This is a genomic window from Caldanaerobacter subterraneus subsp. tengcongensis MB4 (assembly GCF_000007085.1).
Classification (GTDB): domain Bacteria; phylum Bacillota; class Thermoanaerobacteria; order Thermoanaerobacterales; family Thermoanaerobacteraceae; genus Thermoanaerobacter; species Thermoanaerobacter subterraneus.
This window is the reverse complement of record NC_003869.1, coordinates 260,515-318,185: the sequence shown is the minus strand read 5'-3', so window position 1 is coordinate 318,185 and position 57,671 is coordinate 260,515. Positions and strand designations below refer to the sequence as shown.

At 37.8% G+C, this 57,671-nt stretch carries 46 protein-coding genes, 1 riboswitch and 1 other annotated feature (1 of these 48 running past the window's edge); of the genes, 15 read left to right on the top strand and 31 right to left on the bottom strand.

Going from position 1 to position 57,671, the window contains the following annotated elements; all coding sequences use genetic code 11:
• Window positions 1-22 precede the first annotated feature (22 nt).
• The 5 genes from TTE_RS01460 to TTE_RS01440 all read right to left on the bottom strand — a co-directional run bounded on the left by TTE_RS01460 (window position 23) and on the right by TTE_RS01440 (window position 4,909).
• Window positions 23-1,189 carry a pyridoxal phosphate-dependent aminotransferase gene (locus TTE_RS01460; protein WP_011024763.1) on the bottom strand — a complete coding sequence of 389 codons (1,167 nt, stop codon included), beginning with the start codon at window positions 1,187-1,189 and terminating at the stop codon, window positions 23-25.
• A 103-nt stretch (window positions 1,190-1,292) separates the two neighbouring features.
• A complete protein-coding gene (locus tag TTE_RS01455; protein WP_011024762.1) occupies window positions 1,293-1,736 on the bottom strand; it encodes an OsmC family protein in 444 nt (147 codons plus the stop codon).
• A 63-nt stretch (window positions 1,737-1,799) separates the two neighbouring features.
• On the bottom strand, window positions 1,800-2,132 hold the full coding sequence (locus TTE_RS01450; RefSeq protein WP_011024761.1) for a carboxymuconolactone decarboxylase family protein: 333 nt from the start codon (window positions 2,130-2,132) through the stop codon (window positions 1,800-1,802).
• Window positions 2,133-2,397: 265 nt separating this feature from the next.
• Window positions 2,398-3,801 carry an ISLre2 family transposase gene (locus tag TTE_RS01445; RefSeq protein WP_011024760.1) on the bottom strand — a complete coding sequence of 468 codons (1,404 nt, stop codon included), beginning with the start codon at window positions 3,799-3,801 and terminating at the stop codon, window positions 2,398-2,400.
• A gap of 127 nt (window positions 3,802-3,928) precedes the next feature.
• Window positions 3,929-4,909: a lipoate--protein ligase gene (locus tag TTE_RS01440; protein WP_011024759.1), complete on the bottom strand. Its 981-nt coding sequence runs from the start codon at window positions 4,907-4,909 to the stop codon at window positions 3,929-3,931.
• Window positions 4,910-5,126: 217 nt separating this feature from the next.
• Window positions 5,127-5,225, top strand: a riboswitch (glycine riboswitch).
• Between the two features lie 50 nt (window positions 5,226-5,275).
• Here TTE_RS01440 and gcvT point away from each other — a divergent pair.
• The 4 genes from gcvT to gcvPB are packed head-to-tail and all read left to right on the top strand — an operon-like array spanning window position 5,276 to window position 9,598.
• Window positions 5,276-6,400: a glycine cleavage system aminomethyltransferase GcvT gene (gene gcvT, locus TTE_RS01435; RefSeq protein WP_009610505.1), complete on the top strand. Its 1,125-nt coding sequence runs from the start codon at window positions 5,276-5,278 to the stop codon at window positions 6,398-6,400.
• 12 nt (window positions 6,401-6,412) lie between these two features.
• Complete coding sequence (gene gcvH, locus TTE_RS01430; RefSeq protein ID WP_011024758.1) at window positions 6,413-6,793, top strand: glycine cleavage system protein GcvH; 381 nt, start codon at window positions 6,413-6,415, stop codon at window positions 6,791-6,793.
• 5 nt (window positions 6,794-6,798) lie between these two features.
• Window positions 6,799-8,139: an aminomethyl-transferring glycine dehydrogenase subunit GcvPA gene (gene gcvPA / locus TTE_RS01425; protein ID WP_009610515.1), complete on the top strand. Its 1,341-nt coding sequence runs from the start codon at window positions 6,799-6,801 to the stop codon at window positions 8,137-8,139.
• Window position 8,140: 1 nt separating this feature from the next.
• Entirely contained in the window at window positions 8,141-9,598 is a 1,458-nt protein-coding gene (gcvPB, locus tag TTE_RS01420; RefSeq protein ID WP_009610509.1) for an aminomethyl-transferring glycine dehydrogenase subunit GcvPB, read from the top strand.
• A gap of 59 nt (window positions 9,599-9,657) precedes the next feature.
• Here gcvPB and TTE_RS01415 read toward each other — a convergent pair whose 3' ends face one another.
• From TTE_RS01415 to fbp, 8 genes are all read right to left on the bottom strand, one after another.
• Window positions 9,658-10,848, bottom strand: a complete 1,191-nt coding sequence (locus TTE_RS01415) for a sugar ABC transporter permease (RefSeq protein WP_011024756.1) — start codon at window positions 10,846-10,848, stop codon at window positions 9,658-9,660.
• Between the two features lie 15 nt (window positions 10,849-10,863).
• Window positions 10,864-12,387 carry a sugar ABC transporter ATP-binding protein gene (locus TTE_RS01410; protein WP_011024755.1) on the bottom strand — a complete coding sequence of 508 codons (1,524 nt, stop codon included), beginning with the start codon at window positions 12,385-12,387 and terminating at the stop codon, window positions 10,864-10,866.
• Window positions 12,388-12,403: 16 nt separating this feature from the next.
• Window positions 12,404-13,540 (bottom strand): sugar ABC transporter substrate-binding protein, encoded by a 1,137-nt coding sequence (locus TTE_RS01405; RefSeq protein ID WP_011024754.1) that lies wholly within the window; start codon window positions 13,538-13,540, stop codon window positions 12,404-12,406.
• Window positions 13,541-13,713: 173 nt separating this feature from the next.
• The gene (locus TTE_RS01400; RefSeq protein WP_011024753.1) at window positions 13,714-14,796 is read right to left on the bottom strand and encodes a sugar ABC transporter substrate-binding protein; all 1,083 of its coding nucleotides are present in this window, start codon (window positions 14,794-14,796) and stop codon (window positions 13,714-13,716) included.
• A 3-nt stretch (window positions 14,797-14,799) separates the two neighbouring features.
• Window positions 14,800-16,389: a response regulator gene (locus tag TTE_RS01395; RefSeq protein ID WP_011024752.1), complete on the bottom strand. Its 1,590-nt coding sequence runs from the start codon at window positions 16,387-16,389 to the stop codon at window positions 14,800-14,802.
• Window positions 16,367-17,848, bottom strand: coding sequence for a sensor histidine kinase (locus TTE_RS01390; protein ID WP_011024751.1), 1,482 nt, complete (start codon window positions 17,846-17,848; stop codon window positions 16,367-16,369). Before TTE_RS01390 ends, TTE_RS01395 begins: the two co-directional genes overlap by 23 nt.
• A 13-nt stretch (window positions 17,849-17,861) precedes the next feature.
• Window positions 17,862-18,869: a substrate-binding domain-containing protein gene (locus TTE_RS01385; RefSeq protein WP_011024750.1), complete on the bottom strand. Its 1,008-nt coding sequence runs from the start codon at window positions 18,867-18,869 to the stop codon at window positions 17,862-17,864.
• A gap of 110 nt (window positions 18,870-18,979) precedes the next feature.
• Window positions 18,980-20,068, bottom strand: a complete 1,089-nt coding sequence (gene fbp / locus TTE_RS01380; protein ID WP_011024749.1) for a fructose-1,6-bisphosphate aldolase/phosphatase — start codon at window positions 20,066-20,068, stop codon at window positions 18,980-18,982.
• Between the two features lie 207 nt (window positions 20,069-20,275).
• Between fbp and TTE_RS01375 the strand changes: the two genes are divergently transcribed.
• Both TTE_RS01375 and TTE_RS01370 read left to right on the top strand, forming a co-directional pair.
• Window positions 20,276-22,411, top strand: coding sequence for a sodium-translocating pyrophosphatase (locus TTE_RS01375; RefSeq protein ID WP_011024748.1), 2,136 nt, complete (start codon window positions 20,276-20,278; stop codon window positions 22,409-22,411).
• Window positions 22,412-22,435: 24 nt separating this feature from the next.
• The gene (locus tag TTE_RS01370; protein WP_011024747.1) at window positions 22,436-22,864 is read left to right on the top strand and encodes a PPC domain-containing DNA-binding protein; all 429 of its coding nucleotides are present in this window, start codon (window positions 22,436-22,438) and stop codon (window positions 22,862-22,864) included.
• An 8-nt stretch (window positions 22,865-22,872) separates the two neighbouring features.
• Here TTE_RS01370 and TTE_RS01365 read toward each other — a convergent pair whose 3' ends face one another.
• From TTE_RS01365 to TTE_RS01355, 3 genes are read right to left on the bottom strand one after another with little or no spacing between them, the layout of a single operon-like run.
• On the bottom strand, window positions 22,873-23,937 hold the full coding sequence (locus TTE_RS01365; RefSeq protein WP_041587088.1) for an NAD(P)/FAD-dependent oxidoreductase: 1,065 nt from the start codon (window positions 23,935-23,937) through the stop codon (window positions 22,873-22,875).
• A 2-nt stretch (window positions 23,938-23,939) separates the two neighbouring features.
• A complete protein-coding gene (locus tag TTE_RS01360; RefSeq protein ID WP_011024746.1) occupies window positions 23,940-25,040 on the bottom strand; it encodes an NAD(P)/FAD-dependent oxidoreductase in 1,101 nt (366 codons plus the stop codon).
• 1 nt (window position 25,041) lies between these two features.
• On the bottom strand, window positions 25,042-25,500 hold the full coding sequence (locus tag TTE_RS01355; protein WP_011024745.1) for a hypothetical protein: 459 nt from the start codon (window positions 25,498-25,500) through the stop codon (window positions 25,042-25,044).
• Window positions 25,501-25,598: 98 nt separating this feature from the next.
• On the opposite strand from TTE_RS01355, the gene TTE_RS01350 reads away from it, so the two are divergent.
• Entirely contained in the window at window positions 25,599-26,120 is a 522-nt protein-coding gene (locus TTE_RS01350) for a hypothetical protein (protein WP_009609990.1), read from the top strand.
• Window positions 26,121-26,203: 83 nt separating this feature from the next.
• Window positions 26,204-26,956 (top strand): DUF881 domain-containing protein, encoded by a 753-nt coding sequence (locus tag TTE_RS01345; protein WP_011024744.1) that lies wholly within the window; start codon window positions 26,204-26,206, stop codon window positions 26,954-26,956.
• Between the two features lie 11 nt (window positions 26,957-26,967).
• Here the strand turns inward: TTE_RS01345 and TTE_RS01340 are convergent, their stop codons facing one another.
• The 5 genes from TTE_RS01340 to galT form a co-directional block, all read right to left on the bottom strand.
• Window positions 26,968-28,077: a GNAT family N-acetyltransferase gene (locus TTE_RS01340; protein WP_011024743.1), complete on the bottom strand. Its 1,110-nt coding sequence runs from the start codon at window positions 28,075-28,077 to the stop codon at window positions 26,968-26,970.
• On the bottom strand, window positions 28,050-28,670 hold the full coding sequence (locus TTE_RS01335; protein ID WP_009610009.1) for a DedA family protein: 621 nt from the start codon (window positions 28,668-28,670) through the stop codon (window positions 28,050-28,052). Before TTE_RS01335 ends, TTE_RS01340 begins: the two co-directional genes overlap by 28 nt.
• 344 nt (window positions 28,671-29,014) lie before the next feature.
• Window positions 29,015-30,190, bottom strand: coding sequence for a glycogen synthase (gene glgA / locus TTE_RS01330; protein WP_041587086.1), 1,176 nt, complete (start codon window positions 30,188-30,190; stop codon window positions 29,015-29,017).
• Window positions 30,183-31,664, bottom strand: coding sequence for a hypothetical protein (locus TTE_RS01325; protein ID WP_226990148.1), 1,482 nt, complete (start codon window positions 31,662-31,664; stop codon window positions 30,183-30,185). The genes glgA and TTE_RS01325 overlap by 8 nt, the downstream gene beginning before the upstream one ends.
• Window positions 31,665-31,681: 17 nt before the next feature.
• A complete protein-coding gene (gene galT, locus TTE_RS01320) occupies window positions 31,682-32,659 on the bottom strand; it encodes a galactose-1-phosphate uridylyltransferase (RefSeq protein ID WP_011024740.1) in 978 nt (325 codons plus the stop codon).
• Window positions 32,660-32,959: 300 nt separating this feature from the next.
• On the opposite strand from galT, the gene TTE_RS01315 reads away from it, so the two are divergent.
• The 3 genes from TTE_RS01315 to TTE_RS01305 are packed head-to-tail and all read left to right on the top strand — an operon-like array spanning window position 32,960 to window position 34,263.
• Window positions 32,960-33,136 carry a MarR family transcriptional regulator gene (locus tag TTE_RS01315; protein WP_011024739.1) on the top strand — a complete coding sequence of 59 codons (177 nt, stop codon included), beginning with the start codon at window positions 32,960-32,962 and terminating at the stop codon, window positions 33,134-33,136.
• Window positions 33,137-33,152: 16 nt separating this feature from the next.
• The gene (locus tag TTE_RS01310; RefSeq protein WP_041587264.1) at window positions 33,153-33,599 is read left to right on the top strand and encodes a Fur family transcriptional regulator; all 447 of its coding nucleotides are present in this window, start codon (window positions 33,153-33,155) and stop codon (window positions 33,597-33,599) included.
• Between the two features lies 1 nt (window position 33,600).
• Window positions 33,601-34,263 (top strand): peroxiredoxin, encoded by a 663-nt coding sequence (locus TTE_RS01305; RefSeq protein WP_009609986.1) that lies wholly within the window; start codon window positions 33,601-33,603, stop codon window positions 34,261-34,263.
• A 61-nt stretch (window positions 34,264-34,324) separates the two neighbouring features.
• On the opposite strand, the gene TTE_RS01300 is transcribed toward TTE_RS01305, so the two are convergent.
• Window positions 34,325-35,596 carry a serine dehydratase subunit alpha family protein gene (locus TTE_RS01300; RefSeq protein WP_011024737.1) on the bottom strand — a complete coding sequence of 424 codons (1,272 nt, stop codon included), beginning with the start codon at window positions 35,594-35,596 and terminating at the stop codon, window positions 34,325-34,327.
• 245 nt (window positions 35,597-35,841) lie between these two features.
• Between TTE_RS01300 and TTE_RS01295 the strand changes: the two genes are divergently transcribed.
• Window positions 35,842-37,575 (top strand): sigma-54-dependent Fis family transcriptional regulator, encoded by a 1,734-nt coding sequence (locus tag TTE_RS01295; RefSeq protein ID WP_041587085.1) that lies wholly within the window; start codon window positions 35,842-35,844, stop codon window positions 37,573-37,575.
• 41 nt (window positions 37,576-37,616) lie between these two features.
• On the top strand, window positions 37,617-38,657 hold the full coding sequence (ltaE, locus tag TTE_RS01290; protein WP_011024735.1) for a low-specificity L-threonine aldolase: 1,041 nt from the start codon (window positions 37,617-37,619) through the stop codon (window positions 38,655-38,657).
• A gap of 23 nt (window positions 38,658-38,680) precedes the next feature.
• On the opposite strand, the gene TTE_RS01285 is transcribed toward ltaE, so the two are convergent.
• Genes TTE_RS01285 through addB form a run of 4 tightly spaced genes read right to left on the bottom strand, consistent with a single transcriptional unit; the run spans window position 38,681 to window position 50,465 of the window.
• Window positions 38,681-42,214, bottom strand: a complete 3,534-nt coding sequence (locus TTE_RS01285) for an AAA family ATPase (protein WP_011024734.1) — start codon at window positions 42,212-42,214, stop codon at window positions 38,681-38,683.
• A complete protein-coding gene (locus TTE_RS01280) occupies window positions 42,211-43,413 on the bottom strand; it encodes a metallophosphoesterase family protein (RefSeq protein WP_009609999.1) in 1,203 nt (400 codons plus the stop codon). Before TTE_RS01280 ends, TTE_RS01285 begins: the two co-directional genes overlap by 4 nt.
• Before the next feature lie 10 nt (window positions 43,414-43,423).
• On the bottom strand, window positions 43,424-47,038 hold the full coding sequence (addA, locus tag TTE_RS01275; protein ID WP_011024733.1) for a helicase-exonuclease AddAB subunit AddA: 3,615 nt from the start codon (window positions 47,036-47,038) through the stop codon (window positions 43,424-43,426).
• A complete protein-coding gene (addB, locus tag TTE_RS01270) occupies window positions 46,986-50,465 on the bottom strand; it encodes a helicase-exonuclease AddAB subunit AddB (RefSeq protein WP_011024732.1) in 3,480 nt (1,159 codons plus the stop codon). The genes addA and addB overlap by 53 nt, the downstream gene beginning before the upstream one ends.
• 237 nt (window positions 50,466-50,702) lie before the next feature.
• Here addB and TTE_RS01265 point away from each other — a divergent pair, with 237 nt between their 5' ends.
• Together TTE_RS01265 and TTE_RS01260 are read left to right on the top strand one after the other, a co-directional pair.
• Entirely contained in the window at window positions 50,703-51,698 is a 996-nt protein-coding gene (locus TTE_RS01265) for a sodium:calcium antiporter (protein WP_011024731.1), read from the top strand.
• A gap of 414 nt (window positions 51,699-52,112) precedes the next feature.
• Window positions 52,113-52,167, top strand: a sequence feature (sodium ion sensor (DUF1646 type); this cis-regulatory element may regulate processes involved in with the transportation of sodium ions).
• A 73-nt stretch (window positions 52,168-52,240) separates the two neighbouring features.
• Window positions 52,241-53,290: a DUF1646 family protein gene (locus TTE_RS01260; RefSeq protein WP_081427401.1), complete on the top strand. Its 1,050-nt coding sequence runs from the start codon at window positions 52,241-52,243 to the stop codon at window positions 53,288-53,290.
• A gap of 2 nt (window positions 53,291-53,292) precedes the next feature.
• Here the strand turns inward: TTE_RS01260 and TTE_RS01255 are convergent, their stop codons facing one another.
• From TTE_RS01255 to TTE_RS01235, 5 genes are all read right to left on the bottom strand, one after another.
• The gene (locus TTE_RS01255; RefSeq protein WP_009610000.1) at window positions 53,293-54,021 is read right to left on the bottom strand and encodes a fumarylacetoacetate hydrolase family protein; all 729 of its coding nucleotides are present in this window, start codon (window positions 54,019-54,021) and stop codon (window positions 53,293-53,295) included.
• Window positions 54,022-54,098: 77 nt separating this feature from the next.
• Entirely contained in the window at window positions 54,099-54,497 is a 399-nt protein-coding gene (locus TTE_RS01250) for a hemerythrin family protein (protein WP_041587262.1), read from the bottom strand.
• 71 nt (window positions 54,498-54,568) lie between these two features.
• Window positions 54,569-55,744: an ABC transporter permease gene (locus tag TTE_RS01245; RefSeq protein WP_009610007.1), complete on the bottom strand. Its 1,176-nt coding sequence runs from the start codon at window positions 55,742-55,744 to the stop codon at window positions 54,569-54,571.
• A complete protein-coding gene (locus TTE_RS01240; protein ID WP_009609996.1) occupies window positions 55,741-56,439 on the bottom strand; it encodes an ABC transporter ATP-binding protein in 699 nt (232 codons plus the stop codon). The genes TTE_RS01245 and TTE_RS01240 overlap by 4 nt, the downstream gene beginning before the upstream one ends.
• Window positions 56,436-57,671: the 3' portion of an HlyD family efflux transporter periplasmic adaptor subunit gene (locus TTE_RS01235; RefSeq protein ID WP_011024728.1), read on the bottom strand. 324 nt of this gene lie beyond the right edge of the window; the window shows 1,236 of its 1,560 coding nt (coding positions 325-1,560); its start codon lies beyond the right edge, outside the window; its stop codon occupies window positions 56,436-56,438. The genes TTE_RS01240 and TTE_RS01235 overlap by 4 nt, the downstream gene beginning before the upstream one ends.

Sequence of the window (57,671 nt, the reverse complement as noted above, 5' to 3'; positions counted from 1 at the left end):
AAAATAAAGGAGTCACCCCCTTTTAAAGTTTTGCCATAAATTCTTTCATCCTCTTTACCGCTTCTTCTAAGTTTTCCATTGATGTGGCATAGGCCAGCCGCACATACCCTTCTCCATGTTCCCCAAAGGCATTGCCCGGCACAACTGCAACTTTCGCCTCATAAAGAAGCCTTTTTGCAAATTCCATTGATGTAAGCCCTGTAGTTTTTATCGATGGGAATATATAAAATGCCCCTTTAGGCTCAAAACAGGAAAGCCCCATCTCCCTTACGCTTTCAAGTAAGAACTTTCTCCTCTTGTCATATTCTTCTCTCATTTTTATTATATCCTCATCCCCATTTCTCATAGCCTCAATTCCCGCATACTGACACATTGTAGCCGCAGCTGTAACAGCGTATTGATGAAGTTTAGCTATATGTTTGGTAAAATGCTCAGGAGCAGCTATATACCCGAGACGCCATCCCGTCATAGCGTAGGATTTTGAAAATCCGTTAATGGTAATAGTTCTTTCCCACATGCCAGGCAGGGAGGCAAAACTTGTATGCTTAAATCCACCGTATACCAATTCGGAGTAAATCTCATCTGTTACTACAATAAGGTCATGTTTTTCTACTACTTTGGCTATCTCCTCTAAAGCCTCTTTTGGCATTACTGCTCCTGTAGGATTGTTTGGATAGGGTAATATCAAGACTTTTGACCTTTCGGTTATATATTTTTCCAGCACATCTGCTCTTAATATAAAGTCGTCTTCTTCATAAGTAGGAACAAAAACTGATTTTGCTCCAGCTATAACAGTGCAGGGATGATAAGCTACAAAAGAGGGTTCTGGTATTAGCACTTCGTCCCCTTCTTCTGCCAAGGTGCTTAAAGTTACATATATTGCTTCTGTAGCCCCTATTGTAACTAAAATTTCTTTTTCAGGGTCATAATATAGGCTATACCTTCTTTTTAGATAATCTGCAATTTCTCTTCTAAGCTCAATGAGTCCTGCGTTCACAGTGTACCCTGTCATGCCCTCATCTAAAGCCTTTTTTGCCGCATTTCTTATGTGCTCTGGTGTTATAAAATCTGGCTCTCCAATGGCAAGAGAAATCGCCCCTTCAACTTCTCTAGCCATGTTAAAAAAATACCTAATTGTGGATATTTCTATGGCCTTTGCTCTTTTGGCAATCCTGTCTTCAAAGTTCATTTCTAATCCCCCTGTCTTATAAAAATTTCTACTATTATACTTCTACAAAAATACTAAAAATCCTTTAAAAATAAAAAAATTACCCGCCAAGAAGGCAGGTTTTTTACTCAATTACTACATCAGATAATACAAGCCTCACGGGATTTGCGAGAGAATCACCTACTGGGCAGGTGTTTTCAATAAATTTAACAAACTCTTCTATTTTCTCTTTTGGCGAGTTAGATTTTATGTGCATCTTAAACCTTATCTCTTGAAAACCAGGTCTTACACCAGGTTTCCCCATAAATCCATCTGTGTCAAGGTCACCTTCTAATTCCACCCAGAAATCTTGCAGGTCTATTCCTTTTGCTTTTGCAAAAGCTGAAGCAACAATTGTTTGACAAGAACCCAAAGCGCAGAGCAATGCTTCCACAGGATTCATCCCTTTATTTGTACCGCCTAATTCTTTTGGCTCATCTAGCACTATTTTGAAACCTCTTACCTCACTTTCAACCGCTAAACCTTCTGGCAACTTTCGTGAAACTGCTTTAAATGTTTCAATTGCCATTTAAGACTCCTCCTTTTTACATTTATCGCATTTTTATCATTTTAGACGGCTTTTTAATGGATTTTACTTTACAGCCTGTTCTAAAACCTTTATAGCCTCAGTCGCATATGCCACACCAGGTCCTCCACTCATAAGTACAGCTACTCCCAGTGTCTCCATTATTTCTTCTTTTGTAGCTCCTGCCTGAAGTGCAGAATTCACATGAGCAAGTATGCAGTAAGAGCACCTAATTGCAACAGCAATTCCAAGCGCAATAAGTTCCTTTTCTTTGGCAGACAACGCTCCATTTTTTGTAGCGGCATGGTGTAGTTGATTAAAAGCTCTCATGACTTCAGGAATTTCTTTTCCCATCTCCCCCATTATTCTCTCTAAATCCTTCATGTCAAGGTTTGCCATAAAATCACCTCCATTTTTAGTTTTTCTCATCTAAACAAACATCATACAGTTTTTCCTTCCCTTCCCTTCCCTTACGGGAGGGGGTAAAATTTTGATAAAATAAAAACGATAATTGTTTGACAATTTTCTTTTGATTATATTTTATCACTCTTACGTTAAAAATTCAACAAGCTCAGGTAAAAAGATAGTGTCAAGATACTGTAGGATTTTTTTAAGACAACCCCTGAAACTTAGTTAATTTCAGCCTTCAACTTATCATGCTTTTTTATATAACTTGTGCATATTTTAATGCTCTTAAAACCCTATATATTGGCGTTACTTTCCCTATATTCAAAACTGTAATATTGTTTATCTTTTCATTTGTAGACGTTTTAACTCTCCTTACCGCTTCTTTTATTTGCTTCTTCGTTAATTTGTAACTTCCTGCATTTATATTCTTTTTCTTGCCCCATTCTACTTCTCTTAAGTCTCCTCCATTCTTGCTAAATACCCTTAATTTCGCCATTAGTTTTAATCCTTCTCTGCTCCACCCTAATGGATTCCTGCTTAGTCTTGCTGAAAATACATGGCTTATATGTCCTTCTGCACTGCACCCTATTACATCTTCGTCTTCACTGTATATCTTTATCCCTTCCCAATTGTTTAGTATGTATTTCTTTGCTTCTTTTATCTTCTCTTTCTCTCTCTCTTCCTCTGCTGCCTTTATTAACTCATCAAATACCTTCTTTACTCCTTCTTTATCCCCTTCATTTATTGCTCTCCATATCTTATCCCTATACTTTGGCTCTTTTGATGTAGCTTTTAATACGTATTTGTTTAAATGATATCTGTCTAGTACAAACCTTGATTTTAATATCCATTTTAATCCCTCTTTTATCCACGGTGCCCCATCTCCTGCTATGTATATCTTCTCTATCTTCTCTTCTTTGTAATTGTCTTCTATGTAATTTGCTACATCTATCCATATGTCTTCAGGTTTCTCTCCTACATATGCTTTGTAATAGACATTCTTCAGTACGTTCCTTCCGTTTTTCTCTTCTCTACCTTCATGTATGTATACTAATCGTGGAGTTTCATCTCTCCCGTCCTGTAAAGGTACATGGTCCTCGTCTGCCTCTATGTATAAACCCCTTACTTCTTTCTTTTCTTTTATTTCTCTCTTTACTTCTACTTCCCCTATTTCCCTTATTGCATTTAATACCGTCTGTTTACTTAACTCCTCTGGACATGCTTTTTTACTACTTCTCTCATATGATTCTTCTATTGCGTTTTCTACTAACTTTATCTTTACTCCCTTTTCTATCCTATCGTGCCGTCCTATCTCTAATGCATCATCCACCAAATATGTATATCTCCCATCCTCTTTAGATTTGTAATATGTCCTCTCATATTCAATATCCCCAAGGACTGTCGTTAATCTCTTTTTATCTTTCCTCTCTACTACCCATTTTTCTTTCCTTCTCTTGTCTTCTTTTATTATCCTATCTAACTCTTCAATAATTGCTTCTATTGCCCCTCTACCTAGTTTGTCCGTGAGTTCCTTTATCCTTGCTACAAGCTCTGTAATATTCATTCCTTTGTTTAACAAATCACCAAAAATTTCTACTACTTCCTCAGTGAAATTTAGAGCATTTTGTAGTATAATATCCTCAAAGATATGTTTTTTCACAAGAGACACCCCTTTCGTGTTTTTTGGTTTTCCACAATCTATTTTATCACAGGGGTTGTCTCTTGTTTTTTTCACTCAAAAAATCCTACGATAATTTTACACTATGAGGTAAAAAAAGAAAAAATTTTTAAAACATCACCTCAATCAAATTATCAATAGTTATATTTGCCATATAATCTTGAAGATTTATCTTTGAAAGAGCCTTCCTCACCTCTTCCTCAGAGTGCTTTACCCCTTTTAATAAATCCTCCACTTCAGAAATGTCGTACTTCCCAAAGAAATCTCCGTATATTTTTACATCTTTTATTATACCCTTTTCTACATTTAGATTGACTTCTACAGTACCGCCGGGGAATTTTTTCTCATGCTTCATTTTATAGTCGGGAGAAGACCCGAAATTCCACTCCCAAGTGCCGTATTTCTCTTCTACTAATTTGTTTATCTTTTTTAAATCCTCTTCTGTAAATTCGTACATCTCTCCTCCGCCAGTTTGCTCCTTTATGTGTTCCATTATTAAATTTATAAATTCCTCTATAGTGATAGGCTCTTTTAAATATTCGCTTATATTCGCCACTCTTTTGGATACAGACTTAACTCCCTTATCTTCAAACTTAACAGGCCTCACCTTTAAAGCAGCTGACAGGTCTGTAATATTTGATGAAAAGAGCAAAGTTCCGTGGTGCAGAATCCTATTCTTGTAATAATACTGGGCATTTCCAGATATCTTTTTCCCATCAATGGTTATATCATTTCTGCCGGAAAACTCTGCTTCCACTCCTAATTTTCTAAGAACGTCTATAATAGGCTGTGCAAACCTTTTAAAATCTGTAAATCCACCCTCATCTGCATTTACAATAAACGTAAAGTTTAAGTTGCCTAAGTCGTGAAAAACCGCCCCTCCCCCTGATAGCCTTCTGACAACGGGAATTTTGTGTTCTCTTACATAGTCCAAATTTATCTCTGCCAGAGTATTTTGATTTTTGCCAACTATTATGCTGGGTTCATTGCGCCAGAGCATAAAGCATTCGTCTTTGAATTCCTTTAAAACGTATTCTTCAGCTGCCAAGTTGAAATAGGGATTTGTGTTTTTGTTATAAATATACAGCATACACTCCACCCCTCGTCTCAATTTTAACGATTGTTGACTTAAAGTCTATGGATAATATATAATGATGGTAAAAGTATAGCATAATTTTAAAAAAAATTGAATACTGTCTAGATGAAGATAGCGAGAGATTATCTTCCATAAATGGAAGATAGCCGAAGGGGAAATACAAAGGCCCGCCAAGCCTTTGTAGAAGCTCTCAGGCGGCAGGATCGCTATCGGATAGGCCTCTGGAAAGTCTCGTAAAGAGCACCGAAGGAGCAATACATATGGAAGGCCATATGTAGAAGCTCTCAGGTAGAAAAACAGAGGAGTTGTGATGGCACTTAATCTTTTCGTGCTCACTCACAGCTCCTCTGTTTAAATTTTATGAAAGGGTGTGATAGTTTGGATAATCTCAAAAAAACCCCATTGTATGAAATTTATCCTAAGTACAATGCAAAAATAATAGACTTTGCCGGCTGGGCAATGCCAGTTCAATTCGAAAGCATAATATCAGAACACGAAGCTGTCAGAAATGCAGCAGGCCTTTTCGATGTATCCCATATGGGAGAAATAATTGTAAAAGGAAAAGATGCGTTTCCTTTCCTCCAGAACCTCCTCACAAATGACCTTTCCAAGTTAAATGACAATCAGGTGCTTTACACTTTCATGTGCAATCACAACGGAGGAGTAATTGACGACCTTCTAGTCTACAAGTATTCCAACAACTACTATCTTTTAGTAGTTAATGCAGCAAACATAGAAAAGGATTACAAATGGATGCTGAACAATGCAGGAATATACAAAGTGGAAATTGAAAATGTGTCAGATAAGATAGCAGAACTAGCAATTCAGGGTCCAAAAGCAGAAGAAATCCTTCAAAAATTGACTGATGAGGACCTATCACAGATCAAGTTCTTCTACTTCAAAGATAAAGTAAAAATTGCTGGTGTAGAATGCTTAGTTTCCCGCACAGGTTACACTGGTGAAGACGGATTTGAAATTTATATGCCAAATGAACATGCTGTCACCCTTTGGGAGAAAATTTTAGAGGCGGGCAAAGATTACGGCCTCAAGCCGGCAGGTCTTGGCGCAAGAGATACACTTCGCTTTGAAGCAGGTTTGCCTCTTTATGGAAATGAATTAGGAGAGGACATAACTCCTTTAGAAGCAGGTTTAGGATTTTTTGTGAAGTTTGACAAAGGAAATTTTATTGGAAAAGACGCTCTTTTAAAACAGAAGGAACAAGGATTAAAGAGAAAACTGGTAGGATTTGAAATGATAGGCAATGGAATTCCAAGACACGGGTATGAAGTACAGGCTGATAATCAAAAAATTGGCTATGTGACTACGGGTTATTTCTCTCCAACTCTTAAAAAGAACATAGGACTCGCTTTGATTGACTCAAAATACGCCCAAATAGGAAATCAAATTGAGGTAATAATAAGAAATAAGCCGCTTAAAGCGGTGATAGTAGATAAGAATTTCTACAAGAAAAATTACAAAAAATAGGAGGGTTTGAACATGGAAGTTTTAGAAGGCCTTTATTATTCAAAAGACCATGAGTGGGTAAAAGTAGAGGGAGACAAGGTATACATAGGAATCACAGACTATGCTCAGCATTCACTGGGAAACATCGTTTACGTTGAACTTCCGGAGGTAGGATCTGAACTTTCTGCTGGAGATGTACTTGGAGTAGTAGAATCTGTAAAAGCTGCTTCAGACGTGTACACTCCAGTAGACATAAAAGTGTTGGAAGTAAACAATTCTCTGGTGGAAGACCCATCCCTTATAAACAATGACCCATATGGAAGCTGGATGGTGATAGCAGAGCTTAAAGACAAATCTCAGTTAGATAAACTAATGAAGGCCGATGAGTACAGAAAATTCTTAGAGGAGGAGTGATAGTTATGTTTCCGTATCTCCCCATCTCCTCCGAAGATGAAAAGGAAATGCTAAAAACCATAGGAAAAAACTCTATTGAAGAATTATTTGAAGTCATCCCAAAAGAGGTTAGGCTAAATCGCCCCTTAAATTTGGGAAAACCCATGTCAGAGCTGGAGGTTAGAAAGCGCTTAGGAAGTTATGCAGATGAGAATAAAAATTTAAGCCAGCTTGTGAGCTTTTTAGGCGCAGGAGTGTATGACCACTACATCCCTTCTGTTGTAAAACACATAATCTCAAGGTCAGAATTCTACACGGCTTACACCCCATACCAGCCAGAAATAAGCCAGGGAACACTTCAAGCCATTTTTGAATACCAGACGATGATAACAAACCTCACGGGAATGGAAGTCACCAACGCTTCCATGTACGATGGAGCAAGCGCCTGTGCAGAGGCTGCAATGATGGCCTGTGACGCTACAAAAAGGAAATCTATAATAGTGTCAAAGACTGTAAATCCAGAGACAAGAAAGGTTTTAAAAACCTATATGCATTTTAAAGAAGTGGAAGTAGTAGAAATAGAAGATGCGGATGGAGTAACTGACATTGAAAAATTAAAAGAAGTGATTGGCCCAAACACCGCAGCAGTCATAGTACAGTACCCCAACTTCTTTGGGATAATTGAAAACTTGCAGGAGATTGAAAAAATAACCCACGAACAAAAGGCCATGCTCATCACCTATGTACATCCAATACCTCTGGGAATTTTAAAATCACCTGGAGAAATCGGTGCAGACATAGCAGTAGGAGACGGTCAATCCCTTGGAAATGGACTCCATTACGGAGGACCGTACTTGGGATTTCTGGCAACTACTCAGAAGCTTCTTCGCAGAATGCCTGGAAGAATAGTAGGTCAGACAAAAGATGTAGACGGGAAAAGAGGATTTGTCCTCACCCTACAAGCAAGAGAACAGCATATAAGAAGGGAGAAGGCAACTTCTAACATATGCTCTAACCATTCTCTAAATGCTTTAACTGCTGCAGTATATCTCGCTACAATAGGCAAAAAAGGGATTAAGGAAGTAGCTTACCAGTGCTTGCAAAAAGCTCATTATGCTTATACAGTGCTCACTGAGTCAGGCAAGTATAAACCAGCTTTTAACAAACCTTTCTTCATGGAATTTGCTCTTAAAACAGACAAAGATGTAGCCGAAATAAACAAAAAGCTTTTAGAAGAAGGGATACTGGGCGGTTACGACCTCCAGAGAGATTACGAAAAGTACAAAAATGTCATGTTGCTTGCATTTACTGAAAAGAGGACAAAAGAAGAAATTGATAGGTTAAAATCTCTCCTGGAGGTGATGTAGGATGTTAAAAGAGTACAACAGCCTCATATTTGAACTTTCAAAAGAGGGAAAAAAGGCTTATACTCTTCCACCCCTTGATGTGGAAGAAAAGCCTTTAGAAGATATGCTCCCTAAGGAAATGCTCAGAGAAAAAGAAGTGGATTTACCCGAAGTGAGCGAAGTTGACGTAATAAGGCATTACACTCTTCTATCCCAGAAAAACTATGGTGTAGATATCGGATTTTACCCATTAGGCTCCTGTACTATGAAATACAATCCCAAGATTAATGAAGACATGGCTTCTCTTCCCGGCTTTACAGAACTTCACCCGTATCAGCCGGAAGAAACCGTGCAAGGCGCATTAAAGCTCATGTACGAGCTAGAAAAGGCTCTTTGCGAAATCACAGGTATGGATAGATTTTCACTGCATCCTGCAGCAGGAGCCCACGGCGAACTCACAGGTTTGATGATAATAAAAGCATATCACGAGCACAGGAATGATAAAAAGCGCAAAAAAATAATAGTACCAGATTCTGCTCACGGTACAAATCCAGCCAGTGCAGCAGTTGCTGGCTTTGATGTGATTGAAATAAAGTCAAATAAAGAAGGGGCCATAGACCTAGAAGCATTAAAAGCGGTTTTAAATGATGAAGTAGCTGGCCTCATGCTCACAAACCCAAGCACGCTAGGCCTCTTTGAGGAAAACATTGTGGAAATAGCAAGACTCGTGCATGAAGCAGGCGGACTCCTTTATTACGATGGTGCTAACCTAAATGCAATAATGGGAATAAGCCGTCCTGGAGATATGGGATTTGACGTAGTGCATCTAAACCTCCATAAAACTTTCTCAACTCCTCATGGAGGTGGCGGTCCTGGTTCCGGCCCTGTAGGAGTCAAAAAAGAATTGGCAGATTTCTTACCTGTCCCAACTGTAGAAGAAAAAGATGGCAGATACTTCCTCGACTACGATAGACCACTTTCAATAGGAAAAGTGAGAAGCTTCTACGGCAACTTCAATGTGATGATAAAGGCATACTCTTACATCCTCACAATGGGAGCTGAGGGATTAAAGAGGGCAAGTGAACTGGCAGTATTAAATGCCAATTACTTAAAAGAAAAACTAAAAGGGTATTACAAAGTGGCAGTAGATAAGACTTGCATGCACGAATTTGTACTGGCAGGACTCGCCGAAAAATCAGGTGATGTGAGGACACTCGATGTGGCAAAAAGGCTCATAGACTACGGCTTCCATCCGCCAACCATATACTTCCCTCTGATCGTGGAAGAAGCTCTCATGATAGAGCCTACAGAGACAGAAACTAAAGAAACGCTGGACGCTTTCGCAGAAACGCTTATAAAAATAGCTAAAGAGGCAAAAGAAAATCCAGAGCTTTTGAAAGAGGCTCCTCACAACACTCCTGTAAGAAGGCTTGATGAAGTGCTGGCTGCTAGAAATCCTGTCATCAGGTGGACAAAATAAAGGAGGACCATCGAGAGAAGCTGGGGGATATAAAAAAGCGGGGTTTTTGCCCCCGCTTTTTATCTTCCTCTGCTTCTAGTTGCCACATCGAATATCACAGCTGTAGCTAAAACCAGCCCTAAAATTATATACTGAAGTGAAATATCGACTCCCAGCAAGTTCATGCCGTTTGTCAAGGTACTCATCACAAAAGCTCCAATGAGAGAATTTACAACTTTACCCACACCGCCGCTTGCTGACACTCCTCCTATGAAGGCACCAGCAATAGCGTAAAGCTCAAACAAGGTACCGGCAGTAGTCGTAGCAGATTGAAGTCTGGATGCAAAAAGTACTCCAGAAAGCCCTGAGAGAAATCCCATGGAGGCAAATACAATGAGAGTTATCTTATTAACGTCTATACCACTTAACGCAGCTGCTTCAGGGTTTCCCCCTACAGCGTATATATGCCTTCCTAATACCGTTCTATTTGTTATAAAACTGTATACTGCTGTTACAATCAAAACTATTACAAATGTCCAGGAAATACCTCTGTAGCGAGCCAAAGTAAAGGTCAAATACAACAACAGCCCACTTATAAATACCATTTTTAAAAGGAACATATCCCATGGCAGTACATCAAATCCCCTTCTTGCTTGCTCATTTCTGTTCTTAAGCGAAAAATATACAATTAACACTACTCCTATTATGCCTATCAAAAGGGTGAGTTTGTGATAACCTGGCATGAAATTCTTCAAAAAAGGCAAATCTGGTATGAAGTCATTTCCTATAGCATTAAAGGTCTTATTTGTTATTATTATGGTACCAGGCCCTTTTGTAGCAAGAAGAAGTGCTCCTCTATAAGCAAGCCATCCTGCTAGTGTTGCCACAAAAGCAGGAATTCTAAGATAAGCTACCAATGACCCGTTTAAAAGCCCTGCTAAAGTACCCAATATCAGGACTATGAGTATAGCAGTAAAAGCTGAAAAATGGTGAAACTGCATCAGAATGGCGGCAATTGCCCCTAAAAATCCTGACAAAAACCCTACAGAAAGGTCTATATGACGTATGACTATTATCAAGGTCTCCCCAATTGACAAAACCGCAATATAACCTGTCTGATCCACCAAGTTGCTTATATTAACGGGCAGGAGAAAATCGCCGCCAGAGAGAATTGCAAAAACTATCATTATAACCAATAAAGCAATAAACATTGCATAGTCTCTGACATTTTCCCTTAAAAACTCTTTTAAATGCCCATAAAAAGATCTCATCGCGGTTAACCTCCTTCAGATGACTGCGTAGGCCATTACTTTTTCCTGATTTGCTTCGTCTCCTTTGAGCTCTCCTGTTATCCTTCCTTTGCTCATGACGTATATCCTATCGCTCAACCCCAATATCTCTGGCAGCTCCGAAGAAATAAGTAAGATTGCCTTTCCTTCCATAGCCAGTTGCCTTATCAAAGTGTATATTTCGTACTTTGCACCAACATCAACGCCTCTAGTAGGTTCATCCAGTATTATCACCTCAGGCTCAACAAAAAGCCCTTTGGCCACTAAAACCTTCTGCTGATTCCCACCGCTTAGCGTAGACACCTTCACCTCTACATGCCTAGCCTTTATTCCCAATTTTTTTTGGAAATTCTGTGCAACAGCTATTTCCTCCAGCTCATCTATAACCATCTGCTTCGTCAAAGTCTTTAAGTTTGAAAGCGTAATGTTTTCTTTGACCGTGTTTATGAGAATCAGCCCTTTTTGTTTTCTGTCCTCTGTGAGGTATAGCAATTTATACCTTATAGCATCTGCTGGTTTTCTGAAATGAACCCTTTGGCCGTTTAAAAATATCTCTCCCTGCACAAAATACCTGTAAGGATTGCCAAAAAGGCTAAGCCCCAGTTCTGTACGACCTGCCCCTACTAAACCAAATAGCCCAACTATTTCTCCTTTTCTAACCTTTAAATTCACATCCTTCACAAGATACCGCCCTGTCTTTGGGTCGACAACACTCCAGTTTTTTACTTCCATTACAACCTCATCAGAAGGCTTAGAGAGGGGAGGAGGGTACAGGTTTGTTATCTCCCTCCCCACCATGTGCTTTATTATCTTTTGCTCGTCTACTTCTTCTTTTTTACAGTCAAAATAAGCTACAGTCCTTCCGTCTCTTAATACCGTTATAGAATCCGCAACTTTTAATACTTCCTTTAACCTGTGACTTATGAGTATTATCGTCACTCCCTGCTCTTTAAGTTCTTTCAAGAGAGAGAGTAGATTCTCACTTTCTGTTTCACTAAGGGCAGAAGTAGGTTCATCCAATATGAGGACTTTTGGATTTTTTGAAAGAGCTTTTGCTATCTCTACCAGCTGCTGCATGCTGACACTCAAATCCTTAGCTTTCGCTGTTGGGCTGATTTCTTCTCCTTTGACTTTTTTAAGCAATTCCTTTGTCCTAACTATTTCCTCCATTACATCGACCACTGCACCTTTTCTGATTTCGTTTCCCAAAAATACGTTTTCATACACTGTCATCTCTGGAACAAGAGACAACTCCTGATGAATTATAGAAATTCCAGCCCTTTCACTGTCTTTTATGCTGAAAAATCTCACAGGGTTACCCTCTATGAGGATTTCTCCTTCATATTCGCCATAAGGGTAGACCCCGCTTAAAATCTTCATCAGGGTACTTTTGCCTGCTCCGTTTTCTCCTACCAAACAGTGAATTTCTTTAGGATATACCCTAAAATTGACATTGAACAACACCTGCACACCAGAGAAACTTTTATTGACGTTTACAAGCTCTATAAGCGGGGCACCCATTTTTACACCTCCTCAATTATTTAGACCATTTAAAGTCGCTCTCTTTATAGTAGCCAGAGTCTATGAGAACCTGCTTTACATTGTTCTTATCCACCACTTGGACAGGTGACGGCTTAGATGGAACATCCTTTACACCGTTGTTGTAAGTCTTCGTAGATTCAGGTGTGCCGCCTTTGAGGTAAGTAAGAGCCACATTTATAGCGTCTTTAACCAGTATTCTCACATCTTTGAAAACAGTCATAGACTGCTTACCATCGATTATATACTGGATAGAAGGCTTTTCTGCGTCCTGCCCTGTAATCACATAGCTTTTAATATCTGGATCTGCTGCGAAAGTATCTGCGATAGACCTAGCAGTTCCGTCATTCGGAGCAAGGATGAATACATTTCCTTTGAGATCTTTAGGTGCTTTTGCCAAATTAGCTTGAGCCAAGTTCTTTGCCGTATTGAAATCCCAGTTTGTTGTAATTTGACCTATTATATCTGCCATTTCCTGACGAGTCAAATCTTTTTTATCTTTGAGAGCATTTGCCTTGTCAGAATTTGCAATCACAAAAGTGCCATCGGCAATCTTAGGCTGCAAAACTTCCCATGCACCCTGGAAGAACAAGAAGGAGTTGTTGTCAGATAAAGCTCCTGCATAAAGGTAAAGTGGATTCCCTTTGCCAGTCGCATGGTCCACCAGATACTGTCCCTGTTGCTGCCCTACCTGAACGCTGTCAAAAGTGACATAATAGTCTACAGCATCGGTATTAAGTATCAAGCGGTCATAAGAAATCACTTTTACTCCAGCCTTTTTAGCTGCTTCTGCTGATGCTGCAGCAGCATTAGCATCGTGTGGGCACAGAATGAGAACTTTAATGCCCTTGCTCAAAAGCGTCTCTACATTTGCTTTTTCTTTAGCAGGGTCTCCCTGGCTGAAAAGTATCTCTGCAGCATACGGAGTATCTTTCAAAGCATCTTGGAATCTAGTCTCATCCTGAATCCACCTCGGCTCGTCTTTTGTAGGCAATACTATCCCAATCGCTAATTGCTTTCCTGAAGAGTTAGAGCTAGACGCAGGTTGCTTTGAAGAGGAACACCCTCCCAAAAATGCACTGACTACAAGTAGTAGGGCTGTTAAAACCAGAAAAATTTTACCTTTCCTAGACATCCTTACACCCTCTCCTTTTTTAAGTTTTACTGCATTTATATAATTCTACTTCTCCTTTAAAATCACCTCTGAAAGTTTTTTTGTTATCCTTTACTTTTTTATTTTTCTTGTCCTTTCACTTTTACCTTAGCTGTAATTTTTTTAGACAAAAAAATACAGGCCATGAGCCTTTATTACCTAGAAACGCTTATATTTCTGTACACCTGATCTCTTGTATGAAAGCCATCTTTTATTACAGTGTCATCAAGATTTGACCTGTCAACTGGAATAGGTTCAATAACATAATAAGGAACGTAATACTTGCCGTCATATATGGTATTTTTGACATCCAGCTTCTCCCCTCTGGCAAGCTTCATTGCCATTCTAGCCGTAGCCTCTGCAAGCTTGTCAATTGGCTTGTACACAGTCATAGCTTGTGTGCCTTCAACTATTCTCTGACATGCTGCGAGGTCCGCATCCTGACCCACTACCGGAATTTTCCCAGCCAGCCTGTGTAAAGCTAAAGCCTCTATAATCCCACCTGCCAGCGCATCATCCCCTGCAATAATGGCATCTACTTTTATCCCCTTCTGCAGCACTTCATCTGTCACATTAAAAGCATACTCTGCCATCCAGTTGGGTGCCCAGTCCTCTTTCACAATTTTTATGTCTCCCCTATCTATAAAGGGTTTTAATACGCTGTCATAACCTTCTTTTATCATCTTTGTATTATTGTCCGTAGTAGCCCCATTTACAATAAGGTAATTACCCTTAGGAACTCTTTTCACTAAATACTCTGCCATAAACTTCCCCACTTTTACATTGTCAAAGGAGATATAAAGGTCCACATTAGACCTTGTAACCAGTCTATCGTAAGATATAACCTTTACTCCTTCTTTCTGAGCTAGGGATACAGCATATGAAGCTTTCTCCAGGTCATTTGGAACAATTATTAAAACGTCAATCTTTTGCTCCAAAAGGTATTTTACTTGTTTTAGCTGGTCTTCATCATCATTATTGGCATTTTGAACCAATACCTCTGCTCCAAGTTCTTTTAACTTAGCCATTACAATATCCCTGTCTTTAACCCATCTTTCCTCTTTTAAAGTACCCAAAGAAAAGCCTATTTTTACCTTTTTACTCTTATCCTCTTCTCTATATAAATTTTTCGCACTGTGGTAGGCAACTACTTGTTTGACAGTTAAAAATCCCAGAAATACCGCTATAATCGTTAAAATCACTGCTATTACTAACTTCACCATTTCCCCCACTTTCATTTCCTACACCCCCTCTTTGAACTCTGTGGGCGTTACCCCTGTGACCTTCTTAAAGATTTTGCTGAAATAATTTGGGTCACTGTATCCTACTTTGTAACTCACTTCTTTTACACTTAGGCTTGAATTTTTTAAAAGTTCTTTTGCCTTTCGTATTCTCAAATTTGTAAGGTAATCCACAAAATTTTCCCCTACCTGTTCTTTAAAAAACTTGCTAAAATAGTGATAGCTCATGTTTACTTCTCTAGCAGCATCTTCCAAACTTATGTCTTTGCTAAAATTTTCTTCAAGAAAATTTATTACTTTCATTGTAATATTATCCCATTTCTTTTTGTTAACTACTCTTATATTTTCCACAATGTCTTTTAACATTTTTATAAAAACAAGCTTTAATTCTCTCAAATCCTCTATTTTCAGCAATTCCTCAATTTGTGCTATTTCTTCTTTAAAACTTCCTTCTTCAAGGTAATAGTAGAAACTCCTTCTTATTATTCCCACGAGCTCTATCAATTTAGACTTAATTTTTCCTGCATCTTTATCATATTCTAAAATCATCCATTCATAAATCTCATCAAAAACTTTAAAAGCTCTAGCTAAATCGCCTTCCACAAGTCTCTCAATAAATAATTTTTCTTTATCCAGAGGATAAGGAAAGTGCGATATAGTAGAAGTGCCAACTGCATCATCAAAATGGACAATTGTATCATCGGGAAAAAGTTTTAAAGCCATCTCTGCTTCATAGTAAGATTTCACTATGTTATTGAAGCTATACTCTCTGCCGATTCCTACTCTTAAATTTTCTTTTTCTGACCCTTGTAAACTTTCCAGAACTTTATTGGCTATTTTCACAGAAGAGTTTTTGACCTCAAAAGGAGTTTTCTCTTCTACAGGAAAATAAACACAGATTTTATCCATAAAAAAGGGCCCCAATATGCATTTACTTACCCCTTTTAAAAAAATTCTCAAATGCTCATACAGGCTTTGCCTTTTAAGGTTTACTTCTATGCTCTTTTCTCTTTCATTACTAGTATCAGATCTCATGAGAAATATCATAATATATCCCTTTTCCAGCTTCATATCAAAGATTTCTTCATAAAAATCTAAACTACCTCCGACATATCCTCCAAATAGCACCGTGTACAAAAACTGTTCTTCCAGATAAGGCATAATTTTATTGATTTTCTCTCTAAGTTCTATTTCCGTAAGTACTGCTTTCCTTCTTTCCTCTATGACCTTTGAAGCCTTTTCAATAACTTCTATTATTTTGTTTTTATTCAGTGGTTTTAAGAGGTAATCCATAACTCCTAAATCAATGGCCTCTTTTGCATAATTAAAATATTCGTAAGCTGTAATAATCACAAAAATCATCTCTTTGTGCCTTTCTTTAATCTGCCTTATCGCTTCTATTCCATCAATTCCAGGCATTCTTATGTCCATAAAAATAAGGTCCGGCTTTAACAAATCTGCCTTCTCTATAGCTTCCCTGCCAGACTTAGCTGTGCCCACAATTTCAGCCTGTACATTGTTTTTTTCTATTATAAACTTAATAGAATCAAGGACTATCTGCTCATCGTCAGCTATTAACAACTTGACCATAATTCCTTTCACCCTTTTTATCAGGAATTTTTAAAGTGACTTTGGTGCCTTTCCCTATCTCACTTTTTATCTCGATAACATCTTCTACACTAGATATGTCATAAAAAACAAGCAATCTGTGTATTATATTGTGCATGCCAATACCTGTAACATGCTTTTTATCTACATCAGGACTATCAAGCGCCAGAATAGCCTTTATCTTTTCCTGCTCCATTCCTACACCATTGTCAGCAATTTCTACCAGCACTTTTTCACCTTCTTTATAAGCCTTTAAAACAATTAATCCGTCTCTTTCTACATCCTCTAATCCATGGATAAAGGCATTCTCTACCACAGGCTGAAGTATCATGCATGGCATTTCCAAATCTAAAACCTCTTCTTCTACATCCAATTTAAAATCTATCTTATCTCCAAAGCGAGTCTTTAAAATGTAAATATAACGCTTGACATTTTCTATTTCGTCTTTTAAAGTCACAGTAGAATCCAGCTTTTTCAAATTATACCTAAAAAGATTAGCCACATTTTCTATGAATTCGGCCGATTTTTCTGCACCTTCCATCATGGCAAGTTGGGCAGCAGCATTTAAAGTATTGAAGAGAAAATGAGGATTTATCTGAGATTGAAGGGCTTTTAGCTCTGCCTCTTTTATCTTCCTCTCCATCTCAGCCTGTTTCTTTATCTCACCTATATACTTTTTTATGTTAACTACCATTTTGTTGAAGGCTTCAGACAGCACTTTTATCTCATCGTTTGTTTTAAGTTCAATAGGCCTCACTTCAAAATCTCCTTTTGATACCCTTACAGCAAGGTGGGATAAATCAATGATAGGTTTTGTAATCTTATATGTGAACAAAAAAGCCAGGAATATACTAAACCCAATAGAGATTAAGATTAAGAATATATTCAAATAGCTCAGATACTCCATATTCTTTGTAATTGAAGCATATTTTGCTGACCCTTCCTGCAACTTGTTATTTAAAAGATTTGTCATATAAAATTTTATATAATCGCTTATTTTAATGGATTTTGTGAAATGGTCAATATATTCACTAGTAATCCTCCCTCTCTTAGCGTTTACAGCCGCATCTGCCTCTTCAAGGAGTTTATTAATCATATTAGCTATATCCTTAAGCATAAGGCTATCTGTATCATAGTAATTCTGACTTAATATATCAGAGGCCTTGTTTTCTAATTTATTGTACAAAGAGTAGTAATTTAAAAGCGCATCAGAGGATTTTGTGGCAAGATATCTTTCTACTTCCGTTTCCAGCATATTTACATCTGAATTTAAATTGTTCAAATACACATAATCTACGAAGATCGATTTAAGCTTTTCTATAGCTACCTTAGCGTTGTAATAAGAATAAAAGCTGGTCATACCCATCAAGACAGTTACAATAAGATAATAAATTATCAGCTTTTTGCGAATTCCTCCTGCTTTCCACAAGTCTCTAAGCATCTTTTGCACCTTCTCAGTCTAGTGATTGGATTCTCTTGAAATATTCGTTAACATTTTCTTTAGTAATGACATTCACTCCAATGTCTACAAAAGTAGAGACTGTATTTTTTTTCTTAAACTCCACCATCGCCTTTATACTTTCATACCCTATTTTATAAGGGTCGCTCATAACTGTCCCGTATATAACGCCTTTTTCAATGTATCTTAAAATATCTGGAGTATCGCCGTATCCCACCACAGTAATCTCTCCTACCTTGTTAAAATCTACAACCACTTGAGCTGTGCCAATTGTATCAACAGAATCTGTCACATATATAGCGTTTATCTTATCCTTTCCGCTTATAATAGATTGAGTAATCTCTTCTGCACTCAAGGTCCCGAGTTTTGATGTATAAACTCTAACCACTTTCATTTCCGGATAGTTCTTTATTGCGTCCAGAAAGCCGTTAATCTTAAGATTTTGATTGACACTATCCAACTGATAGTCATTGCTGACAATTATGGCTATGTTGGCTTTTCCCTTTGTCGCCTTTGCCATAAGTCTTGCAGCTTCTTCTCCCAGATGAAAGCTGTTCGTGCCTATAAAAGCTTGCCTTTTGCTGTCCTTCGCATCGTTTTCCACTGTGATAACAGGAATACCCTCTTTATAGGCCTCTTCAATTAAATTTACAAACTCTTCATTGTTAGCAACATGGGTAATTATTCCGTCAACTTTTGAAAATATAGCAATTTCCAAGTACTTAAGCTCTTCTTGTATGTTATTGAACTTGGGAGCATTGAACTCAAGTGCCACATTGTAGTACTTAGCCGCCTCCATCGCTCCCATTTTTATTTCCTTCCAGAAAGGATCTACTGAATTTTGTCCCACCATGTAGAAATGATATTCAGGTACTTTGGCAAATATAGGCTTTTGAGCAGTCTGAAATTTATACAGCAAAAAGGCTGAAATAGAAATGGCGATAATTGATACTATTATCACTTTGTCAAGTAATTTAAAAAATTTCTCTTTTAACGTTTTCATGAAATTACTTCCTTCCCTTCGCAATTGTCCTTTGATATAATGATAAACCATCTTTTTCGGTATATCAACGCTAAAAATCTGTTAAATTAAAAAAGGTGCGAAAACGCACCTTAGTCCTTCTCCCACCTGTCCTTCAATTTTTCCATTAGATGAGGTAAAGTAGTATACTCCAGTTCCTGAAGTGGCAATCTGTGAGGTTCAAAGGGCCCCAGAGTTCTCATGTAATCTGCTATTTCTAATGCTTTCTTCCTAGCGCTGTCAAAGGCTATGTCTTTAAAGAGGTCTTGTGGTCCTATCAACTTCCCTTCCTTTAATTGAAATCCCAGAGCGCACACTCTAGGAGGCCCGTCAAATCTGGTAGGAACTGCATCCTCCAAAGATACAGGAATCATAGGGCCAGTGTGAGACCCTCTCATCCATCCAAAAACAAGGTGAGGGTTTGCAAAGGCTTCTAAAACCTCTCCCACAGCAGGAAGTCCATTCTGGCACCTCACAATGAGCACAGGGTCATCTTTCCCTATGTATTTCCCTGCCATCAAATTCATCCTTTGAGTGGAAGAAACTGCTGCTATTTCATTGTTTTTTGTATACACTTTTCTTATACAATATCTCCCCGTCGCCCCTATGAAAACAAGCATATCATAAAGCTCTTCTGGAGTGTTAAAAACTATTTTTTTCCCTTCATACATATCATAAACCTCAAATTTAAACCCCTGATGCATTGAAGGGTCAATTATAAGCCCTGCAGTGTTGAAAGGGTCAGCAAACATCTTGTAAAGAGGCAAATTCCAAGCTCCCGGCTCAGTTTTATCTGCAATAAATATCACCACAGGCTCACTTTTTCTCTCTTCAAATTCCATCTCTGCAACACCAGGTCCCATACCTTTTATATTGCCAGAAAAAGAATCTTTTAATAGGTCTTGCCCTGCACCGTATAGCTTTAATTCCCTTGCCCTTTCTGTACATGCTAGAAAAGTGTCCCAGGCTAATTTATGAATTTTTTCACTGTCCACTCCTTCTCTGTGAGTCATTATGAGCTGTATGTCGTCCCCAACTCTTGTAACATGAAAATCAATTAGCATATCACCTTTTTCTTTCAGCATTTTTTTGGCAATTTCTAAAAGGTCTGGATGAACATCTGTATGCCCTACATATCCGCCGATATCCGCTTTGATAACTGATAGGGTGATTTTGCTCATCTTCTTACCCCCTTTTATTTATTGTGTTACATTCTATGAATAATGCTATACTTCTTATACTTTAATTTTAAATTATTATGACTCTTTTTTCAATAGTATGTCCTAAATTCTTTCCGTTCATTTTGAAAATAGTTGAAGGAATTTTTAAAAGTTTGTCGAAATAGTAATGAGTAGCGATAAAAACAACAAAGAAAGGGAGGATAAAAGTTGGGTGCCTATCTTACACTAATTTACGGAGTTATAGTTATTGCAGCCCTTGTGATAATTGGTTTGATTAAATTTATATTCGCTCAGGATAAAGGCAATGAAAAGATGCAGCAGATCTCCGACGCAATCAAAGAAGGAGCAATGGCTTTCCTAAACAGGCAATATAAGACAATAGCTTCTCTAGCTTTAATAGTAGCAGTAATAATCGTAGTGGCTAACTACTACGGGCATCTGTCTGAAGGAAGTAGCCAAGCACTTAGCTTTGCACTGCATGTTGGTTTTGCCTTTATCACTGGAGCGTTTTGTTCCGCCTTGTCCGGCTATATCGGAATGTATATGGCGGTAAATTCGAATATAAGGGCTGCAGCTGGTGCAAGGTCAGGTCTTAACAGAGCTCTTCAAATTGCCTTAAAGGGAGGAGCTGTGACAGGTCTTGCAGTTACAGCTTTGTCTTTATTTGGAGTTGCTACCTTATTTTTGGCATATGGCGGTCTGTCAGGACAGGATGAGCTCATAAAAGAAGCTCCTTCTCTCATTGTCGGCTTTGGGTTTGGAGCTTCATTTGTAGCTTTGTTTGCCCAGCTGGGCGGTGGTATATATACAAAGGCTGCCGACGTGGGAGCTGACCTCGTAGGAAAAGTAGAAGCAGGAATTCCTGAAGATGACCCCAGAAACCCTGCAGTCATAGCCGACCTCGTGGGAGACAACGTAGGAGACTGCGCAGGAAGAGGTGCAGACCTTTTTGAATCCACCGCCGCTGAAAACATCGGTGCAATGATATTGGGAGTTGGACTTTACCCAATCTTCGGGTGGAAAGGAATTTTATTCCCACTGGTAGCCCGTGCAATAGGTATAATTGCCTCTATAATAGGCATATTCTTTGTAAACACAAAAGACGAATCAAAAGACCCAATGATAGCTTTAAACAAGGGTTACTTTGTAACAACTGTAGTAAACTTAATAGCCCTCTTCTTTGCAGTAAAAGTGATGCTTTCAGGGCATTTGCCTGACGGACGCCCTGTCAATTACTTGCTTCTTTACGGAGCAGTAGTGACAGGTGTCATCTTAAGCTACATTTTCGTCTTCCTCACAGACTACTACACTTCTGTCAACAAACGCCCTGTTCAAGAAATCGCCAAAGCTTCTACAACAGGTGCAGCCACAAACATCATAACCGGTACATCTGTGGGCATGGAATCGACAGCTCTACCTGTCATATTCATATCAGCAGCAATATACATAGCCTACAAGCTCGGAGAAATGGCAATACCTCACATAGGAACAGCAGGGCTTTACGGCACAGCTATTGCTACAATGGGAATGCTGTCTACAACTGCATATATACTAGCCATGGACACGTTTGGTCCAATCACTGACAATGCAGGCGGAATCACTGAAATGTCCGGAGCCCCTGAAGAGATAAGAAGGGTTACAGACAGGTTAGATGCCTGCGGAAACACGACTAAAGCCTTGACAAAAGGATACGCAATTGGCTCTGCGGCTTTGGCTACTTTCTTGCTTTTCTCTGCTTATCTTGACGAAGTAAAGAAAATACTCGGCAAGCCAATAGACTCATGGTTCCCAGTAGACATAGGAAAGCCAGAAGTCTTCATAGGAGCATTCATAGGGGCGATGATCGTGTATCTATTCAGCTCTACCGCCATAAGGGCTGTAGGAAAAGCCGCACAGTATGTAATCCTCGAAGTGAGAAGGCAGTTCAGAGAAATACCTGGTATCATGGAAGGAACAGCAAAACCAGACTATGCAAGAGCAGTAGACATCGTAACAAAAGGTGCTCTAAAAGAAATGGTAATACCGGGTCTCATAGTTGTTGTCACTCCAATACTTGTCGGTGTAATTTTAGGCAAAGAGGCGGCTGCAGCCTTCTTGATGATTGGCACAATTTCCGGTGTAATTCTCGCCCTTTACCTCAATAACGGCGGAGGAGCATGGGATAACGCCAAAAAGTTTATAGAACTAGGTAATTATGGCGGCAAAGGTTCAGACGCTCACAAAGCCAGCGTTGTAGGAGACACTGTAGGAGACCCCTTCAAAGACACAGCTGGTCCATCTCTGCACGTTTTGATAAAACTCATAAGCACGATAACACTGGTGTTTGTAGCCTTGTTCAGATAAAAATTTTGTAAAGGAAGTGGTCAAATGGGATATAAAGAAGTAACACCAAAAAGGCGCCTCATGGGGAGGTTTCCCCATGGGAGCGACCTCCTTCAAGAAATTAACAAAGTTATAACTGAAGAAAACATACTCTCAGGTGAGGTCAGGATAATTGGAGCAGTAACAAAAGCTGTTTTCGGTTATTACGATTCAGAAAGCAAAAACTACATCTACATCTCAAAGGATGAGCACATGGAAATATTAAATTGCATAGGAAACATTTCTGTAAAAGACGGAAAACCCTTCCCACATGTACACATAACTCTTGCAGATAAGAATGGCAATGCATATGGGGGTCATTTAATGGAAGGGACAAAGGTATTCGCAGCAGAATTCGTAATAGTTGATTACGGAGACAGCAAATTAGAAAGGGTTTACGATGAAACAACGGGATTACAGCTTTGGGACATATAAGCCTGGCTTTATTGGCCAGGCTTTTTTATTAACTTTATAAAGAAGGGCATGTGCTTCATAATATTAAAATTTGTCTTATAAATCAAGCCTTTTATAAACGGGTTTCCAATTATGCGCAATAGCCTGTCATAGTCCTCATCCCTCATATCATCAATCTCCTTTCTCAATTCCACCATTTTCTCTATTCCCTTTAGCACATCTTTGACTTTTCCCTCATAAATTCCCCCTTTTACAATCGAATCAGCGCAGTAAAAAGAAGTTTTAATGGAATTGACAAGCCCAAATCCGAAGGCTGGCTCTAAAAATCCCCCTGCATTCCCAACTAAATACACATTTCCAACCTGATGTTCTTTTATCATGCCACTTTCAAGCTCTGTTTCAAAGGTCTCAATCATTTTGTACTTGAGGCTTTCTTTGAATAAAAAGGTCTGCCACAAATCTTCAATTTCTTCTTTCAAAGTATAAGTAGCTACAAGAATTAAAGAAGCTTTTTTATTGCTCAAAGGCACAAGATAGGCAAAACCAGACTTTGCATAACTTCTATCAAACCATACGTAAACAGAATGAGGTTCAAAATCCCCTAACAAAATCCCCCCTTTGACTCTTGCAGAAACCACGCTTTCCCATTCCGTCAGCTGCTTTGCTGCCATCTCATTCCCCGTAGCTATAACCACATAGTCATAGCTTTTTTTCAAATCTTCGTAGTTAGCATTCACATTAAAAAATATCTTTGATTTGATTTGCTGTGCTAACTGATTTTCTATGCTATTTTCTCCTTGCCCCCTTTCAAAAATATATCCGAGTCTTCCTCTAATTTCCACTTTGCGAGTTGGAGATTTTATAACAATCCTAGTTATTTCATTTAAAGGTCTTAATACAAGGCCAAATTTTTTAAAAAAATCTAAAGGGTCTTTGCAGGGTCTTGTCATAATCTGTAAAATAATTTCACCAAAAGGAAATAAATTGCCAATAGTGTGCTTCCTCTCGTATATATCACAATATATTCCATGCCTTTCTAAAGCTAAAGCGCAAGACAATCCAGAAATGCCGGCACCAATTATGGCAATTTTCAATCTCACACCTTCTTTCTTTGATTGTAAGGTTTATTCCGTTCCCTGTTGAAAGTGTGTTTCATAAAAAATGCTCCGTATTTTATGGCGTTGAAATTAGTATGGTATATAAGTCTTTTGACAGGAGGAAAGGTAAGTACTTTTATAAATTTATCTAAACTGTCATTGTCCATCAGGTCTAACGCCTTTCTAAATTCCAACATCTTTATATTTGCTTCTGACAAAGGCTTGATCTCTTGTTCAAAATTGCGGCCTTTTAATACGCTTTCTGCAGCTATTACACCGCTTAAAATAGAATTAAAAGTGCCAAAACCCAAAAAAGGCTCTATAGCCCCTCCCGCATTCCCAACAAAAAGGAGGTTTTCATATTGATGAGGAAAACAATTGCCTGAATCATGAGTCAAATCCACCATATTAATAATATCCACATCTAGCTTTTCTACTTTTAAAAAAGTATCCCAGTAATACTGCAGCTCTTCCTTAGAAATATAGGGTATGACCATTGCAAGAACAGCCCTTTTTTCATTATAAGGCATGAGGTATACATAACCACTTTTTGTGTAAAGGGTATTTATCCACATAATAAGAGTGTTGACTTCAAAATTCCCTATCACACTGGCAACTCTCACCCAAGTACTTACTAATTCCTGCCAGCATCCCAGCTCTTTTGGAATCTGAGAATTACCTGTAGCAATAATCACATAATCGTACTTGTCCTTCAAATCCTTATAATCAGCCTCCACATTAAAATTCACTGGAACAACCAATTTTTTGTACAACTGATTTTCTAAAGAATCCTCACTTTGTCCTCTCAAAGTCATGTATCCTAAATTATTTCCTGACACAACTCCTTCCACGCTAGGTCCTTTCATGACAATCTTTTTAATTACGCTATTAGGCAAAATCTCTATCCCGCACTTTTTCTTAAGATATACCAAAGGGTCCCTGACAGGCCTATTTATAACTTTCAAAAGACCTCCTACATGATTAAAAAGCTCTCCCACTTTATCTTTTCTCTCAAAAATAGAAGGCATAACTTTGTACCTTTGAAAGGTGATAGCTGCAGCCAAACCGGAAGGCCCAGCCCCTATTATTGCAATCTTCATTTTAGCTCATCTCCGGCCTGTTTAAGACTTTATTATTCGGAATAGAAGGTTTAGACTCCAAGCTTTCAATCTCTATTTGCAACAAAGAGATAAATCTCATCACATCATCTCTCATCTGTGTAAAAAGTTGTCTCACGTAAGGGTTTGGAATATTGACCACTGTCTCATTGTAAAAAGCTTGAAGGTTGACAAGATTTTTTAAAAGGTCTTGAAGCATGTCCAGAGGTTCCTGTGACATGTTTTTCTTAACAGTAGAAGTTATATTAAGTTCCTTCTGCGCTCTTTTTATATCCTGATGATGATTTTTTACCATAGTCTCCATTTGTTTTAGTAAAGCCTTTATTTGACTGTCAAAGCCGCCAGTTTTATATTCTTTTACTTTCTCCAGCAAAATATTTTCTAATTTCCGAGCCTCTACAAAACTACTTAAAATCATTTCCTGCTGTGTTATTTTCTGCATACTCATCCCGCCTTTTTAATTATCTTCTCACGATTGAAATTTTTATATACCTGTTTAAAATGGGAAATCCGTGGAATATTAAGATTGAGGTGAATAGGATGGGAAATCTTGATGAAATAAAAAAGCTAATGGAAGAACTTATAAAAAGTGAGAAAAATAGAGAAATGGCGAGCAAAGAAATGGAGGAAGTTTTAGAAAAATCAATTTCAGAAATAAAAAATATACTCCTTACAATAAAAAAATACATTGGCAGTAAAAACATAAAATTGAGAAGTTACAGCGGGAAAATTTTTGAGGTAGGAGAAGGCATAGTAATTTTTGATAAAAGCATTGACGAGAAGATAATATTAAAACCTGACAACAATTTTTATCACTACAAAGTAGAAGGAGAAGAATTAACCGCTACTCCCATTCCTGACCTTAAGATTCACGATTACATCACTTATGACACTTTATTTGAAACAGTGAAAAATTCTCTCAAGCGTTGCATTCAGAAGAACGAGGAGGAAATACGCCTTTACAAAAGCACAGTATACAAGATAGACAAATACAACAAAGAGCTTGAAGAAATACTCTCATTAAAAAAGTCCGTAGAGGGGAAAATGGAAAGTGATTTGTAACATTTTTGTAATCAAAAGTTAATAATTTCTTAATAAATTTTAATAATTTACGTGGTATAGTTAATTTAGAACTATAAAAGGAAGTGGAGAAATTGAAGGGAAAGCTATTGCAAATTTTGAGCTTATTTTTGGTTTTTGTCACAATGGGATTCATGATTTCAATGCAAATTAAAACTGTTCAAGGAGGTATAAAGCAGCCTCTTCCCCCTGTTTCTTCCACCAACTACGCCAGAGTAGAGGAACTCACACAGCAGCTTAAAAAAGTTCAAGAGGAAAAGCAAAATTTAGAACAGCAATTGGCAGAACTTACAAAAAGATTTCAAGAATACGAAGAAGCAGCTTCAAAAAATGATGCCGCTTTGAAAAACCTTCAGAAGGATGTTGAAAAGTATAAAGCTCTCGCTGGCTTCACAGACATGGTAGGTCCCGGAGTAATAGTCACAGTAAGTGACAGCGACCTTCAGCCCCGCGAAGGAGAAGACCCAAACCTTTACTTAGTTCACGATGAAGACCTTCTAAACATAGTAAATGAATTAAAAGCAGGGGGAGCAGAAGCGATAGCGATAAATGATCAGCGCTTGATTGCTACTTCTGAGATAAGGTGTGTAGGTCCTACAATAAATATAAATTCGACAAGATATGCACCACCTTACGTGATAAAAGCCATAGGAAACCCTGAAACTTTAGTAGCTTCCTTAAAATTAAAAGGTGGAATAATAGAAACATTAGAATTTTATGGTATTAAAGTGGATATACAAACATCAGATAAAGTGGTAGTGCCTGGATACAGTGAACCGGTAAAATTTTTCTATGCAAAACCCATAAACAACCCTTAAAAAAGACAGGTTTATCCATTAAACCTGTCTTTAATCTTTTTTATAATTCCATTTTCCACGATAACCCATTTACACAGAAGCTTACCCAAAAAAGTAGGCTTTGAAGCCACAAATCTCATATTCCTCTTCTTCAAAGATGTCCAATTCCTCTTATACTCTTCATCTCCCCTTAAAAAGTCAAACACTCTGTCCCCTTCTTCAATAGAATGCTTAATGGCAAGCCCTACCGCTATGTTCCCAACGCTCCTTTTGCTGTACTCAATATCGTATCCGCTTATATAATAGTACCTAATACCGCCTACGTGATAGCTTAAAAGGCTTGCTACTGTCTTAACACCGTCTTTTAGTTCAAATAGGCTAAGCTCTCCTTTTAAGAACATATCTTTTGCTACGTCTTTGTGAAAATCCCTTATCCTCTTTGAGTAAAAAACCCCTGGCATGTGTTTTTGCCTCCACCTTTTCTGGTGAAGGTTTATCAAAGTATCCATTGCTCTATCCACCAGCTCAAAATCTTTTACTACGTAAAAGCTAGCATCGTACTCTTTAAAAAATCGCCTGACCTCATAATTTAAATTGCGCCTGAATTTGCCCTCCAGCCCTTCAAGGTATTCCTCCCACGTATCAGGCAGTTCTATATAAGGGCATATATCCTGCACTTCATAATCATAATAGAGATTACTGCCCATTATATACGGGAAAAATTCGCTATCTTCAGGAATATGCTCTAAATCAAGCACTGTCAAAGAATCAATTCTCTTTTCCAAAAAATCTACAATCGCAGTGTAAAACTGCTTTTCATATCCACTTCTCACAATAAAATCTAAATAATCGCTGTTTGTAGAACCGATGAATTTTATCCTCTTGGCAAAAAGGCCCTTTTCAAAATAAGTTATCATAAAAGGAGCAATACCTATAGGCATAGTTCCTTCATAAACGACAATTATTTCCAAATTTTTGCCGTGCCCAAAGTATTTCCACCAGTTTAAAACCCACTCAAACGTATTAAAAGGATACACTTTTCCCTCTTCTTCTAATTCATGCCAAATATCCTCTATTTCCAATAATCCAGAAATATTTGTAATCCTCTCAACTGTCATGTGAGATATCTTTCTTTCATCCAAAGCACTACCCTCCAAACTACATATAAAAATATTATAAACCCTATGGTAGATACAAAATATACCCAAAGGGGCTGACTCTTGGTCAAAAAGTCCACTTTTATAAGCTGCTTTGCTGCCAGATAAGATATTAAAGTCCAAAAGGAAGACCATATCAAATCAGCAATTGCAGAAAAAATCACATAAACGGTAAAATTCATTCTGGTAATCCCAGACGCCCAAATAGCAGGAGTGCGCGGCAGTCCCACCAGCCTTCCAAGAAGAACAGTAAAACCGCCGTACTTCGCAAACCATTTATCCATAGCCTCTAAGTCTTTCACAGTTATTTTCAAATACTTGCCGTATTTTTCTACAACTGGCCTTCCCTTGTAATATCCCACTAAATAGGCTATCACATTTCCAGTGACATTGCCTAAAGCTGCTACAAGCACTATAGCAACTAAATTCATCTCTCCCTTTACCGCAAGGTATGCTGCTGCAAAAAATAAAATCTCCACAGGACCAGGAAGTCCAGTCCCCTCATAAGCAAGCACAAGAAAAAGGGCTATGTAGCCGTAGTTTACTACAGCGTTATATAAAAAAGATTGGCTTTCCATGGCTTCACCATCCGTTATATTTTTCAAGTTTTATTATATCATAAAAAATTAAAACAGGGCAATTTAGCCCTGCCCAGTTTGTTGACAAAGTTTTTATTTCTTAAGTGACATTTTGTGTTAATGCATAAGAAGCACAAAGCGACAAAACTAGGGCTCGCTTTTCGAACTCCGGCGGGTTCCGGCCAATTCGCCTTTCAGGCTCAGGTGGCCGCTCGCCTTCGCTCGCCCCGCCTCCACTCTCAAGCTCGCCAAGTTTTGTTACCGCTTTGTAACAAGTCGCATCTACACACAAAATGCCACTTCTCTACTTTTTAACATTATAAACAGTGCAATTTAGCCCTGCTTTACTTTTTCGCTTTTTTATACTCTTGTACAACCTTCCTATACATTTCATAGGTCTTTTTAGCAATACTTCCCCAGCTGAACATCTCCTCAACTCTTTTCCTTCCATTTATCCCAAATTTCTTTGCCAACTCTCTATTCTCCAGGAGAATATTTATATATTTCGCAAGCTCTTCAGAGTTTCCCGGCTCTACCAAAAAGCCTGTCTCCTCATGCACCACAACTTCTTTAATCCCACCTGTAGCGCTTGCCACAACGGGAGTCTCACAAGCCATCGCTTCCAAATTTATTATGCCAAAGGGCTCATAAATAGAAGGGCACACAAACACTTCTGCATTGCTATAAAGCTCTACGATATCTTCTTTTTCCACCATTTTGTTTATCCAAATTATATTGTCGTGCAACTTCACCTTTTGCTCTACCTCTTCCAACACCTCTGGCGTGTCTGGAGAGCTGGCGCACAGCACCACTTTTACATCCTTAGGCAAATATTTCACTGCATCTATCAAGTGAGTAATCCCTTTCTGCCTAGATATTCTCCCTACAAAGAGAATGTACCTTCCTTCAATTCCGTACTTTTTTCTAGCAACATTTCTATCTATCTTTTTGTACTCCTTTAAATCTATCCCATTGTATATGACCTCTATCTTTTCTTCAGGAACGTCGTAATATTTCAATATGTCCTCTTTTGAGCCTTGGGAGACGGCTATAATCCTGTCAGCAGCTTTAATTCCTGTTTTTTCCATCCAGGAACTCAATTTATACCCATTCCCCAACTGTTCTTCTTTCCACGGCCTTAAGGGCTCAAGGCTGTGAATTGTCACAACTAAAGGCTTATCATAAAGCTTTTTAGCTAAAAAGCCTGCCATGAAGGTGTACCAGGTGTGGCAATGAAGGACATCGGAATCAACAGGGTCCTTCACCATCGCCAAATCTATTGAAAAAGGACCTAAAACTTTTTGATACCTAGGATCTAACCCTTCTTTTAACTCCTCCCACTCTTTATATCCCTTTACAGTCAAATTCTCCGAAAAAAATTTCTGGTCCCCAAAACACCTCACATCTACTTTCATTAACTTGGACAACTCTCTGGTCAGGTAGTCTACATGAACACCTGCTCCTCCATAAATATTAGGAGGGTATTCATTGGTAAACACCGTGACTTTTAAATTATCCATAGCTAACCCCCATTTCCTGCGGTTTTTTGAGCTCTTCAATGCATTCTAAAATACCCTTTAAAGGTATCTTAAACCAAGTAGGCCTGTTGTTTACCTCGTAAATACCTTCAAAAAGTGCCTTATCTAGTTTAAAAAGAGCCAAAACTTTTAAGAAGTTTTCTTCTTTAGGTAGCACATCTGAAGCCTCTTCTGATACTGCTTTAAGGTACCCTTCAATAAAGGCTTCCTCCACTTCTTTTTCCCATGAAATCAGGAGTTTCTCTACTTCTTCATCCTCTCTCTTCATTTCTTTTTCTAAATAATTAAAATAAGCAGCATAAGCAGCATAGTTGAAAGACCTGAGCATCCCTGCCACATCTTTTAAAGGGGATATCTTCTCTCTTCTCACCTCTATGGGCTTTGTAGGTTCCCCTTCAAAATCTATTATCACATATCCTCTCTCTGTCTTTAAAATTTGCTCAAGATGAAGGTCTCCATGGCACCTCATGTACTTACCAAGGGAAATATGAGAAAACTCATCCAATCCTTCAAAAATAAACTGTCCAAAGTCTTTTATGGTATCAAGCAAAGAAGTCGTGCCTTCATCAAATTGTTTACCTTCTACAAAAGCCAAAAGCTTAGAAAAATTTCCTTTTATACTTTCTAGAATCTTTTCTACATTTTCCTGACTTATGTCTATCTTTGTAAATGACAATTTACTGTGCATTTCTCCAATAATCCTAGCTATCTCCTTAACTTCTCTAACATATTCTGTAAAATCAATTCCCTCAGTTCTTCTATAAATTACATCTTTCAAATACTGCTGTGTGTACTGCCACATATCTCCTTCATTTTTTATATACTCTACTACCATAGCTACTGTATATTTTTCCCCTGTCGGCAGCTCATACAAAAAATAACCTCTTATATCCTGTACATTTTCAAATCCTGCTTTTTTAAGCTCAAATGTCATCTCTAAATCAGGGTTTATTCCCTCCGCAAACTTCCTGTAAGTTTTTATTATTTCATCTTTCCTCAAATAAGTCAGACTGTTTGTAGATTTATTGCTCAATCTCTTTACTTTGTATATATCTTCATCCTTCACAACATATGGGACAAGCTTTGCCCCTGAGCGAAATTCTACAGCTTTTCTTGTTGTTAAAACTTCATTCAGCCACTTTACATAGGGAAGAGAGTCAACTGCATCGTATATGAAGTACCTTTCGCCTTCCACCTCTACCTCATCTATCAAATCAGCCTTCTTAAAATTTTTTGATATGAACACTGGAAGATAATAAAAGGCAGTAAACGGATTAAAACTTAAAGGAGTTTTAAGCATGATGCCTAAAATTATCACTGCCAATATCTCTTCTTTTCTCTCATAAACAATAAGATAATCCTTGACAAACAGGTTTAAAATTTCATGGGCTTTTTCCTGAAACCACCTAAATTTTTTCAAGTTTTCGCCTTTTATTTGTGATATAATTTTTTCCATTACACCACTTCTTTCCTTCATAAATTTTGTAATTTTAAAATCGAAGCAGCAAGCTCTGGAGAGACAGGGTTTATATGCACACCTGTGCCCAGCTCGAACCCTGCCGCTATCGTAAGCCTAGGAGCAATTTCTATATGCCAGTGGTAATTTCTTATATCCCGAGGAGGCAGAGTGTGAAGGACAATGTTGTAAGGAGGCATCTCAAACTCTTTCTCGTATTTCTCAATCAAAGGCTTTAAAATCTCCACAAATTTTGAGAGAGAATCCTCATCTATCTCCTCAAACTTTTCCTGATGCTCTTTTGGAATTATCCACGACTCATAAGGATACTGAGAAGCATATGGAGCTATTGCCACAAACTTTTCATTCTCCCCTATCAATCTCACACCTGCTTCTCTTTCGTACTCAATAATTTCGCAGTAAGGGCATTTTCTTTCCTTTTTTATATACTCCTGAGTGCCCTCAACTTCCCTGTTCACCAGCTCGGGGATAAAAGGAATTGCTATGACCTGCCAATGGCCGTGCTCAAGAGAAGCCCCTCCTCTTGGCCCAAAATTCTTAAAAACCTGAACGTACTTTATCTTTTCATCTTTCACAATTGATCTGTATCTTTCAATTATGGCGTGAAACACCCTTTTCATCTGTTCCAAAGTCAAATTCCCAAAAGTAACATCGTGGTAAGGAGATTCCACAATCACTTCTGCCACACCATAGCCGTACTCTCCTCTGTAAAGAGAAGGCACATCAATCTCTTTTACCTCCGTATTTAACGCTGCGAATTTATTTGTGAACCCCCTCACAAGCCACTTCCCTTGTCCATCTTTTATCTCCACAAGAGAAGGAGGCGTCATATTTTCATTTCTCGGACAAAAAGGACAATCTTTGCTTCCCTTCTTTTCCTGATGAGCAATTGCAAAGTCATGAGGCCTTTTCGCCCTCTCAACCGCTATAATCACCATTTTCCCTGTAACTAAATCAAATCTTATCTCAGACATAGTGTTCTCTCCTATTCTAGATATTTCCTTATCCATCAATGCAATCGAATGCATAACTCTTCAAAAAAATAAAAGCATAATGGAGCAATTAATGCAACCGAATGCATTCTATTTTTATAATATACCTTGCGCTTAAAATTGTCAAATGGATTTTATCTCTAAAGAGTTTACGACACTCAAACAATAATTATTATTCGCAGATAAAAATTTTTTTAAAAAACTATTGACAAGAATAAAGATTGGTATTATAATAAAATTGAACTCAGTACAAAATTGAATTTAATTTAAAGAGGTGAGAAAATGGAAGTAAAGGAACTAGTCTTGAAAACTTTAAAAGAATCCCCTCAACCTCTAAGGCCAGGTGACATTGCCGAAAAAGCAAATTTAGACAAAAAAGAGGTAGACAAGGCTATAAAAGAATTAAAAAAGGAAAACCTAATAATATCACCCAAAAGATGCTATTATGCAGCAAAATAATTTAAAGAAAGAAGTAATGAAAATGACTTACAAGGTGGAGGAATTAAAGGACTACCTTAAAAAACATGGGATAAGGCCTTCTACAATAAGGCTTAAAATCCTTCAGTATCTTTTGGAAAACAGAATACATCCAACTGCAGAAGACATATACAAGTCGCTGGTAAATGACATACCAACTCTTTCAAAAACCAGTGTTTATAACACTTTAGACCTATTTCTTGAAAAGGGCGTTGTAAACACTTTATCCCTCAAAGAAAAAGAGCTGCGTTACGACATCAACACTTACTTGCACGGTCACTTTAAGTGCGAAGTGTGCGGAAAAGTTTATGACTTCCCTGTAACTGACAAAATTTTAGAGGTCAATGAATTAGAAGGGTTTACAATTAAGAGCATTGACATAAATGCCTATGGCATATGCAAAAAATGCAATGAAAAAATAAAAAATAATAAGGAGGAAGAGTAAAATGGAGGAAATTAGAATGAAGTTACTAGGAGAAAAATTCCCATCTATGGAGGTAATGACAACTCACGGAGTAAAGAGATTGCCTGAAGACTATGCAGGAAAATGGTTTGTGCTCTTCAGCCATCCAGCGGACTTCACACCAGTTTGCACAACAGAGTTTGTAGAATTTGCAAGAAAAGCTGAGGAATTCAAGCAATTAAACACTGAACTCATTGGGCTTTCAGTCGACCAGGTATTCTCTCACATCAAATGGGTAGAGTGGATAAAGGACAACACAGGAGTACAAATCCCCTTCCCAGTAATAGCCGATGAACTAGGAAGAGTATCCAACCAATTAGGAATGATTCATCCAGGAAAAGGAACAAACACAGTGAGAGCAGTATTCATTGTAGATGACAAAGGAGTAATAAGGCTTATCATGTACTATCCACAGGAAGTAGGAAGAAACGTGGATGAAATACTAAGAGCGCTGAAAGCACTGCAAACAGCAGACCAGTACGGCGTCGCACTTCCTGAGAAGTGGCCAAACAACTACTTAATTAAAGACCACGTTATAGTTCCTCCTTCCACTGATGAAGCTTCTGCCAATGAGAGAAAAGAAAAGATAAAGGCAAAAGAAATTGAGGCTTTTGACTGGTGGTTCGTACACAAACCTTTGAAATAAGGTCACCCATAAAATATCCCTTTTTTTCAACAAAGCGGGCTTGAAATCTTCAAGCCCGCTTTTATTGTTTTTTTAACATTATATCCAGAATTACATCATCTGCGTTTTTCATGCCTTCAACAGAAATCCTGCCCAAATTCTTTATGCTTTCTTCTGCCGTATTTCCCAAAATTCCGTTGTCAGAAGGTATGAATATATTTTCCATGGCGAATTTTGACGCTTCTAATGCCGCTGTGACCGAAATAGAAAGTTTGTACGCGCATCCAATCTTGGCACCATCGCATATCATCCCAGAAAGCCCCGCCAGCATGTTGCTGACTGCTCCTTTTATCTGTTTCCTACTACCTCCCAATAGATAAGTTAGCCCTGCGCTCATCCCCACACCTGCTGCAACTCCACAGCCACATATAGGAGACAAAACACCTATATAAGCTTTAACATAGGCAGTTAAAAGATGGCTTAACGTTATAGCTCTTATAATCTTTTCCCTGTCATAACCTCTTTCTTCCCCTATGATCGCAATGGGCAGTATTGCCACAAGCCCGTGATTTCCAGAACCTGCACTGCTCATAACCGGAAGTGGATATCCAGACATTCTCGCCTCTGAAGCGGCTGCTGTTAAAGCTTTTGCCAAAGATTCTTCATCCCTTATCTGTCTTTTTAACATCTTTCCAATGCCTACCCCTACCTCTTCATTCAGCCCTGCGTAAGCTATCTTTTTGTTCATTTCTATTCCTTCGCCTATAAATTCAATCTCTTTAAAATCCACACTGTCGCAGTAATCCAGAAAATCCTCTATTGTGAATTCTTTAATTTTCGCTTTAAGCCAAGACTTGTCCTCCTTTAAATTCTCCTCTTTTGCTTTTAGCACAACTCCATCTCTTTCTTCATATACAATGTTGTCATGAGCATCTTTTACTATAACAGTGGCTCTGTGTTTATCCCCTACGACAGAAGCTTTTATATAAAGTCCTTCTGCATCTTTTTCAAGAACAATCTTTACAGCTTTTCTATTTACTATTTTGTGAGCCTTTTTAATATCTTCTTCTGTTGCTTCTCTTAAAGCCTCCAGCTTATACTCAGATTTCCCACAAACAAGAGCCAGTGCAGCAGCAAACACAAGGCCTTTTTCCTTTGTGCCAGGAATAGAAACAAACATTCCATTTTTTAAAATATCCCTATCTACTGCTACATATACTTCCCGTGGCTCTTCCCCTAAAATTTCTCTAGCTTTTGAGACAGCATAAGCTACAGCTCCAGGCTCTGTACAGCCCAGAGCAGGCGCCACATTTGCCTTTAAAATATCTGTTAATATTAAAAGGTCTTTTCTCATACTAATCACTCCAAAAGTTTTATTTACCCGCATTTTTATTACGCAATTTTTATGCCACAAATATTCACCCGAAAATAAACCTTTGAAAAAGCATATTTCTCATTTCTGATAACAGTAAACGTTTTATAGTTTTTTATTTCTTACTGCAACGCCTTTTTTACTTCTCAATTATGAAAAATCCTTATCACTTTTGATAAAGATTGTGGTATAGTATAATAAAAGCCCTTTTGCGTGGAGGGGAAATTATGGACAACATTTTAGAAGAAATAAAAAATGATTTGCAGAGCATAGCAGAAACCATAAAAGCCATAACAAACGTAGATGTCACAATTGTGGACGAAAAATTGAAAAGAATTGCAGGAACAGGTCCTTTTAAAGAAAAAATCGGAAGATACGCTCCAAAAAATTCCGCCTTTGAAAAAGCCTTAAAGACAGGGCGGCAGTACTTCATAGTAAACCCTGGAAAGCACCCGATTTGCGCTTCCTGTGAGGAGCACCAAAATTGTAAAGAAGAGCTAGAACTTTGTATCCCCATAAGAAACGGCGAAAAAATAATAGGAATCCTGGGAATGTCCATCTTTGACAAAAATACAAAAATAGATTTCTTAAACAAACAGGAAGACTTCAAAAATTTTGAAAAAAGGTTCAGTGAACTCATAACTACGAAGATAAATGAGAAAAAATTGGGCGTAATGATAGAATACCGCTCCTCAGAGCTCATGACTCTCATCAACTCCATAAACGAAGGAATAATAATTCTTGACAGCCAAAACAGAGTGGTGACAGTAAACAAATATTTAAAGGAAAAGTTAAACGTTTCAGAGAAAACTCCTGTAAAGTCTATTTTCCCCGTAAAACTGTTACAAGAATTAGAAAAGAAGGATTTTGAGGGAGAAGTAGGCCCTGTAGAGATTAAAGGAATAAAGTTTGTAATAAATTCTTCTCCTATTGCAGTAAAAGGACAAAGGGTGGGAACAGTTCTTGTATTTTCTGACTTTTCAAAAATGCAGGAATCCGTCTACAAAGCTTCTAAAATGTCTGAAATTGTGACTTTTGACGATATAGTAGGAGAAAGTGACGCAATAAAGTACGCAAAGAGTCAGGCAATTCAAATTGCGGATTCAGAGGTCCCTGTGCTTCTTTTGGGAGAAAGTGGAACAGGAAAAGAATTGTTTGCCAGAGCAATACATTTTCAAAGCAGTCGCAAAAATGAGATATTCATGCCCATAAACTGCGGTGCCATCCCCGAAACTTTAATAGAAAGCGAGCTTTTCGGGTATGAAAAGGGGTCCTTCACAGGAGCAAATGTGACAGGGAAAATTGGGAAATTTGAGCTTGCAAAGGACGGTACGATCTTTCTCGATGAAATAGGGGACTTACCCCTTTCTATGCAGGTAAAACTTCTGAGAGCCTTAGAAGAAAAAGAAATTGTAAGAATAGGTGGATATACCCCAATAAAAGTAAACCCTCGAATAATCTCTGCCACTCATAAAGACCTGTATCAGATGGTTTTAGAGGGAAAATTTAGAGAAGACCTATTTTACCGGTTAAATGTAGTACCTATTGTAATTCCGCCTCTCCGAGAAAGAGGGTATGACATAATTATACTGGCAAACTATTTTCTAGAAAAGTTTAATAAAATCTATGGAAAAAATATAAAAGGCTTTTCGAAAGAAAGTGAGAAGTTGCTTTTAAGTTATCCTTTCCCTGGAAATATAAGAGAGCTCAGAAACTTGATAGAGTATGCAGTTAACTTTGAAAGCAAGGACTATATATCACCCGAAACAATAAATCAGAGGCTTCACAGAAAAACACTTGAAGAAGGCAAGACACTTGCTGAAATGGTAAAAAATTATGAAAAGAATGTGATAAAAGAGTACATGTTAAGGTACGGGAGTGACGTTGAAAGCAAAAAACTGATAGCAAAAAAATTAGGCATAAGCATTGCCACTTTATATAGAAAAATGGCAGAAGAGTGATACAATGAAGATAGAAAAACAAAAAAGGGGGATATGGACAAATGAAATATATTGACCTAAGAAGCGACACAGTAACCCAGCCCACTCCTGAGATGAGAGAAGCCATGTACAAAGCTGAAGTGGGCGATGACGTATACGGAGAAGACCCTACTGTGAGAAAACTTGAAGAAATGGCAGCAGAAATGCTAGGAAAAGAAGCAGCAATGCTTGTGACCAGCGGAACTCAAGGGAACCAAGTCTCAATAATGACTCACACTCATCCAGGAGAAGAAATCATACTAGAGGAAAATTCCCACATAATAACCTATGAAGTTGGAGGGATAGGCTATCTCGCTGGAGTACAGGCAAAAACTTTGAAGGGCAATAAAGGAGTTTTAAATCCGGAAGATGTGGAAAAAGCTATAAGGCCTAAAAACATACACTTTCCTGAGACAAGCCTAATCTGCCTTGAAAACACACACAATAGAGCAGGTGGCACTGTGACTCCAATTGAAGTCATGAAAAAGATATATGAAATCGCACAAAAGCATGGAATACCTGTACATCTGGACGGCGCCAGAATATTTAACGCCGCGACATATCTCAAAGTAGATGTAAAAGAAATTGCGAAATATGCTGACAGCGTGATGTTCTGCCTTTCAAAAGGGTTATGTGCCCCTATCGGGTCTATCGTCGTCGGAACAAAAGAATTTATTGAAAGGGCGAGGAAATACCGCAAGATGCTGGGAGGAGGAATGAGGCAGGCAGGTTTCATCGCTGCTGCTGGCATCGTAGCCCTTGAAAAAATGACAAAAAGGCTTCAAGAAGACCATGACAATGCAAGGCTTCTGGCCGAAGGTCTGAAAAACATCCCCGGGATAGACCTTGATATGGAAACAGTGCAAACTAACATAGTAATGACTGATATTTCTGGCACTGGAATGACAGGAAGGGAATTTTCTCTAAAGTTAAAAGAACACGGCGTTTTAGTAAATGGGGGAGATGACTTTTCAGTAAGATTTGTGACTCACTATTACATAACTAAAGAAGACGTAAAGAAGGCCTTGAGTGCAATTGAAAAAGTGGTAAGAGAAAAGCATTAAAGAGAGGGTAACCCCCTCTCTTTTTAAGTATACTCTATCCTCACTTTGCTTCCCTCTCCTGAAACGGTAGGAGGCGTCACTATGAGCTTGACAGGGACCCTGTCTTTGAGTTCTTCTACATGGCTTATTATGCCAACTACCATCTTATCTTTTTTCAGCCTTTCCAGTGATGTCATAACTACGTCAAGAAGTTCTGAATCAAGGCTTCCAAATCCCTCATCCAGGAAGAAAAATTCTAAAGGTGCTTTTCCTTTTAACTGTATGTGGGAAGAAAGAGCTAAAGCAAGTGATAAAGAAGTCAAAAAAGTCTCTCCACCAGATAAAGTATCAACAGAACGCCTTACACCGCCATTGAAGTCATCCCTCATTACAAAATTATTTTCAGAATCAATCTCTAGTGCGTACCTGCCTCTGCTTATTTCTTTAAGCCTTTTTGAAGCGGAAAAAGTAATGTATTTGAGCTGTTTTGATGCGATGAAATCCACAAATTTATTGCCTTGGAACAATTTATCCAGTTCTTCCAGCATGTCTATTACGTGTTCTAACTCTTTTTTCTTTTTGGTCAACTCTTCTACCTTCTTCAGGTTTTCCTTCATATCATGAATAGCCTTTTCTGTAGCACCAATTTCTTTTCTTTTGCCCGTCAAAATCTCCTCCAACTCTCTAATCCTTTCCTCTAATCTGTTCCAATGCTCCTCTTCAATTTGCCTTCCCTTAAGAAACCCTTCCAATCTTTCTATATTCGCGACAAGAGAAGTGTATTCATTTTCAAATCTTTTTACTTCTATTTCAATTTCACTCATCTCTTCACTGCTAATCACAAAACTTAAAGCCTCTTCCTTTGTCTTAAAGCCCTCTTTCGACAGCGAAAGTTCCAATTTTTCTATTTGCTCCTTCAACATGTTGGTCAATAAAATTTGATTTTCCAAAGTGGAGACTTTTTTGCTTTCTATTTCCTGCTTTTTTCTCCTCTCCTCTTCCAGCCTATTTTTTAAAAAGCTCTCTCTCTGCAGAATTTCCGCTCTTTCCTTTTGAACATCTTCCAAATACTTTTTTACGTCTTTCCCTTCAGAATACGAATAGAGTTCTTTTTGCATCTTCTCTAAAACGCTTCTTTTTTCCTTCCCTACTTCTACTACCTGCGTCTTCCTCACTATCAACTGGTTGAGGTCTTCTAACACTTTTTCTCTTTTAATGTTTAATTCTTCTAAATTCTTTTTTAAGGACTCTACTTCTTCTCTTAGTTTTTCAATCAATTTTTCTTTCTGATTGATTTCCTCTACTTTTTCTGAAAAGTTCGCATACCCCAACTTTTCTTTCCAATTTTCTAATTCTTTCAATAGACTCTGATATTCCCTTTCAATCCCTTCAAAAGAAAGTTTATACTCCTCAAGAAGCTTTAAATCCTTTTGCAATCTCTCTTTTATGCGAGCTTCTTCCAATGCAAGCTGTCCTTTTTCTTCTTTTAATCTCTTAAGGACTTTCTCCTTTTCCTCCTTTTCTTTCGCCCAGTCCTCCAATTTTTCCTTTTCTTCTTTAAATTTTACCTCCATCTCTTCTATCTCTTTTCTCAAAATTTCTAAATCAATGCCCCTTAAATTTTCTTTCGCTTTTTCAAGCTCAGCCCTTGAAATCTCTTCTTTTGCTGTAAATCCTGAGAGCTGACTTTTTAGCATAATGAGCTTTTCTTGTAAAACTTCTCTTTCAGTTCTTAAACCCCTTTCTAGCTTCTTTTTCTCCTCAATCAACTTCTCGTCCACTTTCTTTGCCAGATTTATGTGGTGAAAAGACCCGCATACGGGGCAAGGCATTCCCTCTTCCAGGCCTTCTGCCAATTCTCCCGCCATGTTCTTCCTGACAATCTCTTCAATCTCTTTCTGCAAAGCATCCAGCGCTTTACCTTTTTCTACATATTCTCTCTCAGTTTTTTCTAACTCACCTACAAGCTTTTCTCTCTCCTCTAAAACCTCTTTTAAAGTTTTCTCCAGCTTTTCTTCTAATTCTTTATTCCTTTGCGCTTCTATAAGCTTTAACCTCTTTGACTCCAGTTCTTTTTGGAAATTGAAGAGCTCTTCACTTGAAAGAGGCTTTTGGACTTCAAGAAGGTTGAAACTACTTTCCTCTTTTTGTAACTCTTCCTCTTTTTCAGTAAGTTCCACCTTTATCCTCTCGTACTCTCCCTTCTGCTTTTCTACAAGTTTTTCTATCTCTTCGATCTTGTAAGCCTTTTCCTCTCTTTCTCTTTTGACCCTTTCAAACTCTTTCTCAAGCTCAAACGCTTTAAATACATTCTCCTTCTCTTCTGTACTAATCCTTATGCTTACAATCTTCTCTTCCTTTTCTGCGATATTCTTCTTCAAGTTTTCTATAGAAAGAAATAATTTTTCCTTTTCTTCTTCTAACCTTTTAATATTGCTTTCTAAGTTTTTATACTCTGTCAAAAGCTTTTCTCTTTCTTCAGATAGCCTTTTTATCTCATCTTCAATCTGAACAGCCCTTTTGAGCCTTTCTTCTTTCTCAATAAGAAGAGGAATTTTCTCTTCTTTTTCCCTAAAAGTTATTTCGTAATCTTTCTCTATCTTTTCAAGTTGCGCACTCACTTCCTCCAACTCTTTAGCGTGTTTTTCTAGTTCTTTCTTGTTCAATAAAAGCTTTTTTTCTGTCTCCTCTACAGAATCTATATATGGCTTTACAGAAAGGGCTTTTCTTGCCTTCTCAATTTTCCCTCTTTTTACCTCTATTTCAGAGGCTTTTTCATCTAACAATCTCTTTTTCTCTAAAAACTGGTTTAACTCCTTTTGCCTTTCCCATATCTCTTTCAATTTTTCTCTCTCTTTTAAAAGCTCTTCTCTTTCTGCGCTCAAATTTTTTTCTTCTTCTTTAAGAAGTTCTAACTTGGCTAGCGCTTCTTTTAAAGCCTCTTCTGTAACACCCTCATAGCGAGAAAGCTCCCCATTTACCATCCCCAGAAGGAGAGCTTTTTCATTTTTGACTTTCCTCACTTTTTCCATTAAATCATTTCCATATCTTTCTAAGCCAAAAATCCTCTCCAGCATATCCCGCCTTTCTCGTCCACTTAATTTCAAAAATTCGCTAAATTTCCCCTGAGGAAGTACTACAGATCTGGTAAAGTCCTCTGCAGTAAGTCCTATTATTTCTACTATTTTCTGATGAACCTCTCTTTCTTTCTCTGCCAGCACTTTTTCTCCTTCTGCGGTTATCTCTCTTAGCCTTGCCAAAGTAGTCTTGTATCCGCCATTTTTTAAATCTTTTTTTATGTTTCTCTCTACTATGTACCTCCTTCTTTCAGTCCCTACTCCTATTTCAAATTCATATACCACAGAAGTGGAAAGGGAGTCAGTGTTTATAAAGTCTTTGCTGTTTCTGGGAATTTTTCCGTACATCGAAAGGGTGATAGCATCTATTATGGTGGATTTCCCGCTTCCCGTCGGGCCAAATATTCCAAAAAGCCCTTTTTCAGTGAGAAGTTCAAAATTTATGACTTGCTCTTCTGTAAAGCTGTTAACGCCAGAAATTTTAAGTCTAATAGGCTTCATGCTCCCTCATCCTCTTTCCCAATTATGCTCATAAAAAGTTCCACCATCTCTTCTGAAGGAGGAACTTTCTTCTCTTTTAGGTAAAACTCCTGAAACAGCTCTCTTATGTCTTTATCCTCTACCTCGATTTCTTCAAAGACATCCTCTTCTTCCGGAAGGATTGGCCTTATCTCTACTATATCAGGCATAAGCCTTTTCATTTCCCTTATCTGAGAGGAAGGAAGAGGAGATTCTGTTTTTATTTCAAAATAAGCCCACACATCCTTGTCCTTATACTCTTCACAAATTTTTAGAGCTTCATCTATCCCATCGCACCTGAAAACCTCAATGGGCTTATAATTTTTAAAGTAAATTTCTTTTACGTAAGCTTTCTCTCCCGCTTTTAAATCCACCAGATATGCGCATTTTGATTGATTCATCTCGCTCTTGCTGTACTGAAGAGGAGAACCTGAATAGTACACAGGCAGTACATCAGAAACCCTTTGAGGCTTGTGAAGGTGCCCCAAAGCAATGTACTGAGCCTTTTCGGGAAGATGCCTTAACTCCACAGTAAAACTTCCTCCAAGCTGAATAGGCCTTTCTGAGCCTGCTTCCTCTCCCCCTGCCACAAAAATGTGCGAAACAGCTATGTTTATAGTATCTTCCCTGTAATTTTTTGAAAGCTCTTCAAAAAGCCTGCCGACTCTTTCAGAATAGCTCTTCTGCCTCTCTTCCTCCTCCAGGCTTTCAGAAAAAATCTCATTAAGCCTTTTCTCGCTGGGGTAGGGAAGGGCTATCACAACAGCCCTTTCCCCTTTTATCTCTACCTCAAAAAAGCCTTCCCCTGAATTGTGAATCTTAAACCTGCCAAAGTCTCCTGTTGGCACAATAGTTTTAGTAGACCCCAAAAGTATTACTCCCTGTTCATAGGCAAGAGGGCTTGCGGCAGAAAGCCTTTCCGGGTTATCGTGATTGCCTGCAATTGCCAAAATAACTCTTTCTCCATTGGCGAGTCTTTTTAAAGTATTGTAAAACAGCATTTCTGCCTTTGCAGGAGGGTTTGAAGAGTCATAGACATCTCCAGCTATTATCACCAAATCCACGTCATTCTCTTCAGCTATTTTTACAAAATCATCTAAAAATTTTTCTTGTTCGGCAAGCCTTGAAAAATTTTCGAGAGTTTTCCCTAAATGCCAATCTGAAGTGTGTAAAATCCGCATTTTATCACCCTTAGTACTTTATGATAGTATCATTAAAAAAGAGGTAGATGTACTTCTCTTTTACCTTCTTTCCCGTGATTTCTTCTAAAGCCTTTCCATAGAGGTCTATCTGAACTCTGTATTTATCCCTGATTTCTTCGATCTTCCCATTTTCAACATAATCTGTCTTATAGTCTATTAAAACTAGCTCTCCTTCTTCTTCAAAAAAGCAGTCAATAATTCCCTGTACAGCTATAAATTCTTCTTGATACACTTCAGGCAAATCTCTATAAATTTCTCTGCTACTAATCTTTATGTGAAAAGGCACTTCCCTTCTTACTTCCTTTGCCTTAAGTAACCTTTTCCCCAGTGGAGTTTTAAAAAATCTTTCTATTTTATTTGCATCCACTTCTTTTGCCTGCTCTTCTGTCAGAATTTCATTTTTCACCATATCCTTAATCTGTTCTTTTATCCCCCGGTAAGACAAATCCTTTGAAAGGTCAAGCTTTTGCATGACAAGGTGCATGGCTATTCCCCTTTCAGCAGGAGTCAGTCCCCTTTTCTTCTCCAAAAAGAGGGGGGTTTTTAAAACTCTTCTCTCAAAAATAGAAGTAGTCTCCTCATCAATCACTTCATCATTTAGAATCCTCTTGATTTCCGTAACAGAGAGCTTGGCAGGAAGCTTGCTCGACCTATCATAAGGATAAACGTAGTTAAGCCTTTCTTCAACCTCTTTTCTGAACTCTGTGTGTAAACCTTCTAAATTGAGAGCATTTAATCTCTCCAAGACTTCTATTCCTTCATCTTTTTTCCTTTCGATAATAACATCTCTTTTGTTCCAAATTTTCACTTCCCATTTTGAAGAGTCTTGTTCCAATTCTGGAGAAATTTCTGCAAATTCCCTCAAAAGCTTAAGATCCCTATGCCTGATTAAGGCAGAACCTATCCAGTCTATATAGCTTCTGCTCTTTAATACATCGTACTCAGAAATCTTTTTCCCCAGAAGTTTTGCTTTGCCCCATTTTTTTGCTCTTTCTTTTATGTCTTTTACGCTTGCCACCAGAATGAGCTTTTCTTTTGCCCGTGTTAAAGCTACATACAGAACTCTCATCTCTTCAGAAAGGCTTTCTAGCTTTATTTTATATTTTATGGCTTCTTTTACAATGCTGGGATATGAAAGCCTTCTTCTATAATCCACAAATTCGGGCCCAATGCCTAGAAAATGATGATAGAGAATTTTTTCGTTCAAATCCTTCGTATTAAACTGCTTTCCCAACCCAGCCACTATCACAATAGGAAATTCCAAGCCTTTGCTTTTGTGTATGCTCATTACCCTCACTACATTCTCATTTTCCCCAACTGTCTTAGCACTTCCCATATCTGTACTCGTCGTCCTTAAGCGGTTTATAAAATTGACAAAGTTAAAAAGCCCTTTGAAACTCGTCTCCTCGTACTCTTTAGCCCTTTCAAAAAGCACCCTCAAATTAGCCTGCCTCTCTACTCCTTGGGGCATCGCCCCGACATAGGAGTAAAAACCCGTCTCTTCGTACAAGTACCACAAAAACTCATCCACAGGCATGTAAATTGATTTTTCCTGCCACCTTTTTAATGAATCCAAAAAATTTCTCACCTTTTCTCCCAGTTCATCTTCTCTCAAAGAAGCTTTTTTTAAGGCTTCATATATAGTTCCGTCAGCATCTTCCAATCTTATATCGACAAGTTCTTCCTCGGTGAAAGAAAATATCGGAGACCTCAGTACTGCCAGAAGAGGTATGTCCTGCATTGGATTGTCTATCACCTGCAGAAGGGAAAGCATTGTCTTTATTTCCGCAGTATCAAAGTAGCCGGCATTAGTATCTGCGAAAACAGGAATTCCCATCTTTACAAATTCCTCTTCGAAAGCATAAGCCCATTTTTCAGTAGCTCTTAAAAGCACGCAAATGTCTCTATATTCAACAGGCCTGTACCCCCCAATTTCTTTGTCATACACTTTAAATCCTTCTCTAAAAAGACCTTTTATCCTCTCCCCAACAACATGGGCTTCCACCTGCATATCGTCCAAAATTTCTTCATCTTCTTCAAATTCCTCTTCTCTTTCTCTCTCTATCAAGTGAACTTCTACAGTCCTTTCATTTTCCTTTTCAAAAGGATTACTTTCATAATTTGCCCCATAATTTAATTTTTCTTCCTCTGAGTAGTCTACTTCGCCTATGTTTTTTGACATTATCTTTTCAAATATGTAATTTACTGCGTCTATAATCTCTTTCCTGCTTCTAAAATTTTTATAAAGGAGTATTTTCTTATTTTCCCCTTCTTGAGAATAACTTGTGTATTTCTCAAAAAATATATAAGGATTGGCCTGCCTAAATCTGTATATGCTCTGCTTCACATCTCCCACCATAAACCTGTTCGGTGGATTGTCCCTAGCAATCAAACTCAGTATAGCCTCCTGTATCAGGCTTGAATCTTGGTATTCATCTATGAATATTTCTTCAAACTTTTCTCTGTAGTAAGAAACTACTTCTTCATTACTCAAAATCTTTAGAGCAAAATGTTCTATGTCCTCAAAGTCTATCACACCTTTTTCCTTTTTCTTTTCTCCGTACTTTTTATCAAACATCAAAATCAAATCTGCCAAAGCTTTCATGACAGGATACAATTTCTTTATTTCTCTTTTAATCTCTTCTTCTTCATCTATAAAAAATTTATCTCTTATTTCCCTTATCCGCTTTTTTACGTCCTCTCTCAATTTCCTGACTTCTTCCTTTACTTCTGCATCAGCTTCCTTGCTAGCTTTAGGAAGTCTCTCAAAAGAGATGGCCTCTATTTTTTTCTTGAATTCATTCCAGCTTTTTGAATCAATTAACTCTTTTAAATGATGTGCCTCCGATTGAAAAAGCGAGAGATAGCCCTCTAATCCCCTTTCCTCTCTTAACTTCTCAATCGCGACACTCATCCCATTTAAAAGCCCTAAAATTTCTACTTTTATGCTGTCTAGTATCACTTCCGCCCATTTGGAATCTTCAAAAGAGAAGTCTTCTTTCACCTCGAAAGCCTCAAGCACATTATTCAGCCACTTCTCAGGCCATGGCAAGGACCTTATGAATCCATAGAGCTTCAAAAGTACATCCTGAAGATATTGGTCCCCCTTTGTCCCGCCATAGCTCTCCACCAGAAGGAGAAAGCCCTCATCATTTTTCTCGTACAGCTCCTCAAAAAGCTCCTCCATCGCCTCCAGCTTTAAAAGCAATGTCTCTGTATCATCTCCTACCCTGAAACTAGGGTCCAAGTCCAGCAAAAAGAAATGCTTTCTCACTACATCTAAGCAAAAAGAGTGGATTGTCGTAATAGTAGCTTTATTAAGGAGTGTAAGCTGGTCAGCAAGCCTTTTGTCCTCCGGATGCTGGTCAAGGAGGGAAATTAACCTTTCTGCAATTCTTTCTCTCATCTCAGAAGCAGCTGCATTGGTAAAAGTGACGACCAGCAATCTATCTATGTCTACAGGTTTTTCTGGGTCTGTCACAATATTTATAATCCTCTCTACTAACACTGCTGTTTTCCCTGAACCGGCAGCCGCTGCCACCAAAACATTTTTACCCCTCGTTGTTATCGCTTCCCTCTGTTCTTCCGTCCACTTGACTTCCATCTTCTTTCACTTCCTCTTCAAAAATACTCCACAGTTTTTCTTCTTTGCTTTCTATTCTCCTGTAGTCATTGCCCTTAAAATTGGTCTCAAATTTGCATATAGAAGAGTAAGGGCAGTACTGGCAGGCCGTCTCCTTTTCTTTCTTGTAAGGCAAAATGGAAATATCCCCTTGGAGCATTTCCTCAGCTAGTTTTTTGCTTTTTTTCTTTACAAATTTCCTTAAAATCTCAAATTGCTCCTCTGTCAGTCCCTTTGTGTTTTTGCCGATAGTTCCATCCTTATTGATAGAAGCAGGGATTACATAGGAAGTCCCTTCTATTAATTTATCCATTTCTCTTATTATATCTAAACTTTTAAGCACAAATCCCTCTAACCGCAGCCTTTTCATTATTTCCTTATACAATTCCTCATCAGAAATATCTTTGTCTGCCCTCACAATAGGATCGTCTATTTTGAAGTAGAATATCCCCGCAGGAGATAAGTTTGCCTTCCCTTCAAAAGCGCTCTCCAAAATGGCATCTAAGTACACAAGAAGCTGAAGTTCAAGTCCATAAAGTACATCTGAAAGGTCAAGAGTTTTGTCTCCCGATTTATAGTCTATTATCCTTACATATGTTTCTCCTTCTTTTTCAAGGACGTCCACTCTGTCAATTCTGCCTATCAGCTTTATTTCTTCTCCGTTTGAAAGCACGATTTTTATAGGAGGATATTTTTGATTTTCACCAAAAGCCACTTCATGACCTAAAGGCACAAAAGAGCTCCTCTTCATGTGTTCAGAAATTATCCATACAGCCTTGGACAGCACCCTCTTTAGTCTGTTTGCGAGGTATCTGTATCGAGAACTGCTCTTTAGGATGTAGCCCGGAATTTTGTCTACCATCTCTTCTACAATTATGTCAACTGCATCATTACACCACTCTTTATCAATCTCCTGCCAGGTAAGCTCCTCCTTTTCTAAAGCCTTGGCAATTTCATTGAGGACATTATGCATGAAAATTCCAAGGTCAGGAGGCTCAAAACCGTAAATTTTTCTCTCTTTAGCCTTAAGCCCGTACTGCACAAAATAGGCAAAAGGACAGGCAGCATACTTCTCAAGCCTTGATACACTAAACTCCATTTCTTCTCCGTAAAGCTTTTTTATCTTTAAAGGAGGTATTCTTTTTATCTGATTGTCATAGACAAAACCTTCTAAAGTATCTTCTAATTTTTTCTTCCACTCATCTTTTGTCCTATACCATTTATAGACCTCCAGCCAGATAGGGTGAATTTTCCCTGTAATATTCCATTTTTTGAAAGATTTAATCATCTCATTAAAAGTGGGCAAAGGCACTGTCACCCGGTTTAGATTTTCTTCGTCTGTGTCCATTTCCACGATATTTGTACTAACCTTTATCTTAGGAAATATCCTTCTTAAGCGAGAAATTATTATAGAAGGCCTTAGGCTCCTCCCTTCGTGGTCTGCAATTGGATAGCTTATTTTAAGAAACTCGCTGGCGGAAGTTAAAGCTGTGTACACTAGAAATTGTTCTTCAAATACCTTTGCCTTTGTATCTCTGTCAAGCTCAAGGTCCAAAGAAGAAAGCAAATTTCTCTCTTCGTCTGAAAATATGCCTTCTTCAAAGGAGGAGGCTGGAAATACCCCGTCATTTGCTCCAAGAAGGTAAAGGACTTTGCTGTTGTGACTTTTCATCCTGTCCACACTTGTGACCAAGACTTCGTCTAATGCAGGTGGAATGCTTGCAATCTGATACTCATCAAAACCTATGGATATAAGCCGTGCAAATTGCTCTAAAGAAATTTTTTCTTCTCCCAGCACTTCTACCATTTGGTCCAACACGTCCACCACTATGTCCCAAATTTGAGCGTATTGATTTGCTGTGTCAAATTCTCCCCTGTTTTTAAACTCTTCAATAAACTTTTCTATCTTCTCAGGCAATTTATTCTCCACCAAAAAATCATAAAGGACTTCGCAGGCTTCTTTTACATTTTTTGAATGAGAAAATCTTGTATAAAACTTCTCTAAAGGCAAATACACTCTTTCCCTTACTTCATTTACTTTATTTATAATCTGTTTTTCCCTCTCCTCCATCAAAAGGCTGTCAGTTTTATAGTCTATTCTGTACTCCCATCTTTCTTTCCATTTATTCCCTTTTATTCCGTTTGCCAAAACGTAGTTTTCCAAAAGATTTATTTCCTCTTTGTCTATTCCCGTAAAACCTGTCTTGAGGTATCTAAAAACCGATTCATAAGACCAATTTTTTAGATATATTTCAAAAATAGAAATCACATATACTATGATGGGATTGTTAGTTATGTTTATCTTCAAATCGATAAAGTGAGGAATACCATAATGGGAAAATATAGCTTTTACAAGCTTATAATATCTTTTTAGGTCCTTTGTGGCAACCACAATGTCAGAGTATCTCATGTGTTCATCTCTTATCAATCTAGCTATATCGCGAGCTACCTCTTCTACCTCGCTGTACATATTTGTAGCTTTAAAAATGCTTATATTTTTTGTCTCTTCATTGTAAATTTCGTAAGGATGTGAAAAGAAATTTTTCTCCAAAAAAGCAAGTTCTTTATTATGTTCGAATCTTTTGGGTATTCCTTTGTTCAAATTAACAGGCTCCTCAACTGAAATACCATTGGTTTCACATATTTTAATTAGTTTTTCTTCTGTTTTTTTTGTAGTGTAAAAAAGGTGGGTAGGGTCAATTGAATCTATTGAAGGGTCTAATGTCAGGGTCACACTCACCCTTGAAGCTTTCTTTAAAAGCTTTTCTATCACCTTATATTGCTTTGGAGTAAAACCGGTAAAGCCATCTATCCAAAACTCTGCTCCTTCAAACTGCAAAGACTTCTCCAGTTTTTTAGATAAAAGGTCTAACTCATCTTCTTCGTCTATGTAGTTTTTGTGCAATACCTCTTCAAAAGAAGAATATATGAGGGCTAAGTCCTCAAGTTTTTCCTTTAATCCCAATTTCTCTATTTTTTCGCTAGCGTCAATTAACTGAAAAGGTGTGACATCAAATCTCTTGAATTCAGTTATGGCCTCAGAAATTTTTTTTACAAATCCTTGCTGTCTAGAAGCCTTGGAATATACTTTGAGTTTTTCTTTGTTTTCTTCCAAAACTTTGTATATTACCATAGACTTTCCACAGGCTTTCATATGCTGACGGGCAAGCCCGCCCACTTCTACAAAGACCCTGTTTGCCAGGGTTTTAAAGCTTAAAACCTGTGCCCTCATCTTCTCATCCCGTTCAATCATATCAAGAAGGTACTTCTCCGCCTCAAATGTAAACTGTTCTGGAACAAGAAGGATAAGAGGATGGTTAGCACCGTCATTTAATTTATGTTTTATTTCTTCCAGGCAGAAATAGGTTTTGCCACTTCCTGCCCTTCCGTATATAAACCTTATGCTCATAAAATCAGCTCCTAAGTTTTCTATATTACAATAAAAAGCAAGGCAAAACCTTGCTTGGGAGAGTTTTTCGCTTTTTTGCGCAGCAAATCTTCCATTTTTTACATCACCTACACCTTTTCTCAAAGACAGTATCTAATATAATTATACCATCATTTTCTCCATGTTGAATTATTTTATTTTTTTGTGATACAATATTCCATTGAGAAAACAAAACAGCCTGTACAAAGGAGTGTAGAAATGATACAGGACGTTATAATGCTGATTTTGAGCCTCGCATTCATACTCATCTCCTGCATTTTTTTCACCAACTCGGTAGAGTGGTTGGGAAAAAAACTAAACCTCAATCAAGGAGTAGTGGGAAGTATTTTGGCGGCTGTTGGGACTGCCCTTCCAGAGACAATTATACCTATCATTGCTATTATCTTTTATAGTGGAAAAGAGGCAAGTCAAATTGCCACAGGAGCGATCTTAGGCGCACCTTTTATGCTCTCAACGCTGGGATTTTTGATGACGGGAGTTGCGGTAATACTGTATTCATCTGCAAATAAAAGAAGTATTAAAATGAACGCAGACCCTAATGTCTTCAGAAGAGACCTCGCATATTTTATATTGATTTACACACTAGCTATATTTACCTCCGTGTTCAACCAGTTCAATGAAGTGAGACTCGCATCAGTTGTACTTTTATTAACCCTGTATCTCCTTTACGTAAGAGCTACATTCAATAGCGAAGGAAAAATAGAACAAAATGTAGAAGAACTCTTGTTTTCACGGATTTTTAGCCTCCCTCCTACATTATCTTGGATAATAATTCAACTATTTATTTCTCTTTCTGGCATAATTTTTAGTTCTCATTTGTTTGTAGGGTATGTTAAGGACCTTTCTCATTTAATGGGAGTATCTCCCCTCATACTTTCTCTTGTAATAACACCTATTGCAACAGAACTGCCTGAAAAATTTAATTCAATAGTATGGGTAGGGCAAAAAAAAGATACTCTTGCGCTTGGAAACATAACAGGCGCAATGGTGTTTCAGTCTTCTATACCAGTTATCATAGGGATTTTGCTTACCCCATGGAATATAACAGGAATAGCTTTTTTAAGTGCAACTCTGGCGTTGACTTCTGCTACTTTAAATTTAATATGGATAAACATGAAAAAATCAGTAAATCCTTTTATACTCATGTCCGGAGGAATACTGTACGGAATATTTTTACTTACTGCAATTCATTAATCCGCAGTCTCACCTCTGTTGTTCATATAGTATCAAAAATTGACAAACAAATTTAAACATGTTAAAATTTTTAATAAACATATGCTTTCTTAGTTCAGAGGGACGATGAACTTATGCACAAAGGTTGAAAACCCTTTGGTGGGAATCGCTCACTGCAAAGCAGATCTGCTTTGCATAGTTAGACACCAAAATAATGGTGTGCATAGGGGAGTTAACCAATCAAGAATTAGAAAGTATTCCCCGAAGCATTTGCGGAGGGGATAGAGGGTGTGGGGTTACACCTGGTTAGGCTGAATATAGCCTAACAAAGAATAGTGTTTAATAAAGTTTTGAATTAGTTTTAATACTTTAAACACTATTCATAACCTAGAATTTGTGTGCTATAATTTTAATTAAAGTAAATAAAGTTTCTGCGGTTGGCAAGTCTTATGACTTGTTCAAGAACTTCGGGCTTCTTGGGTGGGAAGCTCATCTTAAAGGTGAGTTTTCCACTTTTTATTTTACAAAATAATACAAATAATAATATAAAAGGAGGATGTATTGTGGTCATTGCTGCACTCTTAGTAATATTATTGATGATTCTAATTTTGCCTCTTGTAAATAGATATATAGAGCACAACATCGAATATTTTCTTTTTTCAATGGGAGTTGCTGCAGCATTTGTATCAGGAGTATTTTCCTATGATCTGATAATCCACATATTTAAAAACCATCTTTTATATTTAGTAACAGTAGCTGTATTTTTATCAGGGCTTTTATTTGAAATATTCAAAGATAAATTTAAAACGCTTATAGAAATAACAATAGCTCGTATTCCCCTCAAAGTATTCGTATTTTTGGTAATTGTCATCCTCGGTTTAACAGCCAGTATAATCACAGCCATAATAGCCTCAATAATATTAGTGGAAATAATTCACCTGTTGCCATTAAAACACAAAGACAAAGTGGTGATTACCGTCATCGCTTCTCTTTCAATAGGGATGGGAGCTGCACTAACACCAATTGGAGAACCTTTAGCTACAATAGCCACTTCAAAATTAAATGAAAGCTTCCTTTACCTTTTTACTACCTTAGGCATTTACATCATACCAGCTGTATTGGCTTTGGGCTTTTTGGGTTTACTTTATATTAATAAATTAGAGAAAAATAGTCTCATTATAGAAGAAAATTATGTGGAAGAAGCGGAAGAAATTAAAAAAATTGAAAGATTTCAATTTATCTTTATTCAAGCATTTAAAATTTTTGTTTTTATCCTGGCATTGGAACTTTTAGGTGCAGGATTTAAACCTGTTATTGACAATTATATAATTCATCTTGATAGCCGACTTTTGTACTGGATAAACGTAACCTCAGCGGTGCTTGACAACGCAACACTGGCAGCAGCCGAAATTTCTCCTCACATGACAACAGAACAAATCCGAGCAATATTGATGGGGCTTTTAATAAGTGGCGGCATGTTAATCCCCGGAAACATACCCAATATCATATCTGCAGGAAAGCTTAACATAAAAAGCCGCGAATGGGCTTTGGTAGGAATTCCTCTATCTTTAATCGGGTTGATTATATATTTTATTGTCCTTTTTGTAATTTGATTTTATTTTACTCTATTTGTCAACTTTCCTATCCCCTCTATTTCAATTGTCACAACATCTCCTGACTTTAAGGGTCCAACACCTGAAGGAGTGCCAGTCAATATGACATCTCCCGGGTTTAGAGTCATTATGTGAGATATAAAACTTACAAGCTTAAATACATTAAATATCAAATACTTTGTATTGCTCTTTTGCTTTACTTCCCCGTTTACATATGTAGTTATATTTAAAGAAGTAGGGTCTAGGTCTGTCACAATCCAAGGCCCTATAGGCAAAAAGGTATCAAAAGACTTGGCTCTTGTCCACTGGCCATCTTTTGCCTGCAGATCTCTTGCTGTCACATCATTTGCTATAGTATAGCCAAGTATGTAATTTTTTGCTTCCTCTATAGAAACATTTTTAGCTTTTCTTCCTATGACAACAGCCAATTCTCCTTCATAATCCACCCTTCGAGACATTTCAGGAAGAATTATGTAATCATCAGGCCCAATTACTGCAGTGGAAGGTTTTATAAATAAGGTAGGTTCCTCTGGAATTTTATCCCCCATCTCCTCTATGTGGTCTTTATAATTTAAACCTACGCATATAGCCTTAGAAGGAATACAGGGAGGAAGAAGTTTTACTTCATTTAATCCATATAAAAAAGTTTCCCCTTCCTTCAATAAGATGACCTTGTCGTTTTCTAGGATACCATAACTGTCAGGTTCTTTATCCACTCTCACAATCCTCATATCACAAACCTCCTTTTAAATAGATTTGAATAGTATTTTACCATAAAAAAGATAATAAAAAAATAGCCTAAAAAGGCTTATTTTCGGTTTTTTATATATTCACCTACTTTTTTATCTTCTTTGCTTATATGATTGACAAACCAGTCTACAAGGGTTTTGTTAACGGTCATTACAACCGAAAGACTAACTCCTTCTCTTTTTATTCTTTCATCTAGATCTTCTACTTTTTTAACAAGGTCTTCATGAATTTTCTTATGCTCTTCATACATAGGATACTGATATTTTTTCATAAGATTTTCTTCATCTTTAAAATGTTTTACAGTATAATCTTTGAGAAATTGCATCACTTCTACTACCTTCTCTTTCCCATGCTGCCTATTGCAGGCTTCCAAAACATCATTTATCTTCTGTATGAGCTCTTTGTGCTGACTATCTATAGTTTCGTTGCCTACTGACAGGGACTCGGTCCACTTTATCATCTAATTTCCTCCCCTATAAAAACTGTCGATTCAATTTTAAATCTTTTTCGACAAAAAATCAATAAAAATTATTCATACCGTAAAGCCTCAATTGGATTGAGATTAGCAGCCTTATTCGCAGGATACACGCCAAAGAAAAGTCCCACCAAAACTGAAAAAGAAAAAGATATCAAAATCGTGCTCAAAGTAGGGTTCGCATCTATATTCATAGCCTTCCCTAAAGTCACTGCTAAAATATATCCTGCTATAATTCCCAATATTCCACCCAACCCACTTAAAGTTAAAGATTCAATAATGAACTGTAGAAGAATATCTCTCTTTTTTGCCCCTAGTGCTTTTCTTATTCCTATCTCTCTCGTTCTTTCTGTAACCGATACAAGCATTATATTCATTATTCCAATTCCACCGACTAAAAGTGAAATCCCAGCAATTCCTCCAAGAAGCAAACTCAGCGTAGTAGTAACACTATTTACCGTTGATAAAATCTGTGACTGGTCAATTATTGTAAAAGCACTGGTATCGCCTTTAAAAACCTCCAACAGGTGATTATTTATCATATTTTTGGCTATTTCTACAGTATCAGGATTTGACGCCCCAATATATATTTGCCTTATATTTTTATTTTTTGCGAAATAAAACATCGTCTTTATTGGAATAAATATTGCGTCATCGTCTGAACCTGCAATTGAAGATCCTTTTAATGCTAAAACTCCAACTACTGTAAAAGCCTGACCGTTTAATTTTATAGTTTTCCCAACCGGATCTGTAAACCCAAACAATTCTGTCGCAACATTGTGCCCTAAAACCGCAACTTTATTTCTTCCCTCATCATCCATTGGCGAAATAAATCTTCCTTCAGCTACCTGTATGCTGCGAATTGCCTGGTAATCACTATTTACTCCATTTACCATAGCAGAATCTACTGAATTGTTGCCGTACTTAGCAGTGACATTTGAAGAAATGACAGGTGAAACCGCTTTTATATAATTCCCATCCTTTAATGTCATCGCTTGCTCATAAGTGAGAGACGCTTGAGATCCGCGTCCCATAACACTCACCATTATGAGGTTTGACCCCATGCTTTGAATTTGGGAAGTTACACTCTTTGTAGAACCCTGCCCTATGCTGACCAACGCTATCACAGCTGTAACACCTATTATGATTCCCAACATTGTCAAAAACGACCTTAACTTATTGCTAAGGATACTCCTTATAGCAATTTTCAATGCCTGTACATATCTCACTGCGCCTTCACCTCATCCCCTAGAATGCGCCCATCTTTTATTCTCACTATCCTCTTTGCCTGAGCTGCTATATTTGGGTCGTGAGTGACAACCACCACTGTATTACCTCTTTCATTCAATTCAGTTATTATTTTCATTATCTCATTTCCACTTTTTGAATCTAAATTCCCTGTAGGCTCATCTGCTAAAATTATACGAGGATTATTAGCCAGTGCTCTAGCTATAGCAACCCTCTGCTGCTGACCCCCTGAAAGTTCATTGGGCCTGTGCTTCATCCTGTCTTTAAGCCCTACAAGCTCTAAAAGCATCTCTGCTCTCTCTCTTCTCTCCTTTGCAGGAACACCTTTGTATATCATAGGCAGTTCTACATTTTCTAAAGCAGTCATCCTCTGCAGCAAATTGAAGTTTTGAAATACAAACCCTATTTCACTGCATCTCAAATCTGCCAGCTGATTATCAGTAAGCTTACTTGTATCAATACCATTAAGGAAATATTCACCAGATGTCTTCGTATCAAGGCAACCTATTATGTTCATCAATGTCGTCTTACCTGAGCCCGACTGTCCTACAATTGAAACAAATTCACCTTCCCGGATATCCAAATCTATTCCATCTAATGCCCTTACTTCATTCTGCCCGATTCTATAAATTTTTGTTAAATTTCTCATTTTTATCAGTACTTTATCACTATTCATCTATTATTGCCCCCTGAGGAAGAGTTGTTCTGCCATGACCTGTTAAAGCTTCCTCCTTGAAAGCTTCCACTCGGCCTTTCAGTATTTCTATTGAATCCTCCCTGCGGCCTCATCATAAAATTAAAGCCTTGAGGATTTCTATTGTTACTATTAGCCAAAGAGGAGTTCAAAGGAATTAACACCCTGTCGCCTTCCTGCAGTCCACTTACTATTTCTACAAAATTGTTGTTGTGAATTCCTGTTTCTATAAACCTTATATTATTTCTAAACAAGTTCCTCATATTATTGGCATTGGCATCAGAAAGATTTTGATTTTTCATATCATCTGTATAAAGTATCACATACTGTCTATTTCCCAGCGTCTGTACTGCCTGTATAGGGAGGAGTAAAACATCGTTTTTTTCTGCAACTGTAATAGCTACATCCATTGACATACCAAGCATTAGATCCTCACTCGGGTCTACCTGTATAGTTACATTGTACGATGCAACGCCATTCTGTATAGTTGGCAACTGTGATACTTGAGATACCGTTCCACTAAATACCTTTCCTGGTAAGTCATCAGTTGTAAGCTGGACCTTTTGACCTATTTTTATATTCTTAATATCTGTCTCATCAACGGAAAGGTTCACAATATATCCCGAATTGCCTACGATTACTGCTGTATCTGGCTGGCTCTCATAAGATGAAAGCTGTGTAATGTCCAAAACAGGCACAAAACCTGTCTGCACGTAAGAAGCATTGAGATTATTATTGCCTGCGTTACTGCTAAAATTCCCCAGAACATCTCCTTCTTTTATGTTCTGACTTAATATTTTCCCATCAATTGGAGAATAAATCTTTAAACTCTCAATCTGCTTTAAAATTTGATTATAGTTATTTTGAGCCTGCATTACTTTTATTTTGTCGCTTTGTATTTGAGCATCACTTATATTGCTTGAAGAAAGCTTAATTAAAACCTCTCCCTTTCTGACATTCTGCCCTGATGAAACATATATTTTTTCCACAGTTCCTGAAACTTGCGCTGTGACATTAGTCCCGCTATTACCAGAAGGTTGTCCTTCTTCGCTTCCATTAGATTTATTAACATTAACTACTGCAACTGGCATACCTGGAGTGACATCTTGGCCTTCTTTTACCAAAATTTCTACTACTCCGTCAACAGGAGAAGTGATGCTAAGTTTTGCAACAGCGCTATTGTAATTTTTTGTGTCCTGATTTAATTGTTGAGT

Coding starts and splice junctions, on each gene's coding strand:
- TTE_RS01460 (WP_011024763.1), bottom strand. CDS start 1,189: ATGAACTTTGAAGACAGGATTGCCAAAAGAGCAAAGGCCATAGAAATA.
- TTE_RS01455 (WP_011024762.1), bottom strand. CDS start 1,736: ATGGCAATTGAAACATTTAAAGCAGTTTCACGAAAGTTGCCAGAAGGT.
- TTE_RS01450 (WP_011024761.1), bottom strand. CDS start 2,132: ATGGCAAACCTTGACATGAAGGATTTAGAGAGAATAATGGGGGAGATG.
- TTE_RS01440 (WP_011024759.1), bottom strand. CDS start 4,909: ATGCTGTATATTTATAACAAAAACACAAATCCCTATTTCAACTTGGCA.
- gcvT (WP_009610505.1), top strand. CDS start 5,276: ATGAAAGGGTGTGATAGTTTGGATAATCTCAAAAAAACCCCATTGTAT.
- gcvH (WP_011024758.1), top strand. CDS start 6,413: ATGGAAGTTTTAGAAGGCCTTTATTATTCAAAAGACCATGAGTGGGTA.
- gcvPA (WP_009610515.1), top strand. CDS start 6,799: ATGTTTCCGTATCTCCCCATCTCCTCCGAAGATGAAAAGGAAATGCTA.
- gcvPB (WP_009610509.1), top strand. CDS start 8,141: ATGTTAAAAGAGTACAACAGCCTCATATTTGAACTTTCAAAAGAGGGA.
- TTE_RS01415 (WP_011024756.1), bottom strand. CDS start 10,848: ATGAGATCTTTTTATGGGCATTTAAAAGAGTTTTTAAGGGAAAATGTC.
- TTE_RS01410 (WP_011024755.1), bottom strand. CDS start 12,387: ATGGGTGCCCCGCTTATAGAGCTTGTAAACGTCAATAAAAGTTTCTCT.
- TTE_RS01405 (WP_011024754.1), bottom strand. CDS start 13,540: ATGTCTAGGAAAGGTAAAATTTTTCTGGTTTTAACAGCCCTACTACTT.
- TTE_RS01400 (WP_011024753.1), bottom strand. CDS start 14,796: ATGAAAGTGGGGGAAATGGTGAAGTTAGTAATAGCAGTGATTTTAACG.
- TTE_RS01395 (WP_011024752.1), bottom strand. CDS start 16,389: ATGGTCAAGTTGTTAATAGCTGACGATGAGCAGATAGTCCTTGATTCT.
- TTE_RS01390 (WP_011024751.1), bottom strand. CDS start 17,848: ATGCTTAGAGACTTGTGGAAAGCAGGAGGAATTCGCAAAAAGCTGATA.
- TTE_RS01385 (WP_011024750.1), bottom strand. CDS start 18,869: ATGAAAACGTTAAAAGAGAAATTTTTTAAATTACTTGACAAAGTGATA.
- fbp (WP_011024749.1), bottom strand. CDS start 20,068: ATGAGCAAAATCACCCTATCAGTTATCAAAGCGGATATCGGCGGATAT.
- TTE_RS01370 (WP_011024747.1), top strand. CDS start 22,436: ATGGGATATAAAGAAGTAACACCAAAAAGGCGCCTCATGGGGAGGTTT.
- TTE_RS01360 (WP_011024746.1), bottom strand. CDS start 25,040: ATGAAGATTGCAATAATAGGGGCTGGGCCTTCCGGTTTGGCTGCAGCT.
- TTE_RS01355 (WP_011024745.1), bottom strand. CDS start 25,500: ATGCAGAAAATAACACAGCAGGAAATGATTTTAAGTAGTTTTGTAGAG.
- TTE_RS01350 (WP_009609990.1), top strand. CDS start 25,599: ATGGGAAATCTTGATGAAATAAAAAAGCTAATGGAAGAACTTATAAAA.
- TTE_RS01335 (WP_009610009.1), bottom strand. CDS start 28,670: ATGGAAAGCCAATCTTTTTTATATAACGCTGTAGTAAACTACGGCTAC.
- glgA (WP_041587086.1), bottom strand. CDS start 30,190: ATGGATAATTTAAAAGTCACGGTGTTTACCAATGAATACCCTCCTAAT.
- TTE_RS01325 (WP_226990148.1), bottom strand. CDS start 31,664: ATGGAAAAAATTATATCACAAATAAAAGGCGAAAACTTGAAAAAATTT.
- galT (WP_011024740.1), bottom strand. CDS start 32,659: ATGTCTGAGATAAGATTTGATTTAGTTACAGGGAAAATGGTGATTATA.
- TTE_RS01315 (WP_011024739.1), top strand. CDS start 32,960: ATGGAAGTAAAGGAACTAGTCTTGAAAACTTTAAAAGAATCCCCTCAA.
- TTE_RS01310 (WP_041587264.1), top strand. CDS start 33,153: ATGAAAATGACTTACAAGGTGGAGGAATTAAAGGACTACCTTAAAAAA.
- TTE_RS01305 (WP_009609986.1), top strand. CDS start 33,601: ATGGAGGAAATTAGAATGAAGTTACTAGGAGAAAAATTCCCATCTATG.
- TTE_RS01300 (WP_011024737.1), bottom strand. CDS start 35,596: ATGAGAAAAGACCTTTTAATATTAACAGATATTTTAAAGGCAAATGTG.
- TTE_RS01295 (WP_041587085.1), top strand. CDS start 35,842: ATGGACAACATTTTAGAAGAAATAAAAAATGATTTGCAGAGCATAGCA.
- ltaE (WP_011024735.1), top strand. CDS start 37,617: ATGAAATATATTGACCTAAGAAGCGACACAGTAACCCAGCCCACTCCT.
- TTE_RS01285 (WP_011024734.1), bottom strand. CDS start 42,214: ATGAAGCCTATTAGACTTAAAATTTCTGGCGTTAACAGCTTTACAGAA.
- TTE_RS01280 (WP_009609999.1), bottom strand. CDS start 43,413: ATGCGGATTTTACACACTTCAGATTGGCATTTAGGGAAAACTCTCGAA.
- addA (WP_011024733.1), bottom strand. CDS start 47,038: ATGGAAGTCAAGTGGACGGAAGAACAGAGGGAAGCGATAACAACGAGG.
- addB (WP_011024732.1), bottom strand. CDS start 50,465: ATGAGCATAAGGTTTATATACGGAAGGGCAGGAAGTGGCAAAACCTAT.
- TTE_RS01265 (WP_011024731.1), top strand. CDS start 50,703: ATGATACAGGACGTTATAATGCTGATTTTGAGCCTCGCATTCATACTC.
- TTE_RS01255 (WP_009610000.1), bottom strand. CDS start 54,021: ATGAGGATTGTGAGAGTGGATAAAGAACCTGACAGTTATGGTATCCTA.
- TTE_RS01240 (WP_009609996.1), bottom strand. CDS start 56,439: ATGAATAGTGATAAAGTACTGATAAAAATGAGAAATTTAACAAAAATT.